60 protein-coding genes and 1 riboswitch (1 of these 61 only partly in view) are annotated in these 54807 nt (G+C 72.2%); of the genes, 28 read left to right on the forward strand and 32 right to left on the reverse strand.

Annotated features, from left to right (window positions below; genetic code table 11):
* Nucleotides 1–7: 7 nt before the first annotated feature.
* The 4 genes from FIP57_RS18390 to glnA all read right to left on the reverse strand — a co-directional run bounded on the left by FIP57_RS18390 (nt 8) and on the right by glnA (nt 4071).
* Nucleotides 8–502: a hypothetical protein gene (locus FIP57_RS18390; RefSeq protein WP_148575016.1), complete on the reverse strand. Its 495-nt coding sequence runs from the start codon at nt 500–502 to the stop codon at nt 8–10.
* 247 nt (nt 503–749) lie between these two features.
* Nucleotides 750–2126 carry a tyrosine-type recombinase/integrase gene (locus FIP57_RS18395; RefSeq protein WP_148575017.1) on the reverse strand — a complete coding sequence of 459 codons (1377 nt, stop codon included), beginning with the start codon at nt 2124–2126 and terminating at the stop codon, nt 750–752.
* A complete protein-coding gene (locus tag FIP57_RS18400; protein ID WP_148575018.1) occupies nt 2123–2485 on the reverse strand; it encodes a hypothetical protein in 363 nt (120 codons plus the stop codon). Before FIP57_RS18400 ends, FIP57_RS18395 begins: the two co-directional genes overlap by 4 nt.
* A 167-nt stretch (nt 2486–2652) precedes the next feature.
* The gene (gene glnA / locus FIP57_RS18405; protein WP_148575019.1) at nt 2653–4071 is read right to left on the reverse strand and encodes a type I glutamate--ammonia ligase; all 1419 of its coding nucleotides are present in this window, start codon (nt 4069–4071) and stop codon (nt 2653–2655) included.
* 226 nt (nt 4072–4297) lie between these two features.
* Between glnA and FIP57_RS18410 the strand changes: the two genes are divergently transcribed.
* Together FIP57_RS18410 and FIP57_RS18415 are read left to right on the forward strand one after the other, a co-directional pair.
* Complete coding sequence (locus FIP57_RS18410) at nt 4298–4720, forward strand: RDD family protein (RefSeq protein WP_148575020.1); 423 nt, start codon at nt 4298–4300, stop codon at nt 4718–4720.
* A 42-nt stretch (nt 4721–4762) separates the two neighbouring features.
* A complete protein-coding gene (locus FIP57_RS18415) occupies nt 4763–5605 on the forward strand; it encodes a hypothetical protein (RefSeq protein ID WP_148575021.1) in 843 nt (280 codons plus the stop codon).
* Between the two features lie 30 nt (nt 5606–5635).
* Here the strand turns inward: FIP57_RS18415 and FIP57_RS18420 are convergent, their stop codons facing one another.
* The 5 genes from FIP57_RS18420 to lipB form a co-directional block, all read right to left on the reverse strand.
* Nucleotides 5636–6328 (reverse strand): DUF4191 domain-containing protein, encoded by a 693-nt coding sequence (locus FIP57_RS18420; RefSeq protein ID WP_148575022.1) that lies wholly within the window; start codon nt 6326–6328, stop codon nt 5636–5638.
* Nucleotides 6329–6397: 69 nt separating this feature from the next.
* Nucleotides 6398–7396: a lipoyl synthase gene (lipA, locus tag FIP57_RS18425; RefSeq protein WP_148575023.1), complete on the reverse strand. Its 999-nt coding sequence runs from the start codon at nt 7394–7396 to the stop codon at nt 6398–6400.
* A gap of 42 nt (nt 7397–7438) precedes the next feature.
* Complete coding sequence (locus tag FIP57_RS18430; protein ID WP_148575024.1) at nt 7439–8380, reverse strand: hypothetical protein; 942 nt, start codon at nt 8378–8380, stop codon at nt 7439–7441.
* A complete protein-coding gene (locus FIP57_RS18435; protein ID WP_148575025.1) occupies nt 8377–9312 on the reverse strand; it encodes an ABC transporter ATP-binding protein in 936 nt (311 codons plus the stop codon). The genes FIP57_RS18430 and FIP57_RS18435 overlap by 4 nt, the downstream gene beginning before the upstream one ends.
* A gap of 66 nt (nt 9313–9378) precedes the next feature.
* Nucleotides 9379–10239: a lipoyl(octanoyl) transferase LipB gene (lipB, locus tag FIP57_RS18440; RefSeq protein WP_148575026.1), complete on the reverse strand. Its 861-nt coding sequence runs from the start codon at nt 10237–10239 to the stop codon at nt 9379–9381.
* Between the two features lie 65 nt (nt 10240–10304).
* Here lipB and FIP57_RS18445 point away from each other — a divergent pair, with 65 nt between their 5' ends.
* Complete coding sequence (locus FIP57_RS18445) at nt 10305–10838, forward strand: hypothetical protein (protein ID WP_148575027.1); 534 nt, start codon at nt 10305–10307, stop codon at nt 10836–10838.
* 11 nt (nt 10839–10849) lie between these two features.
* Here the strand turns inward: FIP57_RS18445 and FIP57_RS18450 are convergent, their stop codons facing one another.
* The gene (locus FIP57_RS18450; protein WP_148575028.1) at nt 10850–11743 is read right to left on the reverse strand and encodes a TIGR01777 family oxidoreductase; all 894 of its coding nucleotides are present in this window, start codon (nt 11741–11743) and stop codon (nt 10850–10852) included.
* Entirely contained in the window at nt 11743–13683 is a 1941-nt protein-coding gene (gene sucB / locus FIP57_RS18455; protein WP_148575029.1) for a 2-oxoglutarate dehydrogenase, E2 component, dihydrolipoamide succinyltransferase, read from the reverse strand. The genes FIP57_RS18450 and sucB overlap by 1 nt, the downstream gene beginning before the upstream one ends.
* Before the next feature lie 100 nt (nt 13684–13783).
* Here sucB and FIP57_RS18460 point away from each other — a divergent pair, with 100 nt between their 5' ends.
* Complete coding sequence (locus tag FIP57_RS18460; RefSeq protein ID WP_162529863.1) at nt 13784–14146, forward strand: hypothetical protein; 363 nt, start codon at nt 13784–13786, stop codon at nt 14144–14146.
* A gap of 13 nt (nt 14147–14159) precedes the next feature.
* Here the strand turns inward: FIP57_RS18460 and FIP57_RS18465 are convergent, their stop codons facing one another.
* Nucleotides 14160–15737, reverse strand: coding sequence for a leucyl aminopeptidase (locus tag FIP57_RS18465; protein ID WP_148575030.1), 1578 nt, complete (start codon nt 15735–15737; stop codon nt 14160–14162).
* A gap of 38 nt (nt 15738–15775) precedes the next feature.
* Here FIP57_RS18465 and gcvT point away from each other — a divergent pair, with 38 nt between their 5' ends.
* Nucleotides 15776–16861, forward strand: coding sequence for a glycine cleavage system aminomethyltransferase GcvT (gene gcvT / locus FIP57_RS18470; protein WP_148575031.1), 1086 nt, complete (start codon nt 15776–15778; stop codon nt 16859–16861).
* A 31-nt stretch (nt 16862–16892) separates the two neighbouring features.
* Complete coding sequence (locus tag FIP57_RS18475) at nt 16893–17159, forward strand: hypothetical protein (protein WP_148575032.1); 267 nt, start codon at nt 16893–16895, stop codon at nt 17157–17159.
* Nucleotides 17160–17177: 18 nt separating this feature from the next.
* On the opposite strand, the gene FIP57_RS18480 is transcribed toward FIP57_RS18475, so the two are convergent.
* Nucleotides 17178–17765, reverse strand: a complete 588-nt coding sequence (locus tag FIP57_RS18480) for a DUF3043 domain-containing protein (protein WP_148575033.1) — start codon at nt 17763–17765, stop codon at nt 17178–17180.
* A 169-nt stretch (nt 17766–17934) separates the two neighbouring features.
* On the opposite strand from FIP57_RS18480, the gene FIP57_RS18485 reads away from it, so the two are divergent.
* From FIP57_RS18485 to pspAB, 4 genes are read left to right on the forward strand one after another with little or no spacing between them, the layout of a single operon-like run.
* Complete coding sequence (locus FIP57_RS18485) at nt 17935–18750, forward strand: PspA/IM30 family protein (RefSeq protein WP_148575034.1); 816 nt, start codon at nt 17935–17937, stop codon at nt 18748–18750.
* Nucleotides 18747–19025, forward strand: a complete 279-nt coding sequence (pspAA, locus tag FIP57_RS18490; protein WP_148575035.1) for a PspA-associated protein PspAA — start codon at nt 18747–18749, stop codon at nt 19023–19025. Before FIP57_RS18485 ends, pspAA begins: the two co-directional genes overlap by 4 nt.
* Entirely contained in the window at nt 19026–19979 is a 954-nt protein-coding gene (gene htpX, locus FIP57_RS18495) for a zinc metalloprotease HtpX (protein WP_148575036.1), read from the forward strand.
* A 5-nt stretch (nt 19980–19984) separates the two neighbouring features.
* Nucleotides 19985–20548 carry a PspA-associated protein PspAB gene (gene pspAB, locus FIP57_RS18500; RefSeq protein ID WP_148575037.1) on the forward strand — a complete coding sequence of 188 codons (564 nt, stop codon included), beginning with the start codon at nt 19985–19987 and terminating at the stop codon, nt 20546–20548.
* 15 nt (nt 20549–20563) lie between these two features.
* Here pspAB and nadA read toward each other — a convergent pair whose 3' ends face one another.
* Nucleotides 20564–21745 carry a quinolinate synthase NadA gene (nadA, locus tag FIP57_RS18505; protein WP_148575038.1) on the reverse strand — a complete coding sequence of 394 codons (1182 nt, stop codon included), beginning with the start codon at nt 21743–21745 and terminating at the stop codon, nt 20564–20566.
* 90 nt (nt 21746–21835) lie between these two features.
* Between nadA and FIP57_RS18510 the strand changes: the two genes are divergently transcribed.
* Both FIP57_RS18510 and erpA read left to right on the forward strand, forming a co-directional pair.
* Complete coding sequence (locus tag FIP57_RS18510) at nt 21836–22936, forward strand: glycerate kinase family protein (RefSeq protein ID WP_148575039.1); 1101 nt, start codon at nt 21836–21838, stop codon at nt 22934–22936.
* Nucleotides 22937–23002: 66 nt separating this feature from the next.
* The gene (gene erpA, locus FIP57_RS18515; RefSeq protein ID WP_148575040.1) at nt 23003–23365 is read left to right on the forward strand and encodes an iron-sulfur cluster insertion protein ErpA; all 363 of its coding nucleotides are present in this window, start codon (nt 23003–23005) and stop codon (nt 23363–23365) included.
* 42 nt (nt 23366–23407) lie between these two features.
* On the opposite strand, the gene FIP57_RS18520 is transcribed toward erpA, so the two are convergent.
* Entirely contained in the window at nt 23408–23944 is a 537-nt protein-coding gene (locus tag FIP57_RS18520) for a hypothetical protein (RefSeq protein ID WP_148575041.1), read from the reverse strand.
* A gap of 102 nt (nt 23945–24046) precedes the next feature.
* Nucleotides 24047–24265, reverse strand: a complete 219-nt coding sequence (locus tag FIP57_RS18525) for a hypothetical protein (protein WP_148575042.1) — start codon at nt 24263–24265, stop codon at nt 24047–24049.
* Between the two features lie 62 nt (nt 24266–24327).
* Between FIP57_RS18525 and FIP57_RS18530 the strand changes: the two genes are divergently transcribed.
* A complete protein-coding gene (locus FIP57_RS18530; RefSeq protein ID WP_148575043.1) occupies nt 24328–25314 on the forward strand; it encodes a carbohydrate kinase family protein in 987 nt (328 codons plus the stop codon).
* A 12-nt stretch (nt 25315–25326) separates the two neighbouring features.
* Here FIP57_RS18530 and FIP57_RS18535 read toward each other — a convergent pair whose 3' ends face one another.
* Together FIP57_RS18535 and FIP57_RS18540 are read right to left on the reverse strand one after the other, a co-directional pair.
* The gene (locus tag FIP57_RS18535) at nt 25327–25572 is read right to left on the reverse strand and encodes a sulfurtransferase TusA family protein (RefSeq protein ID WP_148575044.1); all 246 of its coding nucleotides are present in this window, start codon (nt 25570–25572) and stop codon (nt 25327–25329) included.
* Nucleotides 25569–26702: a cysteine desulfurase family protein gene (locus FIP57_RS18540; RefSeq protein WP_148575045.1), complete on the reverse strand. Its 1134-nt coding sequence runs from the start codon at nt 26700–26702 to the stop codon at nt 25569–25571. The genes FIP57_RS18535 and FIP57_RS18540 overlap by 4 nt, the downstream gene beginning before the upstream one ends.
* Before the next feature lie 135 nt (nt 26703–26837).
* On the opposite strand from FIP57_RS18540, the gene ctaC reads away from it, so the two are divergent.
* From ctaC to FIP57_RS18565, 5 genes are all read left to right on the forward strand, one after another.
* On the forward strand, nt 26838–27710 hold the full coding sequence (ctaC, locus tag FIP57_RS18545; protein WP_420846710.1) for an aa3-type cytochrome oxidase subunit II: 873 nt from the start codon (nt 26838–26840) through the stop codon (nt 27708–27710).
* A gap of 11 nt (nt 27711–27721) precedes the next feature.
* Nucleotides 27722–29377, forward strand: a complete 1656-nt coding sequence (gene ctaD, locus FIP57_RS18550) for an aa3-type cytochrome oxidase subunit I (RefSeq protein ID WP_148575139.1) — start codon at nt 27722–27724, stop codon at nt 29375–29377.
* Complete coding sequence (locus tag FIP57_RS18555) at nt 29377–29775, forward strand: cytochrome c oxidase subunit 4 (RefSeq protein ID WP_148575046.1); 399 nt, start codon at nt 29377–29379, stop codon at nt 29773–29775. The genes ctaD and FIP57_RS18555 overlap by 1 nt, the downstream gene beginning before the upstream one ends.
* Before the next feature lie 125 nt (nt 29776–29900).
* Nucleotides 29901–31121 (forward strand): L,D-transpeptidase, encoded by a 1221-nt coding sequence (locus tag FIP57_RS18560; RefSeq protein WP_148575047.1) that lies wholly within the window; start codon nt 29901–29903, stop codon nt 31119–31121.
* 233 nt (nt 31122–31354) lie between these two features.
* Complete coding sequence (locus tag FIP57_RS18565; protein WP_148575048.1) at nt 31355–32281, forward strand: type IV toxin-antitoxin system AbiEi family antitoxin domain-containing protein; 927 nt, start codon at nt 31355–31357, stop codon at nt 32279–32281.
* 196 nt (nt 32282–32477) lie between these two features.
* Here the strand turns inward: FIP57_RS18565 and qcrB are convergent, their stop codons facing one another.
* From qcrB to ctaE, 4 genes are read right to left on the reverse strand one after another with little or no spacing between them, the layout of a single operon-like run.
* Nucleotides 32478–34250, reverse strand: a complete 1773-nt coding sequence (qcrB, locus tag FIP57_RS18570) for a cytochrome bc1 complex cytochrome b subunit (RefSeq protein ID WP_148575049.1) — start codon at nt 34248–34250, stop codon at nt 32478–32480.
* 3 nt (nt 34251–34253) lie between these two features.
* Nucleotides 34254–35315 (reverse strand): cytochrome bc1 complex Rieske iron-sulfur subunit, encoded by a 1062-nt coding sequence (gene qcrA, locus FIP57_RS18575; RefSeq protein WP_148575050.1) that lies wholly within the window; start codon nt 35313–35315, stop codon nt 34254–34256.
* Nucleotides 35312–36172 (reverse strand): cytochrome bc1 complex diheme cytochrome c subunit, encoded by an 861-nt coding sequence (qcrC, locus tag FIP57_RS18580; protein ID WP_420846709.1) that lies wholly within the window; start codon nt 36170–36172, stop codon nt 35312–35314. The genes qcrA and qcrC overlap by 4 nt, the downstream gene beginning before the upstream one ends.
* 57 nt (nt 36173–36229) lie before the next feature.
* A complete protein-coding gene (ctaE, locus tag FIP57_RS18585; protein WP_148575051.1) occupies nt 36230–36880 on the reverse strand; it encodes an aa3-type cytochrome oxidase subunit III in 651 nt (216 codons plus the stop codon).
* A gap of 113 nt (nt 36881–36993) precedes the next feature.
* Here ctaE and FIP57_RS18590 point away from each other — a divergent pair, with 113 nt between their 5' ends.
* The 3 genes from FIP57_RS18590 to trpD are packed head-to-tail and all read left to right on the forward strand — an operon-like array spanning nt 36994 to nt 39453.
* A complete protein-coding gene (locus FIP57_RS18590) occupies nt 36994–37986 on the forward strand; it encodes a cytochrome c oxidase assembly protein (protein WP_238993584.1) in 993 nt (330 codons plus the stop codon).
* A 10-nt stretch (nt 37987–37996) separates the two neighbouring features.
* Nucleotides 37997–38413 carry an Rv3143 family two-component system response regulator gene (locus tag FIP57_RS18595; protein WP_238993585.1) on the forward strand — a complete coding sequence of 139 codons (417 nt, stop codon included), beginning with the start codon at nt 37997–37999 and terminating at the stop codon, nt 38411–38413.
* A complete protein-coding gene (trpD, locus tag FIP57_RS18600; protein WP_148575053.1) occupies nt 38413–39453 on the forward strand; it encodes an anthranilate phosphoribosyltransferase in 1041 nt (346 codons plus the stop codon). The genes FIP57_RS18595 and trpD overlap by 1 nt, the downstream gene beginning before the upstream one ends.
* 10 nt (nt 39454–39463) lie before the next feature.
* Here the strand turns inward: trpD and FIP57_RS18605 are convergent, their stop codons facing one another.
* The 6 genes from FIP57_RS18605 to FIP57_RS18630 form a co-directional block, all read right to left on the reverse strand.
* A complete protein-coding gene (locus FIP57_RS18605; protein ID WP_148575054.1) occupies nt 39464–40363 on the reverse strand; it encodes a glycosyltransferase family 2 protein in 900 nt (299 codons plus the stop codon).
* Nucleotides 40360–40737: a DUF2304 domain-containing protein gene (locus FIP57_RS18610; protein WP_148575055.1), complete on the reverse strand. Its 378-nt coding sequence runs from the start codon at nt 40735–40737 to the stop codon at nt 40360–40362. The genes FIP57_RS18605 and FIP57_RS18610 overlap by 4 nt, the downstream gene beginning before the upstream one ends.
* Nucleotides 40734–41477: a glycosyltransferase family 2 protein gene (locus FIP57_RS18615; protein ID WP_238993586.1), complete on the reverse strand. Its 744-nt coding sequence runs from the start codon at nt 41475–41477 to the stop codon at nt 40734–40736. Before FIP57_RS18615 ends, FIP57_RS18610 begins: the two co-directional genes overlap by 4 nt.
* Nucleotides 41467–42951: a DUF2142 domain-containing protein gene (locus FIP57_RS24155; RefSeq protein ID WP_148575057.1), complete on the reverse strand. Its 1485-nt coding sequence runs from the start codon at nt 42949–42951 to the stop codon at nt 41467–41469. Before FIP57_RS24155 ends, FIP57_RS18615 begins: the two co-directional genes overlap by 11 nt.
* Before the next feature lie 80 nt (nt 42952–43031).
* Entirely contained in the window at nt 43032–43310 is a 279-nt protein-coding gene (locus FIP57_RS18625) for an Lrp/AsnC family transcriptional regulator (RefSeq protein WP_148575058.1), read from the reverse strand.
* Nucleotides 43311–43346: 36 nt separating this feature from the next.
* The gene (locus FIP57_RS18630; protein WP_148575059.1) at nt 43347–45119 is read right to left on the reverse strand and encodes a DEDD exonuclease domain-containing protein; all 1773 of its coding nucleotides are present in this window, start codon (nt 45117–45119) and stop codon (nt 43347–43349) included.
* A gap of 131 nt (nt 45120–45250) precedes the next feature.
* Between FIP57_RS18630 and FIP57_RS18635 the strand changes: the two genes are divergently transcribed.
* The 7 genes from FIP57_RS18635 (at nt 45251) to FIP57_RS18660 (ending at nt 52047) form a co-directional block, all read left to right on the forward strand.
* Entirely contained in the window at nt 45251–45499 is a 249-nt protein-coding gene (locus tag FIP57_RS18635; RefSeq protein WP_148575060.1) for a hypothetical protein, read from the forward strand.
* The gene (locus FIP57_RS18640; protein ID WP_238993587.1) at nt 45496–46899 is read left to right on the forward strand and encodes an NYN domain-containing protein; all 1404 of its coding nucleotides are present in this window, start codon (nt 45496–45498) and stop codon (nt 46897–46899) included. Before FIP57_RS18635 ends, FIP57_RS18640 begins: the two co-directional genes overlap by 4 nt.
* Nucleotides 46900–46971: 72 nt before the next feature.
* Nucleotides 46972–47181, forward strand: a complete 210-nt coding sequence (locus FIP57_RS18645; RefSeq protein ID WP_148575143.1) for a hypothetical protein — start codon at nt 46972–46974, stop codon at nt 47179–47181.
* Between the two features lie 161 nt (nt 47182–47342).
* Nucleotides 47343–47518: riboswitch (cyclic di-AMP (ydaO/yuaA leader) on the forward strand.
* A gap of 9 nt (nt 47519–47527) precedes the next feature.
* Entirely contained in the window at nt 47528–48505 is a 978-nt protein-coding gene (locus tag FIP57_RS18650; protein ID WP_238993588.1) for a C40 family peptidase, read from the forward strand.
* Between the two features lie 25 nt (nt 48506–48530).
* Complete coding sequence (locus FIP57_RS23365; protein WP_162529864.1) at nt 48531–49802, forward strand: hypothetical protein; 1272 nt, start codon at nt 48531–48533, stop codon at nt 49800–49802.
* Entirely contained in the window at nt 49799–51088 is a 1290-nt protein-coding gene (locus tag FIP57_RS18655; protein WP_162529865.1) for a M48 family metallopeptidase, read from the forward strand. Before FIP57_RS23365 ends, FIP57_RS18655 begins: the two co-directional genes overlap by 4 nt.
* Nucleotides 51085–52047 (forward strand): glycosyltransferase family 4 protein, encoded by a 963-nt coding sequence (locus FIP57_RS18660; protein ID WP_148575062.1) that lies wholly within the window; start codon nt 51085–51087, stop codon nt 52045–52047. The genes FIP57_RS18655 and FIP57_RS18660 overlap by 4 nt, the downstream gene beginning before the upstream one ends.
* Nucleotides 52048–52118: 71 nt before the next feature.
* Here FIP57_RS18660 and FIP57_RS18665 read toward each other — a convergent pair whose 3' ends face one another.
* From FIP57_RS18665 to FIP57_RS18680, 4 genes are all read right to left on the reverse strand, one after another.
* A complete protein-coding gene (locus tag FIP57_RS18665) occupies nt 52119–52325 on the reverse strand; it encodes a Flp family type IVb pilin (protein ID WP_148575063.1) in 207 nt (68 codons plus the stop codon).
* Between the two features lie 25 nt (nt 52326–52350).
* A complete protein-coding gene (locus FIP57_RS18670; protein WP_148575064.1) occupies nt 52351–52566 on the reverse strand; it encodes a Flp family type IVb pilin in 216 nt (71 codons plus the stop codon).
* A 192-nt stretch (nt 52567–52758) separates the two neighbouring features.
* On the reverse strand, nt 52759–53406 hold the full coding sequence (locus FIP57_RS18675) for a response regulator (protein WP_148575065.1): 648 nt from the start codon (nt 53404–53406) through the stop codon (nt 52759–52761).
* Between the two features lie 16 nt (nt 53407–53422).
* Nucleotides 53423–54807 carry the 3' portion of a sensor histidine kinase gene (locus FIP57_RS18680; RefSeq protein ID WP_148575066.1) on the reverse strand. 211 nt of this gene lie beyond the right edge of the window, so only the last 1385 of its 1596 coding nucleotides appear in the window; its start codon lies off the right edge, out of view; the stop codon is at nt 53423–53425.

Genomic DNA, 54807 nt, shown 5'->3' on the forward strand with positions numbered 1-54807 from the left:
CATCGAATCACGGACCACCACGAGAGGAGGAGGCAAAGAGAAGAAGCTCCTCATGCGCGGCGCCGCCAGCCAGCACTGGACCGCCGCGCTCAACCAGTTCGAACTGCACTTCCCGGGGCGACTGCCCGCGGGAGCCTGAAACCCCGTCCGGCCGTTTACACAGCGAAGTTGACACGCTCTCCCAGCGCGGCTGGACGAAGTCGGCGTCCGAGCCAACCAATGCGTTGATCGGCAGCAAGCCCTTCCGGAAACGGGACTGCTGCGCGAACGGACCCCATTCCCCCCTGCCAGCCCATGCCCACCCGGGCTCACGGAGAAAGTCGGCGAGCGGCCCCTCCACGTCTTCGGCATAAAGGGCATCCACGTCGTACAGCCGGCCTTGGCGTCGCAGTTCCTCGACTGGTGCGTTTCGATCCAGAATCGGCATGAACCGACCGCCCCACACGCTGCTGAGTGTCGCGATCGCTTCGCGAACCTCCGCGCGCGAGGTCGTGTCCACCAACAGACCGACCCTCCACGGGCGCACCAGGGATTGACCGCGAGCACTCGCTACAGATCCAACCGCCATGGCCCGAGCGTAAGGATTGCCCCCGACGATTTTGCCTGAACCGCTGCGAGCGCAGGCACTTACGACCGAGGAACTGCCCGTCGGTAACGGCCGTTGGCCACCTTTCGCGCCACCATGCCGTCGCAGTGCAGACGACTCGTGCCTCCTGACAAGAGATTCATGAGTCGCGGACGGCTGGGGCTCACCCTGAGTAGGTCCCCTCGATCCGTGTCGCCGACCGGCCCGAGAACAAGCCCAGGCCGCTGAGCGTGTGCTCGAGGCCGCTCTCGTAGTACCGGTTGTCCACCGTGGCCTTGTTCTCCCAGCCGCCCAGTGCCATCAGCTCGCCGGAATCGCAGTGATAGGTGTCGATCGCGATGCGCGCGAAACGGTGGCGTAAGGAGTGCCAGGTGAGCTCGGCCATGGTGCGATTCCGCTCCAGCTGCGTGTAGCTGTGGGTCTGGGCGGACCATTCATCGCGTCGCTCGGTCCAGTCGGTGAGCGGCCAGCCCGCCTCGCGCATGGCCGGCAGCAGGTAGTCGCTTGCCCAAGCGGAGTGCCACAGTAGGCCGCCCCGGGGGGCCGGGAAGAGCAGCGCCTCTGGGTTGGTACCGGCGACCCTTTCTTCGTACGCGGCGGCAACCCGGTGCCTGAGTTGGTCCAACAGGGCGTAGCCGGTGAAGGACTGCGGTGCGATCGGTGCGAGCCGGGTCTTGTTGCCCTTGGGGGTGATGCGTCGGCTCGTGCCGGCCTTGGCGCCGGCGTCGATCTGCCAGTCGATGTGGAAGTGCGGGTCGGGGCGGCCCCCGCATCCGTCGAGGTGGACGTCGTCGGCGGTGAGCTGAAACTGCTCGCCCCAGCGAGGACCGCAGTTCGCGGCCAGCTCGGGTGCCAGCCTTCCCCAAGCCGGGAACCTGCGGGCCAGCGCGCGCCCCAGACGCATCACCTGGGGTGCGGACGGGGCGTCCTCGGGGCGGACGTAGTCCTCGTGCTCGCCGACCTGTCGGACGCGGTCGCGTCGTTCGGGCATCTCGGTGCCAACCAGGGCGGGGAGAGGGTTCACCGCGCCTTGGGGAAGCAGCTCGGATTGGGCTGCGGTGAAGTAGGGCTCCTTGCGGGCGTAGCCCCACTTGAGCAGCCCACGCCAGGCGGTGGTGTTCTGCTGCACCATGCGGGGCGTGCCGCCCTGGGCGCGCATCTGGTCCACTAGTTCGCGGGTGACGTCCATCGCGCGGTAGTGCTCGAAGCCCCGGATGGTGCGCAGCAGCTGGTCCTCGGTCTGGTTGCGGTAGCTGGACCGCCAGGGCCGCTTCCTGCCGTAGGGGCTTCGTCCCTCGGCGAGGTAGGCAGTGACCAGCATGTCCAGCCGGGTCACCGCGAGTGGGCCGGCGGCCGAGGACTCATAGGCGCTGACCTGGCTCGCCTTCCAGCGAGCCTGGTCGAGGGTGGTGCCGCCGGTGGTCTTGCCGCGGGTGCCATCGACGCGTTCCCAGCGCAGGTTGTAGTAGCGGCCGTTCTTCCCGATGCCGGTCGGCGCGTAGATCCGGATCCCGTCGTAGGTCTCCAGCGGGGGGCTCATGCCGCCCGCCTCGGCGCGTAGGGCTTCGGCTTGCGGGCGCCAGCGGGTGTGGCGGGGGTCGAGGCGAGGGGCGCGGCGCGCGTCGTGCGAGGCGTGCGAGGCTTCGGGGGACCGGAGGCGCTGCGTCGCACGCGGGCCGGGTCCTCCCCGGTGGCCTTGGGCTTCCGCGGGAGAGCGGCGAACCAGGCGAGCACCTCCTCCCGGAGCCACAGGTTGCTGGCGAAGGGCGCTCGGGGGGCAGGGAAGTCGGCGCGGTAGGTGTGCTCCCGGGCTGAGTCCACGCTGAGGTGGTCCAGCGCGGCGGCAACGTGACGGATCGTCCAGATCGGGTCGTTGAGGTCGATTTCGGTCGTGGGCATGGACGGGTCGGTGCGGGGACTGCCCGCACGCGCATCGTCGACCACGCCCGCGCAACGGGCGATGCCCGGCCCCCGGATGCCGCACGGCCCCTGCCGGGGGGAATCTGGGGCGATTCCCGGCAGGGGCCGTGCGTTTGCGCAGGTCAGCGGTCCATTGACCGCACCTGTCAGATGTCGTAGTACATCTCGAACTCGTGCGGGTGGGGCCGCAGCTGCACCGGCAGGATCTCGTTCTGCCGCTTGTACTGGATCCAGGTCTCGATCAGGTCGGGGGTGAACACGCCGCCCTCGGTGAGGAAGTCGTGGTCACGCTCGAGGTTGTCCAGGACCGCGCCGAGCGACACCGGGACCTGGTCGATCTCGGCCATCTCGTCCGGCGGCAGCTCGTAGATGTCCTTGTCGACCGGGGCGGGCGGCTCGATCTTGTTCTTGATCCCGTCGAGCCCGGCGAGCAGCAGGGCCGAGAACGCGAGGTAGGGGTTCGCCGACGGGTCGGGGCAGCGGAACTCGATGCGCTTGGCCTTCGGGTTCGACCCGGTGATCGGGATCCGCACGCAGGCGGAGCGGTTGCGCTGGCTGTAGACCAGGCTGATCGGCGCCTCGAAGCCGGGCACCAGCCGGTGGTAGGAGTTCACCGTCGGGTTGGTGAACGCCAGCAGCGACGGGGCGTGCTTGAGCAGGCCGCCGATGTAGTAGCGGGCGGTGTCGGAGAGCCCGGCGTAGCCCGACTCGTCGTAGAAGAGCGGCTCGCCGTCGTTCCAGATCGACTGGTGGCAGTGCATCCCCGAGCCGTTGTCGCCGAAGATCGGCTTCGGCATGAAGGTCGCGGTCTTGCCGTTGCGCCAGGCGACGTTCTTCACCATGTACTTGAACTTCATCACCGAGTCGGCCGACGGCAGCAGCTCGTCGAAGCGCCAGTTGATCTCGGCCTGGCCGGCGGTGCCGACCTCGTGGTGGGCCCGCTCGACCACGAGCCCGGCCTTCTCCAGCTCGACGACGACCTCGTCGCGGAAGTCACCGAAGTGGTCGTACGGCGCCACGGGGAAGTAGCCGCCCTTGTACTTCACCTTGTAGCCGCGGTTGTTCTCCTCGGACCCGGTGTTCCAGGCGCCGGCCTCGGAGTCGATGTGGTAGAAACCCGCGTTCTGCGAGGTCTCGAACCGCACCGCGTCGAAGACGTAGAACTCGGCCTCGGGTGCGAAGTAGGCGGTGTCACCGATGCCGGTGGACTTGAGGTAGGCCTGCGCCTTCCGCGCGATGTTGCGCGGGTCGCGGCTGTACGCCTCGCCGGTGAGCGGGTCGTGGATGAAGAAGTTCACGATCAGCGTCTTCCGCTCCCGGAACGGGTCCAGGTAGGCGGTCGTCGGGTCGGGGAACAGCGACATGTCGGACTCGTGGATCGCCTGGAACCCACGGATCGAGGAGCCGTCGAAGTTCAGCCCGTCGTCGAACACCGACTGGTCGAACGACGAGACCGGCACCGTGAAGTGCTGCATGACGCCGGGCAGGTCGCAGAACCGCACGTCGACCATCTCGACGCCTTCGTCCTTGATGTACTTCAGCAGCTCGTCGCTGTTCGCGAACATTCGTCCTCCTTGACCGCGCCGCGGCCGTTTGCTCGGGCGTTCGTCGTGTGTGGTCACACGAACGATCAGTCGATGCCCCCGCGCATCTGCGTTCGAACGTAGGCGTGGCCAGTTTCTCCACCGTATCCCGATTGTTTCGCGGAGGTTACGGACCTCTCACGGCCGTCCGGTCCAGCCGACAGGTCCGCCGCCGGGCCGGCGGAGCCGCCCCGGTAGCGTGAGCGCCATGGTCCCCGAGGTCTCCGGTGAGCAGGAGTACGCCGGTCAACGGCTGGGTCTCCCCGAGCAGGGACCACGTTCGGTGGCGAGCTGGGGACGTCGCATCGCCGCCCTCTTCGTCGACTGGGTCGCCTCGCTCCTCGTCGCCGCGCTGGTCGAGAGCTGGGGCGGGGTCCCGAACACCAACGGGTGGCTCACCCTGCTGGTCTTCCTCCTCGAGGCGACGGTGTTCACCGCGCTCGCCGGCGGCTCGTTCGGCCAGCTCGCCCTCCGGCTGGCGGTGGTACGGCTCGACGGCCGACCGGTCACGGTCCTCCACGCCTTCGTGCGCACCCTGCTGATCTGCCTCGTCGTCCCGCCGCTGGTCTTCAACCGTGACAACCGCGGCCTCCACGACCTCGCGGTCGGCACCGTCACGCTCGTGCGGTGAGCGTCCGCCGGAGTTGTCCGGTCCGTCCGTAAGGTGGGCGGCATGCTCCTGCGCCGCACCCAGACCAAGACCGCCGCCCTCGCTGCCGGTGCCCTGCTGACGCTCTCGCTCACCGCCTGCGGCGGCGACGAGGAGCCCACGGCGGCCGAGCCCACCCCGACGGAGTCGTCGAGCCCGACGGACGAGGCCAGCCCGAGCCCGTCGGAGAGCCCGTCGGAGAGCCCGACCGCCGACGCCCCGGCGGCCGGGGACGACGTGACCGCCTTCCTCGACCGGCTCAAGGCCGGCTTCGGTGACGAGGGGTCGGTCCACGTCTCGATGAGGATGACCGGGCCCCAGACGATCGAGGCCGAGGGCGACACGGCGTACGGCCCCGACGGCAGCGACCTGCGGATGACGATGCTGATGCCCGGCATGGGGGAGCAGGCGCTCACCATGATCGTCTCCGACCAGCGGATCTTCGCCTCGATCCCTGGAATGACACCGGAGGGCAAGTTCTTCGAGATCGCCAAGGACGACCCGCTCTACTCCCAGTTCGGCAACACCGGCATGTCGCCGGCCGACTCCTTCGCCGGCTTCGAGGCCGGGCTCGAGAGGGTCGAGCCGGTCGGCCAGGAGAAGCTCGGCGGGGAGCAGACCGAGCACGTCAAGCTCCACGTCAACGCCGCTCGCGCGATGGAGGCGATGGAGATGGGCCAGGTGCCCGGGCTCCCGGAGACCCTCGTCTACGACGTGTGGCTCGACGGCCAGGACCGGATGCGGCGGATCCGCTACGCGCTGGCCGGCACCAAGGTCGTCATGGACATGACGCAGTGGGGGAGCGAGGTGCGGATCGACCCGCCGCCGGCGAGCGAGATCGTCGAGCCGCCTAACACGCAGGGCTGACCCGGCCGGGACGCCGGCGAGCGGAGGGGCTCAGCGGCCGCGCAGGTTGCCGCGGAGCCCCTTCATGCTGGTCGGGACCGGCCCCTTCGGGAGCGGGATGTTCGACCGGGTCGCGTCCATCGCCTTGAGCCGGGCGAGCAGCTCGGTCATCTGCGCCGGCTGGACCTCGCGCTTCATCTTGGTGACGGTGCGGGTCAGCTTCGGCAGGGGCACCTGGCCCTCGTCGTAGCCGATGACGATCTCGCGGATCGGCGCCTCGGCGGCCACCCGCTGGTGCTTGGCGCGCTCGGACGCGAGCAGGTTCTTCAGCCGGTTCGGGTTGCCCTCGCCGATCAGCACGATCCCGGGCGGGCCGACGAGCCGGTGCACGACGTCCTGCTGCCGGTTGAAGGCGATCGCGGTGTCGGTCTTCCAACCGCGCTTGAGCATGCTGAGCACCGCCGCGGCCGCACCCGGCTTCCCCTCCATCTGCTTGAGCTGGGAGCGCGTCGCCCGCCGCCCGAAGACGATCAGCGTGCCGAGCACGCCGACCATCAGCGCGGTGATGACGTCGAGGATCCGCCAGTCCGGCGGGATCAGCACGTAGAACAGCGCCAGCCCGACGAGGAAGGAGAAGAGGAACGTCCCCAGCAGGATCCACCCGATCTTCGGGTCCGCCTGCTTGGTGATCTTGTAGGCCTGCCGCATCTGCGAGATGCGTCCGGGCTTCCCGTCCTTGGCCATGGTCACTCCGCCCTCAGTCGTGCTCGTCCGTGCGCCGGCCGGATGGTGCTCCGGAGCCGGAAGATTGTCTCAGACGCCGGCGGCAGCGGCCGGGGTGGTCGGGGCCGCCAGCGCCTCGCGGCCCTGGTGCGCCTCGCCCCGGTCGCCGCGGCTCTCGACCGCCTGGGCGTAGAGCCGGCCGGCGCGGTACGACGAGCGGACCAGCGGCCCCGAGAGGACCCCGGCGAAGCCGATCTCCTCGGCCTCCGCGGCCAGCTCGACGAACTCCTCCGGCCGGACCCACCGCTCGACGGGGTGGTGGCGCGGGGAGGGGCGGAGGTACTGCGTGATCGTCACCAGCTCGCACCCGGCCTCGTGCAGGTCGCGCAGCGCCTGCGAGACCTCCTCGCGCGTCTCGCCCATGCCGAGGATGAGGTTGGACTTGGTGACGAGCCCGAACGCCCGGGCCTGGGTCAGGACGTCCAGCGACCGCTCGTAGCGGAACGCGGGCCGGATCCGCTTGAAGATCCGCGGCACCGTCTCGACGTTGTGGGCGAGCACCTCGGGCCGCGACTCGAAGACCTCGGTCAGCAGGTCGGGCTTGCCGTTGAAGTCGGGGATGAGGTTCTCCACCCCGGTGCCCGGGTTGAGGTCGTGGATCGCGCGCACCGTCTCGGCGTACAGCCAGGCGCCGCCGTCGGGGAGGTCGTCGCGGGCGACGCCGGTGATGGTCGCGTAGCGCAGCCCCATCGTCCGCACGCTCTCGGCGACCCGACGCGGCTCGTCGCGGTCCAGCGGCTGCGGCTTGCCGGTGTCGATCTGGCAGAAGTCGCACCGCCGGGTGCACTGGTCGCCACCGATGAGGAACGTCGCCTCCCGGTCCTCCCAGCACTCGTAGATGTTGGGACAGCCGGCCTCCTGGCAGACCGTGTGGAGCCCCTCGGACTTCACCAGCCCTTGGAGGTGCTTGTACTCCGGCCCCATCCGGGCACGGGTCTTGATCCACTCCGGCTTGCGCTCGATCGGGGTCTGCGCGTTGCGGACCTCCAGGCGGAGCAGCTTTCGTCCGGCGGGCTCGACTGCAGTCACGGCGCCCACTCTACGTCGCGCCACCCAGTCCCTGGGGCGCCGTCAGGGGACGTCGCGGCGCAGGAACGACGCCACCGAGACGACCACGGCGAGGAGCAGCAGCGCCCCGAGGTACGCCGCGGCGTGGGTCGCGGTGAGGTCGTAGCGCGGGACGCACCCCCGCTCCCCGGGGCCGCACAGCGAGCGGTCCGCGAGCTCCACCCCGTCGAGGAGGAACGCCTGCACGTTGCGGGCCAGCGACCACTGGCTCATCCGCTCGAACGGCAGCGACGCGGCCAGCCCCTCGCCGACCACCGCGTAGCCGAGGAGCACCCCGAGGGTCCCCACGGTGTGGCGCAGCAGCATCGTCACCGCGTAGCTCCCGAGCGCAGCCGCGGCCACCAGCAGCAGCCCGCGGGCCGACCCCCGGAGCACCACCTCCCAGTCGGCGGCGCCGGGTGGGACGCCGCGGGCCACGGCGACGACCGCGAGCGAGCCCCAGAACAGCGACAGGAGGACGGCAGCGGCTCCGGTGGTGGCCAGCACGACCGCCAGCGCCTTCGCCAGCCAGACCGTCGTACGACGCGGGGCCTGGAGCAGCTGGTTGCCGATCGACCCGCTGCTCCAGTCGGGGCCGGTGAAGGTCGCCCCGAGCAGCACCGCCGCACCCACCAGCGTGAAGACCAGGACCTGGCCGCGGCCGTCGAGCTCGCCGGCGAGGTCGAGAGGTTCGCGGGGGAGGAACCACTCCAGCCGCGGCTGCGGCTGCTCGCAGGCGGAGTCGGAGGGCGAGGCCTCGAGGCACGCCTCGCGCTCCTGCTCGCCGAGGAGCTGGTCGCGGGCCAGCAGCTGCTCGGCCGCCGCGCGCTCGGTGTCGTCGGCCGGGCGGGTGGCGTAGGCGGCGGAGACCGCGAGGACAGCCGTCACCGCGGCGGCGATCAGGAGGACGACGACCACGCCTCGCCGTAGCCCGAACCGCGTCAGCTCGACGCGCAGCAGCCTCACCGGACCCCCTCCGGGGCCTCGGCGGTCGACAGCCGGCGGACGACGTCCTCGACGTCGGGCCGCTCGGGGATGAGCTCGCGGACGAAGTGGCCGTGCTCGGCCAGCACGCGGGTGACCACGGAGGGGTCGGGCGGGCCGGCCACGAACAGGTGGGTCCGGCTCTCCCGGGTGACCTCCAGCCCCGCCGCGCGCAGCAGCTCGGCGGCCTTGTCGAGCTCGGCGACGGCCACCCGGACGCCCGCGGGCTGGTAGCGGCCGACCAGCCCGGCGACCTCGCCGGAGCGCCGGACCTCGCCGCCGGACATGATCGTCACCGAGTCGCAGACCTGCTGCACCTCGGCGAGCAGGTGGGTGCTCAGCAGCACCGTCACCCCGGCGCGGCCGAGGTCGCGGACCAGGCCGCGCACCTCACGGATCCCCGACGGGTCGAGCCCGGCGGTCGGCTGATCGAGGACCACCAGCTCCGGCTCCTTCAGCAGCGCGGCGGCCAGCCCGAGCCGCTGGCGCATCGCGACGGAGTAGCCGCGGACCCGCTCCTCGCCGTGCCCCTGCAGACCCACCTGCTCCAGCACCTGGTCGACGCGCGACCGGCGGACCCCGGCCGCACGCCCCAGCAGCAGCAGGTTCTGCCGGGCGGTGAGCCCGCGGTGGAACGCCGGGTGGTACACGAGCCCGCCGACCCTGCCGACCACCCGCGGCAGCCGTCGGGGGACCGGCTCGCCGAACAGGGCGGCCGTGCCCGACGTGGGGCGGGCGAGCCCGAGCAGCATCCGGATCGCGGTGGTCTTGCCGGCACCGTCGGGGCCGAGCAGCCCGTGGACCTCACCGCGGGCGACCGCGAGGTCGAGCCCCGCGACCGCCACCAGGGGGCCGCCACGCAGCCGCCGGTGCTCCTTGCGGAGCCCGTGCGTCTCGATGACGAGGTCGGTCACGGCGCTCCCGGGGTCGACAGGGTCTCGGAGGGACGGGGTCCCGGCCCAGCCTGCCGCACCCGCGGGTCAGGACGACGGATTGACCACGGGGACACGCAAGGCCGGGACCAGGGCAGCCTCGCTGCGCGGTTCGTGGTCCGGGGTGCGCTCGTAGGGGCCCCACCCGAGCAGCTCCGTGAGGTGCCGCTGCACGGAGGGGAGGACCTCCTCGACGGTGACGTCCCGCCCGAGCTCCGCGCTCAACGAGGTCACGCCGGCATCGCTGATCCCGCAGGGCACGAAGCGGTCGTACCACGCGAGGTCCACGTCGCAGTTCAGCGCGAACCCGTGCATCGCCACACCCTGCGACACCCGGATCCCGATCGCCGCAATCTTCCGCTGCGCTGATTGCGCGAGCGTGTCGGCTGCGCCGCCACGCTGCCGCTGTGCCGATTCCGCGAGCGTGTCGGTTGCGCCGCCACGCTGCCGCTGTGCCGATTCCGCGAGCGTGTCGGTTGCGCCGCCACGCTGCCGCGGGGGCGAGTGAGCGTCGTCGATCCAGACGCCGCTGCGGCCGGGGACGCGGGCGGTGGCGACGCCGAGGTCGGCGCAGACCGCGATCAGTGCCTCCTCGATCCGCCGCACGTAGTCGACGACCTTGACGTGGTCGGGGAGCCGGACGATCGGGTAGCCGACCAGCTGCCCGGGGCCGTGGAAGGTGATCTTGCCGCCGCGGTCGACGTCGATGACCGGGGTGCCGTCGAAGGGCCGCTCGTGCGGCTCGGTGCGCTTGCCGGCGGTGAACACCGGCGGGTGCTCGAGGAGCAGCACGGTGTCCGGCTCGCCGGCGACGACCCGGGCGTGCACGTCCCGCTGGAGCTCCCACGCCGCGAGGTACTCCACCGCCGAGGGCCCGAGGCCCGGGATCTCGAAACGCAGCTCGCTCACGGCGTCGAGCGTACGCCTGTGGATGACGGGGGCAGCCGGTCGGCGTCCGGTGCCACCATGCGGCCATGCCTCTGCCACCCGCGCTCCGTCCCGTCCTCGGCTGGGGTGCTCTCACCGTCCTCGCGGTCCTCGTCTCGCTGGCCGTGGTGCGGCTGCTCGAGCCGGGTGCCGGTCCTGGTCACGCCGCGGAGCCGACGGCCCGGCCGCCGGCCCCCGAGCAGGTCGCGGTCGCCCTGCTGCGGGAGTGGGACGAGCGGCGAGCCGCGGCGTACGCACGGGGGGACGTGCCGGCGCTCCGGGCGCTGTACGCCGACGGCTCCGGTGCCGGGTCGCGGGACGTGCGGCTCCTCGAGGCGTACGTCGACCGGGGGCTCGTCGTGGAGGGGCTCCACCAGCAGCTTCTCGAGGTCGAGATCGTGGACACTGCCCCGCACCGGCTGACCCTGCGGGTGCGGGACCGGCTCGCCGGGGGCACCGCGGTCTCCGCCGCGGGCCGCGTCGCGCTGCCGCGGGACCGGCCGTCGACGAGCGACGTCGTGCTCGTGCGGCAGGCGGGCCAGTGGCAGGTGTGGTCGGTCGACCCGGTGCGCAGGGGGTGAGCGCGACCGGGCTAGCGCAGCGCGGCCGCGAGCCGGTCGGTGATGTCGTTGTGCGCGAACGCGTAGCCCGCCTCGAGCAGCCGCTTGGGCTCGAGCCGCTGCGAGGCCAGGATCTCGCCGCCGATCGGCCCGACCAGCGCCGTCGCCCGCAGCGGCAGGGAGGGCACCCGGAGGACGGTGGGCCGGCCGAGCGCCTTCCCGAGGGCCTCGGTGAACTCCGCGTTGGTCGACGGTTCGGGCCCGGTGAGGTTGAACGGCCCCGAGAGCTCGTTGTGCGCCAGGAAGGTCGCCGCGGTGAGCCAGTCGTGCAGCGAGATCGTCGCGAAGAACTGCTCGCCGTTGCCGATCCTCCCGCCGAGCCCGAGCCGGAACGGCAGGAGCATGGCGGGGAGCGCGCCGCCCCGGCGGTCGAGGACGACCGAGGTCCGCATCAGCGCGACCCGCGCCCCGGCCTCGCGGGCGGGCTCCGTCGCCGCCTCCCACCGGCGCACGACGTCACCCATGAACGTGCGCGCGTCGACCGGGCTGTCCTCGGTGATGACCGTGCTGCCGCGGTCGCCGTACGCCGCCACGCCGCTCTGGGCGAGGAACGCCGGCATCCGGTCGCTGCCGGCGATCGCCTGGGCGAGCGTCCGGGTGGTGTCCACCCGCGAGGCCGTGAAGGTGCGCCGGTAGCGCTCGTTCCACGGCACGTGCACCAGCGGCGCGCCTGCGAGGTTGGCCACCACGTCGGCACGCTCGACGACCGCGCGGTCGACCGTGCCGCTCGCCGGGTCCCACCGCACCTCGTCGGCGGCGGTGGGTTCCCGACGGACCAGCCGGACGACCTCGTGGCCGTGCTCGACGAGCGCCTGCGTCCAGGCGCCGCCGAGGAACCCCGAGGCGCCCGCGACGACGAACCGCATCAGACCTCGAAGTGCCCGGCCTCGAGCCGCTCCTTGACGTCGGACAGGAACCGTGCGGCGTCCGCGCCGTCGACCAGCCGGTGGTCGTAGGTGAGCGCCAGGTAGACCATGTGCCGGATCGCGATCGTCTCGCCGAGGTTCGGGTCGTCGATCACCACGGGCCGCTTGACGACGCTCCCCGTGCCGAGGATCGCGACCTGCGGCTGGTTGATGATCGGGGTGTCGAACAGCGCACCGCGGCTCCCGGTGTTGGTCACCGTGAACGTGCCGCCGGCCAGCTCGTCGGGGCCGATCTTGTTCGAGCGTGTGCGCTCGGCGAGGTCGGCGATGTGGCGCGCCAGCCCGGCGACGTTGAGGTCGCCGGCGTTCTTGATGACCGGGGTGAGGAGCCCCTTCTCGGTGTCGACCGCGATCGCGATGTTCTCGTGGTCGTAGTAGGTGACCTCACCCTTCTCGGTGTCGATCCCGGCGTTGAGCGATGGGTGCACCTTGAGCGCGTCGATGGCCGCCTTGACGAAGAACGGCAGGAACGACAGCTTCACGCCCTCGCGCTCGGCGAACTCGGCCTTCTTGGCGTCCCGCAGCCGCGAGATTGCGGTGATGTCCACCTCGACAACCGTCGTGAGCTGGGCCGAGACCTGGAGCGACTCGACCATCCGCTTGGCGATGACCTTGCGCAGCCGGCTCATCTTCTCGGTCCGGCCGCGCAGCGGGCTCGGCGCCTTCTCGGCCGGCTTCGCGGCCGGCGCCGCCCCCTGGTCGGCCGCGGGCGCGCTCGGCGCGGGCGCCTCCTGGGCGGCCCGGGCCGCCTCGAGGACGTCCTGCTTGCGGATCCGCCCGCCGACACCGGTGCCCTTGACCTTCGCGAGGTCGACGCCGTGCTCGGCGGCCAGCTTGCGCACCAGCGGGGTCACGTAGCCCTGCGAGTCGCCCTGGCTCTCGGTGGTCGCGGCCGGCGTCGGGGCGGACTCCGCCTTGATGTTGCCGGCCTGCGCCTTGTCCTCGGTGCGGGGCTGCTCCTCGGTGCGGGGCTGCTCGGCCTTCGCCGGGGCGTCGGCCTCCTTGTTCTCCGGCTCCTCGGCCTTCTCGGGCTCGGGCTCCTGCTCGACGGCCTCCTCGGCCTGGGCGGCCTCCTGCTCGTCGGCCGCGTCCTGGTCGTCGGTCTCGGCGACCGGGGAGGGCTTCTCGGCCTGGTCGGAGCGGCCGCCACCGGAGCCGCCCGAGGGCTGGCCGGACCCGACCAGGGCCAGCTCGGCGCCGACCTCGACGGTCTCGTCCTCCTGGACCTTGATCTCCAGCAGCGTGCCGGCAACGGGGGAGGGGATCTCGGTGTCGACCTTGTCGGTGGAGACCTCGAGGAGCGGCTCGTCGACGGCGACCTCGTCACCGACCTGCTTGAGCCAGCGGGTGACGGTGCCCTCGGTCACCGACTCGCCGAGCGCCGGGAGGGTGACCGGGGTGGACTCGCCGGAGCCGGACCCGCCGCCGTCGCCGCCGCCGTCGCCGGAGCCGGACGAGGGCTGCGCCTCCGCGGCGGCCTCCTCCTTCTCGGAGCCCCGTTCCTCGGCCTCCTCCTCGAGCGGCGTCTCGTCCTCGCCGGAGTCGCCGGAGTCGCCGGAGTCGCCCGCGTCGGACTGGTCGGAGTCCTCGCTCTCCTCGGCCTGCGCGGAGCTGTCGCCGCCGCCCGAGCCACCGCCCTCGCCGGCGTCGCCGATCACGGCGAGCTCGGCGCCGACCTCGACCGTCTCGTCCTCCTCGGCCTTGATCTCCAGCAGCGTGCCGGCGACGGGGGAGGGGATCTCGGTGTCGACCTTGTCGGTGGAGACCTCGAGGAGCGGCTCGTCGACGGCGACCTCGTCACCGACCTGCTTGAGCCAGCGGGTGACGGTGCCTTCGGTGACGGACTCGCCAAGTGCTGGGAGGGTGACTGGTGTCGCCATGCGCTGTGATCGCTCCTTCAAGGTCCGAAAGGTGCCCTCGTGGGGCGGCGGGGGACGCGCCCATCCTTGCACTTACCCCGTTTACGTCACACTGGTCCCCATGGGAATGCTCGACCGCTTCCGCGTGTCACGGCGTCGCGGTCGTCCGCGCCGGTCGAACGGCGGATTCACGACAGTCCGGCCCTCCGACGAGGCCGACCAACGCCACCTCCGCGAGTTCGTGCAGAGCCGGCGGGGAGTCGAGGGGTTCGTCGAGCCGCGCACCGCGGTCAGCGACGTGACGCTCCTGCTGGTCGCCCACGACGGCGAGTGGACCCGCCGGCGGGTGCCGTCGACCGAGTGGGCCCACCGGTTCGCCAACGACGCGGGCATCCCGTCGTACGACGCGTCGGTGGTGGGCTACCCCGACCGGATGCGGGACTTCAACCGCCGGCGGAAGGCCGGGCGGGGGGACACCGGCTGAGCCGGCGCCCCGCTCAGCCGGCCTGCTCGAGCTCCTCCTCGTCCGCGGAATCCGCCCGGAACGGCCGCTCGCCGAGGTCGCGGGCGAGCTCGACCAGCGTCGCGACGGCGACGCCGGTGCCGCCGGTCGGGACGTGGCCGTACGCCCCCTTCTCGTTGTACGCCGGCCCCGCGATGTCGAGGTGGGCCCACGGGAGGTCGTCCACGAACTCACGGAGGAACGCCGCGGCGTAGGACGCCCCGCCCCACCGCTCGGAGTTGTGCTGGGCCAGGTCGGCGATCTTGGAGTTGCCGCGGACCTTCTCGCCCATCTCCTCGGGGATCGGCATCGGCCACAGCGCCTCGCCGGCCCGCTCGCCGACCTCGCGGATCCGGGCGACCAGCCCGTCGTCGTTGCCGAAGAGCCCGGTCACCCGGTCGCCGAGCGCGACCATGCAGGCGCCGGTCAGGGTCGCCACGTCGACGACCACGTCGGGCTTCGCCTCGCGGGCGTGGACCAGGGCGTCGGCGAGGACCAGCCGCCCCTCGGCGTCGGTGTTGAGGACCTCGACGGTCTTGCCGCCGTACATCGTCAGCACGTCGCCGGGCCTGGTGGCCGAGCCGGAGATCATGTTCTCGGCCATCGGTGCGAACGTGGTGACGCGGACGGGCAGCCCGAGCTCGGCGATCGCGAAGGTCGCGTTGACGACCGCGGCGGCGCCGGCCATGTCCATCTTCATGGTGGTCATCGACGAGCCCGGCTTGATCGAGAGGCCGCCGGAGTCGTAGGTGATGCCCTTGCCGACCAGCGCGAGGTGCGCCGTCGCGCCGGCCGGCTCGTAGCTGAGCTGGACGAGCCGCGGGGGGTTGTCCGACCCGCGGCCCACCCCGAGGATGCCGCCGCAGCCGCGCGCCTCGAGCTCCTGCTCGTCGAGGACGGTGACCTTGACGCCCTTCACGCCCTTGGCCGGCTTCTCGGTGGCCGTCAGCGCCTTCTTGCGGGCCTTGCCGAGCGCCGCGACGGCCTCGGCGAACGCGGTGGGCCGCAGGTCCCCGGGCGGGGTGTTGACCCAGTCGCGGGTGCGGGTGATGGCGTCGACGACGACCTGCGCCTCGGTGAGGGCCTGGGTGAACTCCGCCTTGCGGGCGTCCTCGCAGAGCACCACGACCTCGCCGGGGCGGTCGTCGGAGCGGCGGGTGCGGTAGGTGTCGAAGGAGTAGCCGCCCAGGCTCCACCCTTCGACCGCGGCCCGGACCAGCGCCGGGTCGCCGCTCGGCAGGGCGAGCGCGACGGACGCGGCGTTGCTGACCGAGCGGGCGGCGACGCCGGCCGCCCGGCGGACCGAGGTGCCGGTGACCTCGGGGCCCATGCCGACGAGCACGAGGACGGCGGCCTTGAGCGTGCCGCCGGTCGGGACGGTGGCGGCCTGGCCGGGCTTGCCGGAGAGGTCGAGCATCGACAGCAGCGGCTTGAGCTTGCGCCCGTAGGCCTCGGTGACCCCCTCGGCACCCGGGGCGAGCCGCGGGCCCTTGTCGGTGGAGAGGACGCCGACCACGACGGCGTCGGTACCGGTGCGCTCGACGGCGCCCTTGCGCAGGATGAAGGAGGTCACCGGGCAATGGTAGGAGGGCCGCTTGTAGGTTCGGCCGCATGAGGCGTTCCCCGCTGCACGACCGGCACGTCGCCCTCGGCGCGAAGCTCTCGGAGTTCGGTGGCTGGGAGATGCCGCTGGAGTACCCCGGGGGTGTCCTGAAGGAGCACGCCGCGGTCCGCGAGGCGGTCGGCGCCTTCGACGTCAGCCACCTCGGCAAGGTGCGGCTCCGGGGTCCTGGGGCCGCCGAGCTGGTGAACCGCACGCTGACCAACGACCTCGGCCGGATCGAGCCCGGACAGGCGCAGTACACCTTGTGCTGCGACGCCTCCGGCGGGATCGTCGACGACCTCATCGCCTACCTGCACGGCGACGACCACGTGCTGCTCGTGCCCAACGCCGCCAACGCCGCCGAGGTGGCCCGGCGGCTCGCCGAGGCGGCACCGGCGGAGGTCGAGGTCACCGACGAGCACGAGGAGTGGGCGGTGCTCGCGGTGCAGGGCCCGCGCTCGGACGCCGTCCTGGAGCGGTTGGGGCTCCCGACCGGCCACGGCTACATGTCGTTCGCCACCCCGTCGTACGACGGGGCCGAGGTGGTGGTCTGCCGCACCGGCTACACGGGGGAGCGCGGCTACGAGCTGCTCGTCTCCTCGGCCGGCGCGGGGCCGCTCTGGGACGCGTTGCTCGCGGCCGGTGAGGAGGTGCGCCCGTGTGGGCTGGGAGCCCGGGACACGCTGCGCACCGAGATGGGCTACCCGCTGCACGGCCAGGACATCTCCCTCGACGTCACCCCCGTCCAGGCCCGGCTCGGCTGGGCCGTCGGCTGGTCGAAGGAGGCGTTCTGGGGCAAGGAGGCGCTGACCGCCGAGCGGGCCGAGGGGCCGGCCCGGGTGCTGCGCGGCCTCGTCGCCCAGGGGCGCGGGATCCCGCGGCCCGGGATGCGGGTGCTACTCACCGCGGACGTCCCGGTCGGGGAGGTCACCTCCGGCACCTTCGCCCCGACCCTCCGCAAGGGCGTCGGGCTGGCGCTGCTCGCCGAACAGGTCGCCGAGGGCGCCGAGGTCACGGTGGACGTGCGGGGCCGGCGCGAGGTCTTCGTCGTCACCCGGCCGCCGTTCGTCCCCGCCCACGTCCGCGAGGGGTGAGCCCGTCGAAGCGAACACCTAGGGTGACGCCATGACGCACTCCACGGAGCCCTCAGGTTTTCTCAGCGAGCGTCCGGCGCCCGGCGCGGTGTGGGCGTGGCGGCTCCTCGACGCCGACGGCAAGGAGGTCAGCGCCGAGGACGCCGGGCTGGGCCGCGGTCCGCGGTTCACCTCCCAGGGCGACGCCGAGTCGTGGCTGGGCGAGAGCTGGCGCGAGCTGGCCGACGAGGGGGTCGACGCGGTGACCCTGCTCGAGGGCGACCGCGAGGTCTACGGCCCCATGAGCCTGCACGCCTGAGGGCGGCGCGGCTCCGCCTCAGCGGTAGTGCTCGGGGAGCGGCTCGCCGAGCTTGCGCTGCGGCTTAGGCAGCCGGAGGAACCGCATCTGCAGGGTGCGCATGAAGGCGTAGGTCGTCGTGCCCTTCAGGCTGTCGTCGGGGAAGCGCCGCTTCAGCTCCTTGCGCATCCGCCAGCGGAGGAACAGCGAGTCGACGACCACGATGATCAGCGTGCCCTGCATGATCGCCGAGCCCAGCACCGTGGCGTTGGCCGAGGTGAGCAGCAGGCTGGCGAAGAGCAGCGGCAGGGCGAACTCCGCCATGGAGAGCCGGGTGTCGACGTAGTCACGGACGAACCGGCGCACCGGCCCCTGGTCGCGCTTCGGCAGGTAGCGCTCGTCGCCGTCCTTGATCGCCTGGCGGATCGTGCGGCTGCGCTCCGCGCGGTACTGCCGCTGCTGCTTCTTCGAGGCGCGGGGGTCCAGCGCCGCCTTCGCCCGGGCCCGGGCCGCTGCCTCGGCCTCGCGGCGGGACGGCGTCGGACGCCCCTTGCCGCCCGGCTTGGTGGTCGCCGGCTGCTCGGCGACGGCGGCGGGGGCGGCCTCGGACTTCTGGCGACGGAACAACGCGGACCTATCGTCGAGCTCGGGTGGCGGGGACGAGGGGAGCGGCCCTCGACCTCCCCGCCGATGACGAACCCCAGGGTAGCGGCCGGAACTTCCTGTCGGTCCCGTGCGTTCCCCTCGTAGGCTGGCGCTTGACGAGCCTGCCCGACGACCTGGAAGGGGCCTCCCGATGAGCCTCATGAAGCGCATCCGGCTGATCTTCAGCGCCAAGGCGAACAAGGCGCTGGACCGCGCGGAGGACCCCAACGAGACCCTCGACTACAGCTACACCAAGATGCTCGAGATGCAGCAGAAGGTCCGCCGCGGCGTGGCCGACGTCGCCACCAGCCGCAAGCGGCTCGAGCTGCAGATGAAGCAGCTCCAGCAGGGGGCCGACAAGCTCACCAACCAGGCGCAGGCCGCGCTCGCGCAAGGTCGCGAGGACCTCGCCCGCGAGGCGCTGACCCGCAAGAGCGGCATCGCCCAGCAGCTCACCGACCTGCAGGCGCAGCACGCCCAGCTCCAGGGCGAGGAGGAGAAGCTCACGCTCGCCTCCCAGCGGCTGCAGTCGAAGATCGAGGCGTTCCGCACCAAGAAGGAGACCCTCAAGGCGACCTACACCGCCGCCCAGGCCCAGACCCGGGTGAGCGAGGCGTTCTCCGGGATCTCGGAGGAGATGGGCGACGTCGGGCTCGCCGTCCAGCGCGCCGAGGACAAGACCGCGCAGATGCAGGCTCGCGCCGGCGCCATCGACGAGCTGATCGCCTCCGGTGCCCTCGACGACCAGATCTCGATCGGTGGCGGCGACGACATCGACCGCGAGCTCGCCGCGCTCTCCTCGACCTCGTCGGTCGAGGCCGAGCTCGCCCAGCTCAAGGCTGCTCAGAGCGGCGGGGCGATCAGCGCCGGTGAGGAGCCCAAGGCGATCGACGCCCAGGGCCCCGCCTCGACGGAGGCGCAGTCCCAGCCGGCGGCCGAACCCGTCGAGCGGAAGGACGAGTCGTGATCATCCGGATCATGGGCGAGGGCCAGTGGGACCTCGACGACTCCCACATGGAGGCGCTCAACCGGCTCGACGCCGCGGTGGAGGACGCCGTCCAGGCGGGTGACGAGGTGCAGTTCAGCCAGGGGATGGCCGCGCTGCTCCACGCCGTACGCACGGAGGGGACGCGGCTCGAGGACGACTCCCTCGAGGACTCCGACCTGATCCTGCCGCCGTCCGACGCGACCATGGAGGAGGTGCGGGCCCTCCTCGGCGACGAGGGGCTGGTGCCCGACTAGATGAGCAACCGCTTCGTCAAGGACCACGGGCTGACCGCCCGGATGACGCTCACGATGTTCGTGCTGGGCGCGCTGTTCGTCGCGGTCGTCGTCGGGCTGATGTTCGCCGTCCAGAACGCCGGGCTGGCGATGATCATCGGGGTCGTCGGGCTGGGCATCGCCTGGTTCCAGTACTACAACTCGGACAAGATCGCGCTGAAGGCGATGCGGGCCCGGGTCGTGGCCCCGCACGAGGCGCCCGAGCTGCACGCGATGATCGACCGGCTCTGCGCGATGGGTGACCTCCCGAAGCCGACCGTCGCGATCGCCTACACCGACATGCCCAACGCGTTCGCGACGGGCCGCTCCCCGCAGCACGCCGCCGTCTGCGTCACCACCGGGATCCTCGACCGGCTCACGCTCGAGGAGCTCGAAGGGGTCCTCGCCCACGAGCTCTCGCACGTCGCGCACCGCGACGTCATGGTCATGACGCTCGCCTCGTCGGCGGCGATCATCACCGGGATGGTGCTCCGCGGCGCCCAGTACGGCGGTCTCGGGCTGCTCAGTGGCGGGCGGCGCGACAACAACAACAACGGGCTGCCCATCTGGCTGCTGGTCCTCCTGGTCAGCATCGTCGTCTACGCGGTCAGCTTCCTGGCGATCAAGCTGCTCTCCCGCTACCGCGAGCTGGCCGCGGACCGGGCCGGCGCCTACCTGACCGGCAACCCGTCGGCCTTGGCGAGCGCGCTGACCAAGATCACCGGCCAGATCGCCCAGATCCCGCAGCGCGACCTCCGGTCCTCGCAGCCGATGAACGCCTTCTTCATCGCCCCGGCGGTGAGTGGGATGTCGTGGCGCACCCTCACCGCGACCCACCCGACGCTGGAGCAGCGGCTCGAGCAGCTGGCGAAGGTGGCCACCGAGCTGGGCCGCCCCCTCGACGGCGGGTTCCCGACCCGCGGCCCGGGGCACTGACGCCCGTGGGGTTCTGGCAGACCATCACCGGGCGGAGCAAGCCCAAGCCACCGAAGATGGACGCGCTGTTCGCGCTGCCCGCGGCGTCGCTGACGCTGCAGACGTCGGCGGACTTCGTGATGACCGGTCGTGGGGCGATCTGCTTCCGCGCCGCCGAGGGACCGGCCTTCGCCCAGACGCTCGCCGACACGGTCGCGCTGCTCGACGCCGACGACGACCCCGACGTCGAGCAGGTCACCGACCAGTTCGGGTTCACGTGGCTGGTGGCCCGGCAGGAGGACATGGGGGCGCTCGCCACCGACCTGCACGCGGTGGTCACCCAGCTCGAGCTGCAGGGGTTCGCGCACACCGTGCTCTGCGCGCTGGTGTCGTTCACCGACCCCAGCGGGCGGAGCCTCGCGCTGGTCTACCTCTACAAGCAGGGCACCTTCTACCCGTTCGCGCCGACCGGGCACCAGCAGCGCGACAACGTGCTGGAGCTCCAGGTGCGCGACCTGGTGAAGACCGACCTCCCGGTCGAGCCCGACCTGTCCCGCTGGATGCCGCTGTGGGGCGCTCCCGGGCTCTGACCCCGCGCCTCCCGGTCAGCCCGGGAGGTCGAGCATCCGTTGGAGGGCGACCTGCGCCCAGCGCTGCGTCTCGGGGTCGACCTCGATGACGTTGACCGCCTGGCCCGCCACCAGGCTCTCCAGCGCCCAGACGAAGTGCGGCAGGTCGATCCGGTTCATCGTCGCGCAGTAGCAGACCGTCTTGTCGAGGAAGACGATGTTCTTGTCCGGGTGCGCGTCGGCGAGCCGCTGGACGAGGTTGAGCTCGGTGCCGACCGCCCACGACGAGCCGGCCGGGGCCGCCTCGATGGTGCGGATGATGAACTCGGTCGACCCGACGAGGTCGGCCTTGGTGACGACGTCGTGGGTGCACTCGGGGTGCACCAGCACCTGGACGCCCGGGATCCGCTCGCGGACCTGGTCGACGCAGTCGGCGGTGAACCGGCCGTGCACCGAGCAGTGGCCCCGCCAGAGGATGATCCGCGCGGCCTCGAGCTCCTCGCGGGTCAGCCCGCCGTTCGCCTTGCGCGGGTCCCACACCACGCAGTCGTCGAGCGAGAGCCCGAGCTTGAGCACCGCGGTGTTGCGGCCGAGGTGCTGGTCGGGGAGGAAGAGCACCTTGGTGGCCGGTCCACGCTGCTCGAAGGCCCAGCGCAGCGCCACCTCGGCGTTGCTCGAGGTGCACACCGCACCGCCGTTGCGGCCGCAGAACGCCTTGATGTCGGCCGAGGAGTTCATGTAGGTCACCGGCACCACGACGTCCGCGACCCCGGCGTCCTCCAGCGCGTCCCAGGCGTCCTCGACCTGGGCGAGCCTCGCCATGTCGGCCATCGAGCAGCCGGCGGCCAGGTCGGGGAGCACGACCTTCTGGTGGTCGGCGGTGAGGATGTCGGCGGACTCGGCCATGAAGTGCACCCCGCAGAACACGATGTGCTCGGCCTCGGGTCGGGCGGCCGCGTCACGCGCCAGCTTGAAGCTGTCGCCGGTGACGTCGGCGAACTGGATGACCTCGTCGCGCTGGTAGTGGTGGCCCAGCACGAAGACGCTGGACCCCAGCGCCTCCTTGGCGGCCCGCGCGCGGGCGACGAGGTCCGGGTCCGAGGCCGGGGGCAGGGCGCCCGGGCAGTCGACCCCGCGCTCGGAGTCCGGGTCGACGCCGCGGCCCAGGACCAGCAGCGGGAGGTCGATCGGCTTGCCGGTGGGCTCGGTCACAGTCATGACGCGTATCCTCCCATCGCCGCCGTCTCGCACGCGCGCGAGTTCCACGAGTCGGCACCGGAGCAACACCTGGCCCGGAGGGGGCATTCCGTGCGGATCCTGGTCGCGCCGGACAAGTTCGCCGGCACGCTGACCGCTGTCGAGGCGGCCGAGGCGATCGCGGAGGGGTGGCGTCGCCGCGCCCCGGGCGACGAGCTCGACCTGGCGCCGATGTCCGACGGCGGCCCCGGCTTCGTCGACGTGCTGCACACCGCGCTGGGCGGCGAGCTCCTCGCGGTCACGGTCACCGGCCCGTACGGCACGCCGACACCGGCCACCGTGCTCGTCGACGGCACCACGGCGTACGTCGAGGCGGCGCAGGCGTGCGGGCTGCACCTCGTGCCGCCCGACGAGCGCGACCCCGAGCGGGCCACCACCCGCGGCGTGGGGGAGCTCCTCGACGCCGCCGTCGCCGCGGGCGCGCGCACCGTCGTGGTCGGGCTCGGCGGCTCGGGGACCAACGACGGGGGAGCCGGGCTGCTCTCCGCCCTGGGCGCGACGGCGGTGCCGGCGGAGGCCCTGGACGGCGGTCCGGCGGCCCTGGCCACGCTCGAGGAGGTTGGGCTGGCGGCCCCCCGCGAGCGGGTGGCCGGCGTCGAGCTCGTCGCCGCCTCGGACGTCGACAACCCGCTGCTCGGCCTCACCGGCGCGACCAACGTGTACGGCCCCCAGAAGGGGGTCGCGGAGGACCGGTTGCAGACCGTCGACGCCATGGTGGAGAGGCTGGCGGAGGCCACCGACAAGTCGGTCGCGAAGGTGCGCGGGGCCGGTGCCGCCGGCGGGCTGGGGTTCGCCCTGCTGCTCCTCGGAGGGCGGCGGGTCCCGGGGATCGACCTGGTCGCGGACGCCGTACGGCTGGGGGAGCGGGCGGCGCAGGCCGACCTCGTGGTCACCGGTGAGGGCGCCTTCGACTTCTCCTCCCGCTCCGGGAAGGTGCCCTACGGCGTGGCCTCGGTGGCCGCCCAGGCGGTCCGCCCGTGCGTGGCGCTCGCCGGGAAGGTGCTGGTGGGGTCGCGGGAGATGCGTGCCCTCGGCGTGGAGTCGGCGTACTCCACCAGCGACCTGGTCGGCGAGGAGGCCTCCTTCGCGGACCCCGCGGGGAGCCTCGCGGCGCTGGCCGAGCGCGTGGCGCGCAGCTGGTCGACCGGGTGAAGGAATAACCATCGATGTGCGAGCATTGACGAGGCAGTCACCCACGTCGACCCAGGGAGCCACCGCATGACCGAGCAGGTCGAGACCCAGCCCGAACTCCGCACCGACGGCATCAACCTGTCGTCCGCGGCTGCCGCGAAGGTGAAGAGCCTCCTCGACCAGGAGGGCCGCAACGACCTCAAGCTGCGCATCGCCGTCCAGCCCGGCGGGTGCTCCGGCATGCGCTACCAGCTGTTCTTCGACGAGCGCGACCTCGACGGCGACATCGTCACCGACTTCGACGGCGTCGAGGTCGTCGTCGACCGGATGAGCAGCCCTTACCTCAACGGCGCGCTCATCGACTTCGTCGACACCATCGAGAAGCAGGGGTTCACGATCGACAACCCCAACGCCTCCGGCTCCTGTGCCTGCGGCGACAGCTTCCACTGACGCAGCCGCACGGCCACACGCTTCCGAGCGGGTGGCGGGGTCCTACTCGTAGGGCTTCGCCATCCGCTCGACGCGTACCCGGGGGGTCGCCGAGCCGTCGAGCACCCCGCGCCCCCCGAGCGGGGACTCCAACGTGACCCGGACGGTCTTCCGCACCGCGATCTCGATGCAGGTGTCCGCGGGCTCTGCAGGCGGCACCGTCGAGAGCGTGATCGTGACGCCGCCCGCGTCCTCCACCACCGACGGTGTGTCGAGCCGGCCGTGGCACGCGGGCACGCCCGTGGTGTAGTTCAGCGCCAGCCGGTCGGGGGCCTCGAGGACGTAGCCGTCGATCCGGACGCCGCGATCGGAGCGCTGCGGCTCCTCGACGGAGCCGTCCTCGTCCGGTGACGGCTGCTCGTCCGCCCCCTTGGAGGGTGCGGACCCGCCGCCTGACGGCTCCTGGGGAGCGGTGGCGTCGTCGGCGACCCCCAACTGGTCGGCGCTGCCGTCCGGTCCCTGCGGGCCGTTGCCGGAGAGCAGCCACCAGACCAGCACGGTGACGAGCACGACGGCGAACGCCGCCGCGCCGCTGCTCACGGCCCCCTTCTTCCTCATGGCTCTGAGACGTCCACGGGGTGGGTTCGGTTCCCGTCGGCCCGCGGACGGGGCGCCGTGGCGGTCAGTCCGGTGCGGGTCGGGCTAGTCGAAGTGCAGCTCGAGCCCCGCGGCCATCTCCGCGAGCGAGGGCGGGACGTCCAGCGCGGTGCCGGCCGACCGGTCCGTCGTACGGGAGGAGAGCGGGTCGGCCCCGGTCGGGGGGAACGGAGGGAGCCGCAGCTCGCGGCCGACCTCGGCGCAGTCGGCAGCCATCTCGGGGGTGCTCGCAGCGTCGTCGTAAGCCAGCCTCTGGTAGGTCATGGCTCGACGCTAGGGGTTACCGACCGGTCGCCCAACGAGTACCGATCAGTAGTGTGCGGCCCATGTCGTTGCTGATCACGGGCTCCATCGCCACCGACCACCTGATGACCTTCCCCGGCCGGTTCCGGGACTCCCTGGTCGTCGACCAGCTCGACAAGCTCGCGCTGTCGTTCCTCGTCGAGGACCTCGAGGTGCGTCGCGGGGGGTGTGCCGCGAACATCTGCTTCGGGCTGGGCAGCCTCGGGCTGCGCCCGGTGCTGGTCGGGGCGGTCGGCGCGGACTTCGTGGAGTACCGCTCCTGGCTGGAGCGCCACAACGTCGACTGCAGCAGCGTGCACGTCTCGGAGACCAAGCACACCGCCCGCTTCGTGTGCACCAACGACTCCACGATGGCGCAGATCGCGTCGTTCTACGCAGGCGCGATGTCGGAGGCCCGCGAGATCGAGCTGACCCCGGTCGTGCAGCGGCTCGGCGGCGTCGACTACGTGCACATCGGCCCGAACGACCCCGAGGGGATGCTCCGCCACACCCAGGAGTGCCGCGACCGGGGCTACAAGTTCCTCGCCGACCCCTCCCAGCAGCTCGCCTTCGGCGACGGGGAGATGATCCGCGACCTCATCGACGGCGCGGAGATCCTGTTCTCCAACGAGTACGAGGCGGCCCTCATCACCCAGAAGACCGGCTGGAGCGAGGAGGAGGTGCTCAGCCGGGTCGGCACCTGGGTCGTCACCCTCGGCGCAGAGGGGGTCCGCATCGACAGCAAGGGCAAGGAGTCGATCCGCGTCCCCGCGGTGCCGGAGACCGAGAAGGTGGAGCCGACCGGGGTGGGCGACGCGTTCCGCGCCGGCTTCCTCGCCGCGCTCGGGTGGGGGCTCTCCTTCGTGCGCGCCGGCCAGCTGGGCTGCCTGCTCGCCGTGTACGTCGTCGAGCGGGTCGGCACCCAGGAGTACACCCTCCACCAGCGCCAGTTCCTCCAGCGCTTCGAGCAGACGTACGGCGCCGAGGCGGCCGCCGAGATCGCCGAGCACGTCCGGACCGCCCGCCCCTGACGCGTCCCGGTCTCAGACCAGCCGGCGCACCAGGAACGTCGGGACGCCGTCCTCGGCGGCGGTCTCGCCGAGGTGCTCCTGCCCCCGCATCCGGCACCACGCCGCGATGTCCGGCCGGGCGGCGGGGTCGTCGGCGGTGACCGCGACCACCGCGCCGACGGGCACCTCGTCGATGCGGTTGGCCAGCTTGATCACCGGCAGCGGGCAGCGCATCCCCCGGCAGTCGAGCTCGAGGGCCGGCGTCACGGCGTCGCTCACCGGTCCACCCTCGCGCGCAGCTCGGCGACGACCTCCGGGAGGACCGCCGCGAGCGCGTCCACGTCGGCCTCGGTGGTGGCCGGGGAGAAGGTGACCCGCGCGTTGCCGTGGGTCAGCGCCCCCATCGCCACCAGCACGTGGGAGGGCTCGAGGGCGCTCGCCGTGCACGCCGAGCCGCTGGCCACCGCGAACCCCCTCCGGTCGAGCTCGGTGACCAGGGCCTCCCCGTCGACGTACAGGCAGGAGAACGAGACCAGGTGCGGGAGCCGCTTCTCGGGATGGCCGTGGAGCTCGACGTCGGGGATGGTCGCCAGGCAGCGGCGCAGCCGGTCGGCGAAGGTGCGGTGGCGGCGGGCCAGCTCCTCGCGCTCCGCGACCCGGACCTGGAGGGCGGCGGCGGCGGCGAGCGCCGCCGGGACGTTCTCGAAGCCGGCCGACCGGAGGTCGACCCGTTCGTCGGTGGGGAACGGCGGTCGCCAGCGCGTCCCCTTGCGGACCAGGAGGACACCGACGCCGGCCGGGCCGCCCCACTTGTGGGCCGAAAGCGCGGCGGCCGCCCAGTGCTCGGGCAGCGGCAGCCGGGCGCCGACCGCGCAGGCGTCGACGAAGAGGGGCACGTCCCGGAACGCGGCGGCCACCGCGTCGAGCGGCTGCACCGTCCCGACCTCCGGGTTGGCCTGCTGGACGGCGACCACGGCCGGCTCGTCGGCCGCGGCAGGCGGCACGACCTGACCGGTGCGGTCCACGGGGAGCACCTGGGTGCGCGCGCCACCGTGCTCCTCCCACCACCGTGCGGCGGCGAAGACCGAGGAGTGCTCGACCGCCGAGTGCACGAGGGTGCGGCTGGTCCTGGATTGTCCCTTGAGCAGCCCCAGGACGCCCAGGTGGACCGCGGCCGTGCCGGAGGCGGTGAAGGTGACCTCGTCCTCGCGCACCCCGAGCGCCTCGGCCACCGCGGCGCGGGCGTTGTCGAGGAGGAGGCGGGCCTGGCGGGCGGGGGAGTGCAGCCTCAGGGGGTCTGCGTACCCCGCTCCCGAGCCGGCGTCGTACGCCGCGACCAGGGCCTCCCGGGCACGGGGGTCGAGGGGCTCCGACGAACCGCTGTCGAGGTACCGGGACAATGGCTGCACGGCACAAGCGTAGGCAGCGCGCCCTGGGGCACCTGTGTCCGTGTCGCAGTAGTAGGGTTCGGTTCGTCCGTCATTCCTGAGAGGAAGGCCTTCTCCGTGGGTCTGCAGCTCCCCAAGCGGGCGCGGAAGGCGAGTGTGTGGGCCTTGGTCGCCCCCGCCGTCCTGGCGCTGAGTGCTTGCTCAGACGAAGCGCAGGGTGAGTGGTCGCGGATCGCGATGCCCGAGGGGGCGTCGGACCGGTCCGAGCACATCATCGACTTCTGGCAGTGGACGTGGTTGGCGGCGATCCTCGTCGGGATCCTGACCTGGGGGCTGATCCTCTACGCGGCGTTCAAGTTCCGCCGGCGCAGCGACGACGAGGTCCCCGTCCAGACCCGCTACAACCTGCCGATGGAGATCCTCTACACCATCGCGCCGGTGATCGTGGTGCTGGTCTTCTTCAAGTTCGTCATCGACACCCAGAACGAGGTCGACGCCGCGAGCGACCAGCCCGACCACGTCGTCAAGGTCGTCGGCCAGCAGTGGTCGTGGACCTTCAACTACGTCGACGACCCGGCGCTCGGGGGCTCGAGCGAGCAGGACGTCTGCGAGGACCAGACGGACGCCGAGAGCGCGACCTGCGTCTACAACGTGGGCACCCCCGCCGAGGTCCCGACCATGTACCTCCCCGTCGACGAGACGGTGCGGTTCGAGCTGGTCAGCCCGGATGTCGTGCACTCCTTCTGGGTGCCTGCCTTCAACTACAAGCTCGACGTGATCCCCGGGCGTGAGAACGCCTTCGAGATCACGCCGACCCGCGAGGGCACGTTCGTCGGCCGGTGCGCGGAGCTGTGCGGCACCTACCACTCGCGGATGCTGTTCAACGTGGAGATCGTGAGCGCCGAGGAGTACGAGCAGCACCTGCGCGACCTCGCCGACGCCGGCAACGTCGGCATCGCGCTCGGTGGCTCGGAGGCCATCACGCAGGACGGCCTGGACGCAGAGGAAGAGACGGAGGCAGGCGAGTGACCGCCGAGGGAATGGCCGCACGGACGGCCGAGACCGGGGTCCGGCAGGCGACCATCGGCCAGCAGGTCGTCCGCGTCCTCACCACCACCGACCACAAGCTGATCGGCAAGCTCTACCTCGGGACCTCGTTCGCGTGGTTCCTCATCGGCGGCGTGATGGCGCTGGTCATCCGCTCCGAGCTGGCGGTCCCGGGGCAGCAGGTCGTCAACGACGAGCTGTACAACCAGCTCTTCACGATGCACGGCACGATCATGCTGCTGCTGTTCGCGACGCCGCTGTTCTTCGGCTTCTCGAACGTGATCATGCCGCTGCAGATCGGTGCGCCCGACGTGGCGTTCCCGCGGCTGAACATGCTCAGCTACTGGTTCTTCCTCTTCGGCGGCCTCATCGCGGCCTCCGGCTTCTTCACGCCGTCCGGTGCGGCAGGCTTCGGCTGGTACGCCTACGCCCCGCTCTCCGACGCGGTCCGCAGCCCCGGTGTCGGCGGTGACCTCTGGATCATGGGGCTCTACCTCGCCGGTCTGGGCTCGATCCTCGGCGCGGTCAACTTCGTCACCACGATCATCTGCATGCGGGCGCCCGGCATGACGATGTTCCGGATGCCGATCTTCACCTGGAACACCCTGATCACGAGCATGCTCGTGCTGATCGTGTTCCCGATCCTGGCCGGCACGCTGCTCATGCTCGAGGCCGACCGGATGTTCGGCGCGCACGTCTTCGACCCGGCGCACGGCGGCCCGGTGCTGTGGCAGCACCTGTTCTGGTTCTTCGGCATCATCACCGAGGTCCTCCCGGCGTTCAGCCGCAAGCCGATCTTCGGCTACGTCGGCCTCGTCGGCGCGACCCTGGCGATCGCGTTCCTCTCGGTCGCGGTGTGGGCCCACCACATGTTCGCCACCGGCGCCGTCGACCTGGCGTTCTTCTCCGGCATGACGCTGCTGATCGCGGTCCCGACCGGTGTGAAGTTCTTCAACTGGATCGGCACGATGTGGGGCGGCTCGATCAGCTTCGAGACCCCGATGCTGTGGTCGCTCGGCTTCCTCGTGACCTTCCTCTTCGGCGGGCTCACCGGCGTGATCCTGGCGGCGCCGCCGCTGGACTTCCACCTCAACGACTCCTACTTCGTGGTGGCGCACTTCCACTACGTGGTGTTCGGCACGGTGGTCTTCGCGATGTTCGCCGGATTCTTCTTCTGGTGGCCGAAGATGACCGGGAAGATGCTCGACGAGCGGCTCGGCAAGCTGCACTTCTGGATGCTCTTCGTCGGCTTCCACACCACGTTCCTGGTGCAGCACTGGCTCGGTGTCGACGGGTTCCCCCGGCGCTACGCCGACTACCTCCCGGGCGACGGCTTCACCGTCCTCAACCAGGTCTCGACCATCGGGTCGTTCATCCTGGGCGCGTCGATGATCCCGTTCTTCCTCAACGTCTACAAGTCGGCGCGAGGGCCCAAGGTGCTCGTCGACGACCCGTGGGGCTGGGGCCGCTCGCTGGAGTGGGCGACCTCCTGCCCGCCGCCACGCCACAACTTCGTCACGCTGCCCCGGATCCGCTCCGAGTCGCCGGCGTTCGACCTGCACCACCCCGAGATCGCGGCGCTCGAGCTCGAGGAGCAGGACGAGCGGAGCACGCGGGTCGAGGCCGGGACCCACGGGGGTGACCGCTGATGCGGATGGAAGCTTGGATCTTCGGGATGTGCACGGCGTTCTTCGTGCTCGTCACCCCGTCGTACTGGTTCATCACGGGTGACCCGACCGGCACCTCCGCGCTGGTCATGACCACGCTGCTCGCGGCGCTGATCGCGTTCTACCTCGGGTTCCACGCCTCGAAGATGGACGCCCGGCCGGAGGACCGCATCGACGCGGAGATCGCCGAGGGGGCGGGGGAGCTCGGCTTCTTCCCGCCGTACTCCTGGTGGCCGCTGTGGTGCGCCTCGACCGCCGCGGTGATCGTGTTCGGCATGGCGATGGGCCAGTGGTGGTTGGCGATCATCGGCACCGCCTTCGGCTTCGTGGCCCTGACCCAGTGGGTGTTCGAGTACTACAAGGGCGACCACGCGCACTGAACCGGACCGGTCCGCCTCGGTTTCGTGATCGGAGCGTGACCCTTTCCACGCGCCTTCTGTTCGGAGCGACGGGGGAGCGGTCGTTACGCTGGGGAGGTCTGTCGTCTCGAGGGGGGACCCCGCTCATGATCCGCCGCGCCCACCGCCGCCCGGCTGCCGCACTGACCGGGCTCGCGCTGGTCGCGACCGCGGCGCTGGCCGGCTGCTCCGGCGACTCGACCGGCGGCACAACCGGCGGCAGCGGCTCCGAGGAGGCCCCGCAGGCGTCCGCCCCGGAGAAGACCGTCTCCGACGCCAGGTTTCAGCTCAACGTGCCCCGCAAGGGAACGGTCGCCGTGGACACGCTCGTCGAGGTCGCCGCCGAGAACGGCACCCTCCGCAAGGTCGTGGTGAAGGCCGGCGGGAAGCGGCTTCCCGGCGCGGTCTCCGAGGACGGCGCGACGTGGACCGCGGACGAGCGGCTCGAGCCGGGCACGAAGTACCACGTCACCGGCGTGGCGGTGGACGACGACGGCCTGGCACGCAAGCTCGACCGTTCGTTCCGCACCGACGACCTGACGCTGGACGAGCAGACCTACCCGAGCCTCGCGCCGCTCGCCGGCGAGACGGTCGGCGTCGGGATGCCGGTCATCCTCACCTTCGACATCCCGGTGACCGACCGCAAGGAGGTCGAGAAGCACCTCTCCGTCGAGGCGAAGCCGGCCCAGCCGGGCACCTGGCACTGGATCTCCGACACCGAGGTGCACTACCGGCCCAAGCGGTACTGGAAGCCCGGCACCGAGGTCACCGTCGACGCCGACCTCAACGGCGTGAACGCCGGCAACGGCATCTTCGGCCAGGAGGACCGCCGCGCCTCGTTCAACGTCGGCGACGCGGTGATCATGAAGATCGACGCGGCCGCGCACCAGATGCGGGTGCTCCGCAACGGCGAGCTGCTCCGCACGATCCCGATCAGCGCCGGCAAGCCTGGCTTCGAGTCCCGGTCGGGGATCAAGGTGATCATCGAGAAGTTCCGGTACAAGGACATGGACGCCGCGACGACCGGGATCTCCGAGGACGACGCGGAGTACTACAACATCGAGAACGTCGAGTACGCCCAGCGCGTCACCTACTCCGGCGAGTTCATCCACGCGGCGCCGTGGTCCGTCGGCTCCCAGGGGTACGCCAACGTCAGCCACGGCTGCATCGGGCTCAGCACCGAGGCCGCCGGGTGGCTCTACTCGATCACCAAGCGCGGTGACGTCGTCGACGTGGTCGGCACCGACCGGCCGATGGAGGCCACCAACGGCTACGGCGACTGGAACGTCTCCTGGCCCGAGTACAAGTCCGGCTCCGCCCTCTCCTGACCCCGTTCTGTGTTGAGCCGCCCCTTGTGGCGCGCTGGGGTGGTGTTGAGCCGCCCCTTGTGGCGCGCTGGGGTGGTGTTGAGCCGCCCCTTGTGGCGCGCTGGGGTGGTGTTGAGCCGCCCCTCGTGGCACGGTCCGGCCGCTGGAGCCACACAGCCGCGTGAGCCCGTGACCTCTCCACAGCGACTGCCACACGGGGCCTCTCGACGGCCCGAGCCGCTCACCCTGTCGGGATGTCGAACGCGCTCAACCACCTTCCTGCCTCCTTCGCCGGCACGCCGTTCACCGCCCAGCAGCTCGTCGAGGCGGGCGTCTCCCGTCATCAGCTGCGACAGTGGCTCCGGGACGGCTCGGTCCGTCGGGTGCTACGCGGCGTCTACGGCGTTGCGACACTCGAGGACTCACTGCTCCTCCGATGTACGGCGGCCGCGCTCGTCGTACCTGATCACGCCGTCGCCGTCGACCGGACCGCCGCCTGGATGTGGGGCGTCGACACCTACCGGCTGGACGAGCTCGTCACCGTGCCGCCTCTCGACATCTTCGTGCTCCGCGGCGAGAAGCGGATCACTCGCGCGGAGGTCGGTGGGGGAGAGCGCGACCTGTCGCCGGAGGACGTGACGTCGCTCCACGGCGTCCGGCTGACCGTACCCGTGCGTACCAGCCTGGACCTCGCGTGCCGACTCCCTGCCTACGAGGCGATGGCCACGATGGACGCGTTCGCCAGGCTCCACGGTGTGGACAGAGTCGCGCTGGATGCGCTGTTGCCGCGGTACCGCCGGCGTCGCGGCGTCGTCCAAGCGCGGGGGCTCGTGCCGTTGGTCGACGGGCGCTCGGAGTCGACGGGGGAGTCGATGACCAAGCTCGCCATCGTCGGCTATGGGCTGCCCGCACCACAGCCGCAGTTCTGGGTGGTGCACCGCGGGCGCGCGCTGTTCCGGCTCGACCTTGCCTATCCCGAGCGGAAGATCGCCATCGAGTACGACGGCAGGCAGCACCACAGCTCGCAGGCCGATCGTGAGCGCGACCGCCGCCGGCGGAGGTGGCTCCGGGAGCACGGGTGGATCGTCATCGTCGTGACCAAGGAGTCGTTCTCGGGGGCGGCCCTGGAGGAGTGGCTGCACGACCTGCGCGCCGCTCTGGAGCTGCGCCAGGCAGCCTGACGCGCGCCACGAGGGGCGGCTCGACACGACAGGCGCGCGCCACGAGGGGCGGCTCGACACGACAGGCGCGCCCCACGAGGGGCGGCTCAACACCGGCTGCGCGCGTGAGGAGGAACGGCGAAGGCCCGGCACCACGGGGCGTGGTGGCCGGGCCTTCGCTCGGTGCTGGACCGGGTCGGCGCGGGTTCCGGACCGATCAGTGCTTCCGGAGCTCCTCGCCCTCCACGGAGTGACGGCCGTCGAACTGGTGGCCGTCGACCGGGTGGCCGTCGAGCTCGTGGCTGCCGGTGTAGCCGCCCGCCGGGAGGTGCTGGTGGCCATCCGGGTCGTGCTGCGCGAGCTCGTGCTCGGCGTGCAGTCGGGCGGCCTCGAGCTCCTCGCGGGTCGGACGCGGCACGTTGTCGCCGAACCAGTACTTCGACATCCGGGCCCGGAGCTTCATCGCCCGTGCCTTCCGGTTCGCGACACCGTTCATGTCGGTCTCGGCCGGCAGCTCGTAGACCTTCTCGGGCTCCTGCGCGGTGATGTAGTAGGCCTCCGCCTCGCTGATCGGCAGGTGACGCTCCGAGTAGGCGCCCTCGGGGGAGCGCATGATGACGCCGGTCTCGTAGCCGTGCAGCAGCTTCTCGTGGTCGTGCCGCTGCAGCGAGATGCACCAGCGACGCGTCAACCAGAACACGATCGGCGGGATGACGAAGACCGCGACCCGCATGAAGTACGTGATGTGGTTGAGGTTGAGGTTGAACAGGATCGCGAGGATGTCGTTGCCGCCGGCGGCCCAGAGCAGGCCGTAGAGGGACATCATCGCGGCGAGGAACGCCGTCCGGTTCGGAGCGTTGCGAGGCCGCTGGAGCAGGTGGTGCTCCCGCTTGTCGCCGGTGATCCACTGCTCGATGAACGGGTAGAGGAGCGTCCCGCCCAGGATCAGCATCGGGAAGATCTGGCCCGGGAGCATGACGTTCCAGCTGATCGTGACCCCGAAGATCTCGGTCTCCCAGCCGGGGAAGATGCGGAGCAACCCCTCGGCGACGCCCATGTACCAGTCTGGCTGGGAGCCGGCGGTGACCTCGGCGGGGTTGTAGGGACCGTAGCGCCAGACCGGGTTGATCGAGACGAGGCCGCCGAGCAGGGCGGTCACGCCGAAGACGATGAAGAAGTAGCCGCCCGCCTTCGCCGCGTAGATCGGCAGCATCGGGTAACCGACGACGTTCTCCTCGGTCTTGCCGGGGCCGGGCCACTGGGTGTGCTTCTGGTAGACGAGCAGCATCATGTGCGCGCCGATCAGCGCGAGCAGGAGCCCCGGGATCAGGAGCACGTGGACGATGTAGAGCCGCGGGACGATCACGTCACCCGGGAACTCACCGCCGAACATGAAGAACGACATGTAGGTGCCGACGATCGGCGTCGCCTTCACCAGGCCGTCCGCGATCCGGAGCCCGGTGCCCGAGAGCAGGTCGTCGGGGAGCGAGTAGCCCGCGAACCCCTCGAGGATGCCGAGGAGCAGCAGCACGCCACCGATCATCCAGTTGAGCTCACGCGGCTTGCGGAACGCACCGGTGAGGAAGACCCGCATGAGGTGGACGAACATCGCGGCGATGAAGAGCATCGCGGCCCAGTGGTGCATCTGCCGCATCAGCAGGCCGCCACGGACGTCGAAGGAGATCTCCAGCGTCGAGGCGTACGCCTCGGACATGTGGAGGCCGCGGAGCTGCTCGTAGGAGCCGTCGTAGATGACCTCGCCCATCCCCGGCTTGAACCACAGGGAGAGGAAGACACCGGTGAGGAGCAGGACGACGAAGCTCCACAGCGCGATCTCGCCGAGCATGAAGGACCAGTGGTCGGGGAAGACCTTGCGGACCTGCTTCTTCGCCGCGGTCGCGATGCCGGCGCGCTCGTCGACCCAGTTGGCGACGGCTCCGACCCGGGAAGGCTTCGCCGGCTTGGCGGCGGTCTTGGCGTGGGTGCTCATGGATCAGCCTCGTTCCCAGAAGCTCGGGCCCACCGGCTCGGTGAAGTCGCTGGTGGCGATGAGGTAGCCCTCGTCGTCGACGGCGAGCGGCAGCTGCGGCAGGGCGCGGGCCGCAGGGCCGAAGATCACCTTGCCGTTGTCGGCGAGGTCGAAGGTCGACTGGTGGCAGGGGCACAGCAGGTGGTGCGTCTGCTGCTCCCACAGGGAGATCGGGCAACCGACGTGGGTGCAGATCTTCGAGTAGGCGAGGATCCCGTCGACTCCCCAGTTCTCGCGGCCTTCCGCGGGGGTGATGTCGTCGGGCTGCATCCGGACGAGGATCAGCGCCGCCTTCGCCTTCTCGGCGAGCAGGTGGTGCCCCTCGATCGGCTCGGAGTCGTAGGGCTCGGGGTTGTAGAAGACCTCGGGCTCGGCGTTGACCAGCTGACCGATGCGGACCCACTCCGGGCGGATGGGGGAGCCGGAGACGTCGTTGACGACGCGCATCCCTTCCTTCCACACCGTGTGGTACAGCGCGTCACCCGGGAGCGGGCCGAGGTCGCGCAGCGCCACGATCACCGGCAGCAGGAGCGTGCCGGCGGCGCCGAGCAGCGAGTTGCGGATCAGCGGGCGGCGGGCGATGCCGGAATCCTCGACGCCGGTGTTGAAGGCGGTGATCGCCTCCTCGCGGTCCTCGTCCGGGGAGCGGAGCGCGTGGCGCATCTCCACGATCTCGGTGTCGCTCATCAGCTTGCGCGACCACTGGATCGCGCCGATGCCGATGAAGAGCAGCGCAAGGCCGAGGGTGAGGCCGAGGGTGACGTTGGACGCACCCATCCCGAGGATCGTGTCGGGGTCGTCGCCGATGTCGAAGGTGAAGTAGGCGACGCAGAACAGGATCGCCATCAGGCTCGAGAGCCCGAAGAACGTGGCGATCTGACGCTCGGCCCGCTTCTCGGCGGCGGGGTCGACGTCGGTGGGACGCGGACGGTGCTCGGCGAACCCCGGGTCACCGACCGGGTGGGCGACCGCGTCCGGGTTCCCGGCCGTGGTCGGGTTGTTCGGGTCGTGGACGAGGTCGGTCACGCCTTGGTTCCCTTCCTGGAAGAGCGTGCGGTGTGGGAGGCGATCCAGACCGCGAACCCCACGAGGACCCCGATTCCCCCGATCCAGGCCACCATTCCTTCGGCGACCGGCCCGTAGGAGCCGAGCGTGGTGCCGCCGTACTTCGGCTGCTCCTCGATGCTCTGGAGGTAGGCGATGATGTCGCGCTTCTGCTCGGGCTCGAGGACGTCGTCGGAGAACACCGGCATCTGCTGGGGGCCGGTCAGCATGGCCTCGTAGACGTGCCGGGGCTCGACGCCGAGCAGCGACGGGGCGTACTTGCCGTCGGGCAGGGCGCCGCCGGACGCGGCGAAGTTGTGGCATGCGGTGCAGTTGGTGCGGAAGAACTCACCACCGCGGACGATCGCCTCCTGGCGCTCGTCCTCGGGGATCGACTCGGGGTCGTACTTCTCGGCGTCGGGGATCGCGGGGCCGGGGCCGAGGCTGGCGACGAACGCGGCGAGCTGCGAGATCTCCTCGTCGTTGTAGGCCACCCGCTTCACCGGTGCCTGCTGGCTCGGGTTCGCCATCGGCATCCGGCCGGTGCCCACCTGGAAGTCGACGGCGGCGGCGCCCACGCCGACCAGTGACGGGCCGTAGTTGTCGCCGTTCTTGTCGACGACACCCTCGCCGTTCTTGCCGTGGCACGAGGAGCAACCGACGAGGAACAGCTCGCGGCCCTTGGCGACGTCGTCGGTGTCGCTGCCGGTGCTCTCCGCCTGCGCCGGCGACAGCAGCGCGTAGGCGCCACCGGTCAGCAGCAGACCGAGCAGCAGCACGATCGGGCCGGCCAGGCGGCTGCGGCGCCGGGCGGCGAGTCGAGCGGTCAGGAGTCGCACGTGGGGGTCCTCGTCATCCTCGTGAAGGAGTTCGGCGGGCGGCGGGGGTCGGATGGGTCACTTGAGCAGGTAGATCGTCGCGAACAGCCCGATCCAGACGACGTCGACGAAGTGCCAGTAGTACGACACCACGATCGCCGTCACGGCCTGCTCGTGCGTGAACTTGCGGGCCAGGTAGGTGCGGCCGAGGACGTAGAGGAAGGCGATGAGCCCGCCGGTCACGTGGAGGCCGTGGAACCCGGTGGTCAGGTAGAACATCGAGCCGTACGCCGAGGAGGCGAGCGTCACGCCTTCGTGCACCAGCTCGGCGTACTCCAGCGCCTGGCCGCCGATGAAGACCGCACCCATGACGTAGGTGAGGATGAACCACTCGCGCAGCCCCCAGCCCCCCACGTTCAGCACGCTGCCCGTGCGACCCACCTGACCGCGCTCGGCGGCGAAGACGCCGAGCTGGCAGGTCACCGAGCTGAGCACGAGGATGATCGTGTTGCCGGTGGCGAACGGCACGTTGAGCAGCGCGGTGTCCTGGGCCCACAGCTCGGGCGACACGGAGCGGATCGTGAAGTACGCCGCGAAGAGCGCCGCGAAGAACATCAGCTCCGAGGCCAGCCAGACGATCGTCCCCACGCTGACCATGCTGGGACGGTCGTGGTGCCCGTGCAGCCGGGACGCAGGGATGACAGCAGTTGAGGTCGCCACGGGCGCCATTATGTCTGCATCCCCCCGGATCGGCACCCCGACCCCCTGGCAACGGCAGTCATGTCGTTCACCATACGTCGCAGGCCCCCTGACGCCTCACAGCCGCGACCTACCCTGGGGCCGTGCTGCTGCGTACGGCGGACGGCTCCACGCCCGCCCTTCCCCCCTTCGACCTCGGCCGGATCGTCACCGAGGCCGGCATCGACCCGGTCGCCACGATCCTGACGATCTGGGTCGCCGGCGCCTACCTCGTCGGGGTCCGCGTGCTTCGCGCCCGCGGGGACCGGTGGCCCGTTGGCCGCACGATCAGCTTCGTGGTGCTCGGCATGGGCTCCTTCGCGTTCGCCACCATGTCGGGGCTCGGTGCCTACGACAACGTGATGCTGAGCGTCCACATGGTGCAGCACATGATCCTGACGATGGTCACGCCGCTGGCGCTGGCGCTCGGGGCCCCGGTGACGCTGGCGCTGCGCACCCTCCCCGCGCGCCCCCGGCGGTGGCTGCTGGCCGTGGTGCACTCCACACCGGTGAAGGTGCTCTCGTTCCCACCGTTGGCCTTCCTGCTCTTCGTGCTCAGCCCGTGGGTGCTCTACTTCAGCGCCTGGTACCCGGCGTCCGCGGAGTCGACGTACGTCCACGAGATGACCCACCTGCACCTGGTCGCCACCGGCGCGCTCTTCCTGTGGCCGCTCGTGGGGGTCGACCCGGTGCCCGGGCGCGTCGCCTACCCGTTCCGGATGCTGCTGATGGTGCTGACGCTGCCGTTCCACGCATTCCTGGGCGTGACGATCATGAACCAGGACGCGTTGATCGCCGAGGACCACTTCCGGGGGCTGGGGCTGGACTGGCTCCCGGACCCGATGGACGACCAGCACCTCGCCGGCGGGATCCTGTGGGGCACCGGTGACGTGGTCGGGCTGATCTTCTTCATGGCGCTCTTCGCGCAGTGGGTCCGCTCCTCCATGCGGGAGGCCGAGCGCGAGGACCGCCGGCTCGACCGCCTCGAGCGCCAGGAGCGGCAGGACCGTCAGAACCGGCTGGGTGGCCCCGAGCCCGACCCGGACCGTTCCGCGCAGGCCGACGCCGGAGGCCGCCGGGTGCCGGCAGCCGAGTAACATGCGGCCCGTGACCGAGGCCAACCGCTCCCCGAAGCCCCTGACGGTGCTCGTCTACAGCGACGACGCCCGTGTCCGCAGCGACGTGATGACGGCGCTCGGGCGGCGGCCGCACCCCGACTTCCCGACGGTGGAGTACGTCGAGGTGGCCACCGAGCCGATGGTGATCCAGCACATGGACACCGGCTCCATCGACCTCGCGATCCTCGACGGCGAGGCGGTCCCCGCCGGCGGGATGGGCATCGCCCGTCAGCTCAAGGACGAGGTCTACGACTGCCCGCCGCTGCTGGTGCTCACCGGGCGGCCGCAGGACGCCTGGCTGGCGACCTGGTCGCGGGCCGACGCCGCGGTGATGCACCCGATCGACCCGATGCAGATCGCCGAGGTGGTCGTCCGGCTGCTGCGCGAGCGCGTGCCCACGAGCTGATGGCGGCCAGCTGGCCGGAGGTCCTCGCCGCCCTGACCGCCCGCGCGGACCTGACCGACGCGCAGGCCGCCTGGGCGATGGGGCAGATCCTCGGCGGCGAGGCCACCCCCTCGCAGATCGCCGGCTTCGCGGTCGCGCTGAGGACCAAGGGCGAGACCACCGAGGAGCTCGCGGGGCTCGTGGACGCGATGTACGCGCACGCGCTGCCGCTGCCGCTCGAGGGCCGGTGGCTCGACATCGTCGGCACCGGTGGCGACCGCTCGATGTCGGTCAACATCTCGACGATGTCGGCGCTGGTGGCCGCCGGCGCCGGTGCCCGGGTGGCCAAGCACGGCAACCGCTCGGCGAGCTCGAAGTCCGGTTCTGCCGACGTCCTGGAGGCGCTCGGTGTGCGGCTCGACCTCCCCGTGGCCAAGGTCGGAGAGCTGGCGGCCCGGACCGGGGTCACGTTCGCGTTCGCCCCGGTGTTCCACCCCGCGCTCCGGCACGCCGCGGTGCCGCGGCGGGAGCTGGGGATCGGCACGACGTTCAACTTCCTCGGACCGCTGGCCAACCCGGCTCGTCCGGAGGCGCAGGCGATCGGCTGCGCCGACCTCCGGATGGCGCCCACGATGGCCGGCGTGTTCGCCCGCCGCGGGGCGGACGCCTGGGTCTTCCGCGGCGACGACGGGCTCGACGAGCTCACGACGACCACCACGTCGCGCGTCTGGGTGGTCCGTGGTGGGGAGGTGACCGAGGCCCTGGTCGCCCCCGAGGAGGTCGGCCTGATGCGGTCGCATCCCGGTGACCTGACCGGCGGCGACGCCGCGCACAACGCCGACGTCGTCCGGCGGGTCCTCGCCGGCGAGCCGGGGCGGGTGCGAGAGGCGGTGCTGCTCAACACCGGCGCCGCGCTGGCGGTCTACGACGGCGGCGAGGGTGACCCCGTCGAGCTGCTCCGGGCAGGCATCGAGCGCGCCGAGGCGGCGATCGACAGCGGTGCGGCCAAGGCCGTGCTCGAGCGGCTCGTCTCGGTGAGCGCGGAGCTGGCGGCGGGCTGAGCCGGAGGGCTCAGGCGGGGATCGCGAAGGCGTGGCGCAGCAGCGCCCGGGCGGGGGCGTGCTGCCCTGCCTGCAGCGCGCGCGGCACCATCCCGACGGCGTGCAGCCGTGAGGTGAGGTGGAGCCGGGCCGCGCGGGCGGCACGGGGCCAGCCACGGTCGCGGCAGGCGTCGGCCATCACCCCGAAGAGCGCGGCCTCCTCGGCGAAGCGGTAGCCGGTCACCGACTTCAGGCTGGAGTCGCTCGAGCGGTGCCGGCGGTACTGGAACGCGACCTCGGGCGCGAACACCAGGACGCCACCGTCGAGCACGATGTCCATCAGCAGCGCGAGGTCCTGGACGACGTGGAAGTCGGGGCGGAAGCCGATCCGGCGGATCACGTCGGTGCGCCAGCACAGCGAGGGGAAGTAGGTCCAGTTCCCGAGCAGCAGGCTGGCGGCGAGCGCCTCGCCGGCCATCGCGACCGGGGCGGCCCCCTTGGGCTGCAGGCGCCGCTTCACGAGATCGCCGAGCGGGCGGCTGACGCGGCCGTCCTCGTCGACCACCTCGACCCCGGGCTGGACGACCGAGGCCTCCGGGTACTGCTCGAGGACCGCGAGGACGCTCCGCACGTACCCGGGCAGCATGACGTCGTCGGCGCCCATCATCACGACGTGGCTGCCCTGGGCGAGGCCGAGCGCCTTGCGGTAGTTGGCGTTCGCCCCGAGGTTCGTCTCGTTGCGGAGGTAGGTGACGCGCTCGTCGTCGAGGGAGCCGAACCACTCGGCCACCGGGCCGGGGGTCCCGTCGTCGACGACCGTGAGCCGCCAACCCTCGTGGTCCTGGGCGAGGATGCTCCGCACCGCCTCCTGCATCAGCCCGATCTCGCCGTAGAACGGCATGAGGATGTCGAGCGGCTGACCGGCGGTCATCGGCGCTCCGGGGCGGTCTCGGTGGGCGCCGGTGCGTCCTGGAGGTCGAGCCGCAGGTGCAGCAGGGCGACCTCCTCGGCGAGGGTGCGGGTGCGCTCCTCGAGCCGGCCGAGCTCGTGGCTGTGCTGGATGGAGACCACCATCAGCACCATGCTCGCGACGAAGAAGAGCAGGTTCGAGGGCACCTCGACGCCGAGCAGGTCGGCCGCGGTGTGGAGGAGCACGGGGAAGGCGGCGACGAGGATGGTGAGGAGCGCCACCACGACCCAGAACAGCGCGTACTTCTCGCGGAGCCGACGGCGGCGCAGCAGCTCGAGCAGCACGCCGAGGGTCACCGCACCGCCGAGGAGCCCGAGCACGACCTCGGCGTTCACGCCGTCGCCTCCGCCGTCGCCGGCAGCGGCCAGGGGCGCACCAGGGCGAGCAGGAGCGCGGAGACGACCCTGACGAGGTACGCCGAGGCGCGCAGCGGGTTCTGGCTGGGCGAGCCGTGGGTGCGGAGCCGCATCTCGACCGGCACCTGCCGGATCGTGCACCCGGTCCGCAACGCGATCACCAGCGACTCGACCGTGTCGCCGAGGTACTCGGTGGGGTAGTGGGTGGCGAACACCTGGAGCGCCCGCCGGTTCGCCGCGCGGTAGCCGCTGGTCACGTCGGTGAGCCGGGTCCCGGCCAGCCAGCTGAGCACCGGGGCGAGCAGGGCCATCGCCCAGCGCCGGGGGCCGCGCACCTCGTACTGCCCCACCCCCGCGAAGCGGGCGCCGATGACCACGTCGGCGGTGTCGAGCCGGGAGACCAGCGTCGAGAGGTACGCCGGGTCGTGCTGGCCGTCCGCGTCAACCTGCACCGCGACGTCGTACCCCTGCTCGAGCGCCCACCGGTAGCCGGTGCGCATCGCACCGCCGACGCCGAGGTTGAAGGGGAGCCGGCAGACGGCGGCGCCCGCCGCGCGGGCCACCTCTCCGGTGGCGTCCACCGACCCGTCGTCGACGACGAGCACGTCGACGCCGGGATTCGTCCGCCGGATCTCGGTGACGACGGCGCCGACCGAGGCGCCCTCGTTGAGCGCCGGGACGATCACCAGCACCCGGGGCGGGACACGGTCAGCGGTCACCTGTCGAGAGTAAAGCGAGCGTTTGTCCGCTGTGGGCGATTCGAGAAGATTCGTTGGGGAGCTCCGCGGTAGCGGCGCGCCACCAGCAGGCCAGCCCTGCCACCGTGAGCGCGGCCAGCGTCCACGGAGGGAGCGTCCACCATGCCGGGTGGTCGCCCAGGACTCCCTTCCCCTCATCGATCGCGAGGTCGGTCACGGAGACGACGTGGGCCACGCCCCACATCACCGCGCCGGTCACCAGCCCGGGCACCACGAGCGGGTGTGCGGGCGGACGGCGGTCGAGGAGCGCGCCGGCGAGCAGCACGACCCCCATCGACAGCGGCCAGCCGTAGCGGCCCTGCCAGATCACGCCCGCCGTCTCGTAGGTCAGCACGGTGAGGAGCACCGGCACGGTCAGCGCCGACGCGAAGGCGAACAGCAGCTCGAGGCGCCCGCGCCGGTCGGCCTGGCGCACCGCGAGCCCGAGGAGCCCGAGGAGGGCGAGGCCGGCCGTCGCGTAGACGACCATCGGGGCCGCCTCGTTGCGCAGCGGGAACGCCGCCAGCGACTGCAGGAACCACGCGGGCACCTGGCGCAGCGTCTCCACCACCGGGTTCCCTCCCGGGGCCGCGTTCTCCGGGGCGAGGGAGTCGACACCGACGATCCAGCCGACGGCTGCGACACCCACGGCGGCCAGCGCCAGCACGCAGCCCAGGGCGGTGCGGGGCACCTCGCGCAGGAGCGTGAAGGTGCGTCGCGGCCCGACGTGGACCCACGCCACGATGACGACCGTGGCCAGCCAGAGCGGGCCGAGCCCGCGCACCAGGGTCAGCGGGACGGCGCAGGCGGCGCCCACGACGAGCAGGCGCCGGCGGGTCGCCGCGTCGACGCGGCCCATCCCGAGCAGGCAGGTCCAGAGCCCGACCGCGCCGCACATCTCGACGCCGTTCGGCCCCGGGACGGAGGTGGAGTACACGGCGACCGGCGTGACGACGCCGAGGAGCGCCACGAGCGGCCACCGGGTGCGGGCCCAGCGGCTCGTGGCCCAGACGCCGGCCGCGAGCAGCAGGGAGCAGAGGAGTGCGTTGACCGCGCGCATCACGTACATCGCCGGGGCGCCGTCGAACGGCTGGGCGGCGAAGCCGACGACGAAGTAGAAGGCCGGGTTGTAGCGAGCGGCACCGCTGCCGACGCTCACGACCCCTTGGTCGAGCACCTCTGCCGGGTTGCAGTTGTCGGGCCCGGTGTACTGCAGCGCAGAGCAGGCGGGGCCGGCGTCCCGCACGATGCCGGGGGAGACGTACACCAGCTCACCGCGACCGTCGTCCGGCACCTCTCCCGAGGGCATCCAGTGGCCGTCGGCGACCGACGCGGCGCGGTAGACGTGGTCGAACTCGTCGATGCCCCGGAACGGCGGCACCGCGAGGACCCAGGCCGCCTGCACGAGCATCGTGCCGAGGAAGACCCACGCCGCGAGGCGGAACGACCTGCTCACCGACGCGCTTCCTTCCCGACGACCGACCTCTCGAATGTAAGCGAGAAAGGCGGACGGATCGGGCGGAACGGTCGAGATCGTCAGTCGAGCCCCAGCGAGAAGGCGGCCTCCAGGTCGTGGCGGGAGTGGGTGCGGAACGCGATGTGGGTCTCGGTCTCGGTCACGCCGGGCACCTTGTTGATCCGGTCGGCGACGACCGAGGCGATCTCCTCGTGGCGGTGGACGCGGACCATCGCGATGAGGTCGATCTGGCCGGTGACGCTGTAGACCTCGCTGACGCCCTCGAGCCCGGCGATCTCCTCCGCCACCTCGGGGATCCGGGCAACCTCGGCGTTGACGAAGACGATGGCGGTGATCATGGCGCCAACCTAATCGACCGCCGCAGGGCACGCGGCTCAGCCGTCGAACTGCACGAGGGTGCGCCGACTGGCCTCGACGGCGTCGTGGAGCGCGAGCTGACGCGTGGCGCCGCCGACCGGGCAGCTCCACTCGCCGTCGACGTGGACCAGCCGGACGCCGTCGGACTCCAACCACCGGAGCAGCAGCTCGGCCTCCTCCGCGGTCGACGCCGGGAGCGGTCCCGGGGTGGGCACGACGGTCTCCGCCTGGGCGCGCAGCTCGAGGACCCACAGCGACGCGTCGGCGCCGGGCGGGATGGTCCCGGCCGCGGCGAGCCGGCCGTGGCGGATGACGTGGACCGCCCACCGGCCGTCCTCCTTCCGCGCCGCGACCAGCTCGGGGCAGCGGGTCAGCCCCACCAGCCGCTGGGTGCGGGCCGCCCCGCGGAGGAAGGCGGACAGCCGGTCGCGGTGGCGCCCGGCGTCCTCGTAGCGCTCCTCGGCGGCCAGCGCGTCCATCCGCCGCTGGAGCGCCTCGACGACCGGGGCCGGTGACCCGGTGGCGGCGGAGCGGACCCGGTCGACGAGGGCGGCGTACGCCTCCGGGGTGGCGCTCGCGTCGCACGGCGACAGGCAGCGCCCCATCTCGGCGAGGGCGCAGGCGGTCATCCGCGGGGTGCGCGGCATCCGGCCGCCGCACTGCCGGACCGGGAAGGTCTCGTGGAGCGCGGCTACGGCACGCTCGGCGACCGTGCGCGAGCCGAAGGGGCCGAGGTAGTCGGCACCGTCGTCCAGGACGCGGCGCACCAGCGCGAGCCGGGGCCACGGCTCCCGCGTGAGCTTGACCCAGTGGACGCGCTCCGGGAACCGCGAGCGCCGGTTGAACTTCGGCTTGTGCTCCGCGATCAGCCGCAGCTCCCGCACGCCGGCCTCGAGCGGTGTCGCGCACTCGATCCCCTCGACCCGGTCGGCCAGCGTCACCATGTGGCCCATCCGGGAGCGGGTCTCCGAGGCGGTGAAGTAGGTCCGCACCCGGGTGCGGAGATCCTTGGAGGTGCCGACGTAGAGCACCCGCGACTGGGCGTCGCGGAAGAGGTAGACGCCAGGCGCATGGGGGAGGTGCTCGGCCAGGTGGCGCTTGCGGCGCTGAGCCTGCGACACCCGGGCGCTGAAGGTCTGGAGCTCCTCCAGGGTGTGCACCCCGAGGTTGCCGAGCCGCTCGATCATCCCGTGGAGGACGTCGACCGTCGCCCGCGCGTCGGAGAGCGCGCGGTGGTTGGGCACGGTCGTCGAGCCGAACACGCGGGCCAGGGAGGCGAGCTTGTGGTTGGGCGACTCGTCGCGCGTGACCAGGCGGCGGGCGAGCACGGCGGTGTCGAGCACCTCGAACCGGGGCCACGGCCGCCCCTGCTCGGCGGCGAAGTGCTTGAGGAACCCCACGTCGAAAGGGGCGTTGTGGGCGACCAGCACGCTGCCCGCGGCGAACTCCAGGAGCTGGGGGAGCACCTGCTCGATCGGCGGGGCCGCCGCCACCATCGAGTCGGTGATGCCGGTGAGGACGGCGATGAAGGCCGGGATCGCCCGGTGGGGGTTCACCAGGGTCTGGAACTCCCCGAGCACCTCGCCCCCGCGGACCTTCACCGCGCCGACCTCGGTGATCATCGAGCCGCCCGCGGCCGAGCCGCCGGTGGTCTCCAGGTCGAGGACGCAGAAGGTCGTGTCGCGCAGCGGCCGGCCGAGCTCGTCGAAGCTCCGCTGGCTCTCCCAGCGGGCGTCGTGGAGGGCTGCCTGCGCCGGCTCCCGGGGCGGCGCACTCGACGTCTGCGTCATGCCCCGAGACGCTAGAGGCGCGCACCGACAAGGCGGCTCCGCCACGCGGGGCGGCACTGGGGGCCTCGCACTAGGGTGTGGCTGACAGCAGCCCCCCGGGGTGGTGACCGAGCGAGCGAGGAGTGGTGTCGGTGGCGGTGTCCCTGCCCGACGCGAGCTCGCGGTGGCGCTGCGGCGGCTGCGGCAACCTGACCCGGTTCGACGTCACGCGCCACCGCAGGACCACCGAGTTCTGGCACTTCGACCTGGCCGGCGGCCACACCGTCGAGGACACCAAGGTGGAGGCCGAGGTCGTCGAGCAGGTGACCTGCCGGTGGTGCGGCCGCTCCGACGCCATCGAGGTGGTCTCGCGGGCGGACCCTGATCCGTCCGGCCCGTGAGCGGCCCCTCCGACGGCACCGACGACGGTGCCGTGGACGGTGCCGTGGACGGTGCCGTGGACGGTGCCGTGGACGGTGCCGTGGACGGTGCCGTGGACGGTGCCGTGCTCCCCGAAGCGGTCCGCGCCCGGGTGACGGCGCTCGCCGCCCAGGCCCTCGGCCAGGTCCCCGTGGAGCACCTGCCCCCGCCGTTGAAGAAGGTGGCGACGTTCGCCCCGGCGAGGCGGGCGCGGCTGGCGGGGAACCAGATCATCGCCGTCGTCGAGAGCGACGAGGAGTTCCGGGAGCGGCTCGCGGTGCAGGTCGAGGCGCTGGTGCCCGAGCTCGCGTCCGCGCTCTCCGGCGGTGGTTCGACGGGCCCGGACGCCCTGGCGACCGCCGCGGCGGCCTACCTCCTCCGCCCGCCGGGCTGGAGGGCGCTGGTCGCCGCCCTGGGCGCGGTCGCGGAGGAGCAGGCCGGCCGCGGTGCCGGCGCGGGCCCCGACAGGGAGGCCGCCGACCGCGCCCGACGGCGGCTGGAGGCCGCGGACGAGGAGCTCCGCGAGCTTCGCCGCCGGCACAAGGAGGAGGTCCAGCGGCTCAAGACGGAGAACGCCGAGGTCCGCCGCAAGCTGGGCGACGCCCGGGTCCGGGTGCGGGAGGCCCAGGAGCAGCACGCCGCGCTCAAGGGGGAGGTCGAGGAGGCGGTCGCGGCGGCCGAGCGCCGGCAGGCGGACGCGGCGGCCGAGCTGCGGCGGCTCCGGGCGAGGGTGGTCGAGCTCGAGCAGCAGCTCGGATCGGTACGCCGCACCGAGCGGGCCGGCAAGGCCACCGAGAACCAGCGGGCCCGGCTCCTCCTCGACGCCCTCGTGGACAGCGCGCTCGGGCTCCGGCGCGAGCTCGGGCTCCCCGCGATCGACCGGCTGCCGGCCGACACGGTGGCCGCCGTGCACGCGGAGGAGGGCACCCGGGTCTCCTCCGGACGGGGGTCGTTGCCGGTGGAGGACCCCGCCCTGCTCGAGGAGCTGCTGCGGCTGCCCCGGGCGCACCTGGTCGTCGACGGCTACAACGTCACGAAGCAGTCCTGGCCCGACCTCTCGCTCGCCCGGCAGCGGGAGCGGCTGCTCTCGGGGGCGGCCGCCCTGCGGTCGCGCACCGGCTGCGAGCTGACGCTGGTCTTCGACGCCGCGGAGAGCGCCAGCCGGCCGCCGGTGGCCGCCCCACGGGGGGTGCGCGTGCTGTTCAGCCCGTTCGGCGTGATCGCCGACGACGTGATCCGCGACATCGTCGCCGCCGAACCCCGGGGGCGGGCCGTGGTGGTCGCGTCGAGCGACCAGGCAGTGGCCCGGGACGTCGAGGCCGCCGGGTTCCGGGTGGTCGCCTCCGCGGCCCTCGCGGCGCTGCTCGCCCGCCGCGGCTGAGCCGCCCTCGCGGTTTTGTCGGCGGCGCCCGGCAGCATCCGGGGCACCGACCTGATGGAGGGCCAAGTGAGCATGATCATCGACTGTGACAGCTGCGCGGTGCGCGGTCTCGCCTGCCACGACTGCGTGGTGACCGTGCTGCTCGGACCGCCGCCGGACACCGGGTTCGACGACGAGGAGCAGCGCGCGCTGGACGTCCTCGCGAGCTCCGGGCTGGTGCCCCGGCTGCGGATGGTGGCGCCGGTGGACAGCGCCACGCCGCCCGACTCCGCCACCGCGTGAACGGGTCCGACGTGAACGGGTCCGACGTGGGCGGGGACGGAGGAGGAGGGTCGGGAGTGTGGCGATCTGCACACGACGCGCCGCTCTAGGCGGGTTTGGCTTCCGCCGATGCTCTCCTTAACCTGTCGGAGGTGGTTGTCGCAGTCGGCCAACGGGTCGGCGCAGCCACCACGCCGAGTTCACGTGTCCGTCCAGGGCCGTGGAGCCGGGGACCCACCTTTCCCCGGGGTGAATCGTGCCAACCCGTCCGACCGACCGGTCGGACGCGAGGTGCGTAGGGCGTCCCTTTGCCGCCCGAACCCGTCAGCTAACCCGGTAGGCGTCGGACAAAGGAGCACGACCGCTCGTGACGAACGGCCGGAAGCGCACTGCCGCTGCCCTCACGACCCTCTGCATCGCCCTGGTGGGCGGTTCCGTGGTCACCGCCAGCCCCAGCGTGGCGGACCCTGACATCGACGACGTCCGCGCACGCGCGGACGACCTCTACCACCGTGCGGAGAAGGCGTCGGAGCGGTTCAACACCGCCAAGCTGCGGCTCCAGAAGGCGGAGAAGCGGCTCGACCGGCTGCAGCACGACATCGAGGAGCGCGAGGAGCGCGTCGAGGAGCTGCGCGGCGTGGTGGCGACCCAGGTCGTCTCCTACTACCAGGGCGACTCGATCTCGATGGCCGGCCAGCTGGCCACCGCCGAGGACCCCGACGCCTTCATCGGCCAGATGCAGACGATCAGCGAGTACACCTCCCAGCAGGCCGCCGTCATCGACGAGCTGACCGCCGAGGTCGACACCCTCGGGGAGCGCGAGCAGGACGCCGAGGAGCAGGCGAAGGAGATCGCCGCGACCAAGGAGCAGCTCGCCGGGGAGAAGCAGCTGATCGACCGCCGCGCCGACGAGGCCGAGGCGCTCCTCGAGCGGCTCGAGGAGAAGCAGCGCGAGAGCCGCAGCGCGTCGCCAGTCGTCGGTGAGGTCGCGGCCTCGGGGTCGGCGGGCGCCGCGGTCCAGCAGGCGCTGGCCCAGGTCGGCGACGCCTACGTCTACGGCGCGACCGGTCCCGACGCCTTCGACTGCTCGGGGCTGACGATGTTCGCCTGGGCCGCCGCCGGTGTCTCGCTGCCGCACTCGAGCTCGGCCCAGATGGGGTCGGGCACGCCGGTCTCGATCGACGCGCTCCAGCCCGGAGACCTGGTCTTCTACTACAGCCCGGTCAGCCACGTCGGGATGTACATCGGCAACGGCCAGCTGGTCCACGCCGCCAACCCCTCGACCGGCGTCCAGGTGACCTCGGTCGACTCGATGCCGATCTCGGGAGCCGTCCGACCCGGCTGAGCACCCCATCGGTGAAGATGGGGCGGTGACCTCGACCGCACGTCCCCGCCAGGGGTCGCTCCTCCTGGCGGGGCTGGTGCTCCTCGCCGTGGTCGCCGCGGTCGCGGTGGTCCTCGTCCGCGACGAGCCGCGCCAGGCGGAGCTCGGCCGGTCACGGTCCACGGGCTCGAGCCAGGACCGGGACGCCGCCACAGGAGTCCTGGTCACCGAGCTCGAGCGTGCCCTCCGCCGGGGCGCGCCGGCACGCGCCGAGGCGCTCGCCGCGCCCGACGACGCGCGGGCCCGCCGGGAGTTGCGGGTGCTGGTCGGCACCGTCGACGCGCTGGGGCTCGACGACGTCGAGCTGCGTCACCTGTCCCGGGCCGACCGCGACCTCGACCGGGCGGAGGAGCGGCGCTACGGCGACGACGCCTGGGTCTCCGACGTGCAGGTCTCCTGGCGGCAGCCTGGGAGCGGCACGACCCTCTCGACGGTCGACGTCCCGCTGGTGACGAGCTGGAGCGAGGGTCGGGTGGTCTTCGAGACCGCGCGGCTCGGCGGCGACGGCCGGGTGCCGATGTGGCTGCTCGGCCCCCTTGACCGCCGCACCGCCGGTGACGTCACGGTCGTCGGCCCCCGCGGGCAGCTGCCCAGGCTGGTCCGCCAGGCAACCCGCGCGGTCCGCACCGTCCGGCGCACCGTCCCGACGTGGGAGGGGCCGCTGGTGGTCGAGGCAGCGCCGGCGGTCGGCGCGTTCCGGCTCGCCTCGGGGCTCGACCAGGCCGCGGCCGAGCAGATCGCGGCGGTCACCGCGACCAGCGACGGCTCGACCGGCGCGGAGGCCTCCGTGCACGTCTTCGTCAACCCCGGCGTCTACGGCTCCCTCGGCCCGCGCGGCCAGCAGATCGTGCTCAGCCACGAGGCCGCGCACGTCGCGCTCGGAGCGGTGCGGACGGACGCGCCGCTGTGGCTCTCCGAGGGCGTGGCCGACTACGTCGCGCTGGTCGACAGCCCTCTGTCCGTCGACGTGCTCGCCGCCCAGATCCTCGGCCGCGTGCGGGCACAGGGCGCGCCCGAGCGGCTGCCGGGGCCGGCGGAGTTCGAGGCCGGGGACGACGCGCTCGGGGCGTGGTACGAGGCGGCATGGCTGGCGGCCAGGCTCGTCGCGGAGGAGCACGGCGAGGCCGCCCTCCTCGAGCTCTACCGCCGGGCGGACCGCGACGGGGACGTGGGCGCGGCGTTCCGCGAGGTGCTCGGGACGACCGAGCGGGCGTTCGAGCGTCGGTGGAGCAGCTACCTCGACGAGCTGGCCGGATGACCCGCGAGAGCAGGGCCCGGCGGGAGGACGTGCGGCTCGACCGGCGTACGGCCTGGGTGGCGGCGGGCGTCTCCGGGCTGGTGCTGATCGTGGCGGCCGCCGTGCTGGTGCCGTGGGACTGGCTCCCGGGCGCGGAGCTGCGCCCCGTGGACGCCACGGACGTCTTCAGCGCGGAGGAGCTCGCCCGGGCCGAGGACCACGCCTCGGTGGTCCGCCCCCTCGGGCTGGCGTCGACCGCCCTCTCGCTACTGGTGCTCGGCGCCCTTGCGTTGACGCCCTGGGGCCGTCGGCTCGCCACGGCGGTCGCGCGCCGGCTCCCGTGGTGGCTGGCGGCCCCGGTCGTGGTGCTGGTCGCGCTCACCGCGGCCCGGCTGGCGACGACGCCGCTGGCCTACCTGGTCCGGCGTCGCAACCTCGAGGCCGGGCTCACCGACCAGCCGACCGGTGCCTGGCTGGTCGACCGGGCGCTCGGGCTGGGCGTCTCGGTGGTCACCACGTCGCTGCTGGTGCTGCTGGTCGTCGCCACGGCCCGCAGGTTCCCACGACGGTGGTTCCTGCCCGCCGGCGCGCTGGCGGCCGCGCTGGTCATGGGCGGTTCGTTCGCCTACCCGCTGCTGGTCGAGCCGCTGTTCAACCGGTTCACCCCGGTGCCCGACGGCCCCTTCCGCACCGCGGCGCTCGAGCTCGCCGAGCGTGAGGGCGTCGAGGTCGAGGACGTGCTGGTCGCCGACGCCTCGCGGCGCACCACCACGCTCAACGCCTACGTCTCCGGGCTCGGCGGCACGCGCCGCATCGTGGTCTACGACAACCTGCTCGACGGGGTGCCGCTGGACCAGGCGATGTCGGTGGTGGCCCACGAGCTCGCCCACGTGCGCCACCAGGACGTGCTCGTGGGGACGACCCTCGGCGCCGCAGGGGCGGTGCTCGCGGTCTGCGCCCTGGCGCTGCTGCTCGACACGGGGGCGGTGCGGAGCCGGGCCGGTCCCGCCGGAGGCCCGGCCGTGGCCGGCGTGCTGGTGGCGGTCCTCGCCGTGGGCACCTTCCTGTCCGGCCCGGTCGAGAACGTCGTCAGCCGGGCGATCGAGGCACGTGCCGACCGCACCGCGCTGGTGGCGACCGGCGACCCGGACGCCTTCGAGGCGGTCCAGCGCCAGCTGTCGATCCGGTCGCTCGCCGACCCGACGCCGCCGGAGTGGGCCCGGATCTGGTTCTCCAGCCATCCGACGGTGCTCCAGCGGCTCGGGCTGGCCGAGGCCTTCCGCGAAGGGCGGGGGGAGTGGGGGTGACCCGCACGCTGGTGGTCACCAACGACTTCCCCCCGCGCATCGGCGGCATCCAGAGCTTCGTCCGGGACCTCTGCGCCCAGGTGCCGCCGGACGAGGTGGTCGTGCACGCGTCCACCTCCGACAGCGCCGCTGAGTACGACGCCCAGCAGCCGTTCCCGGTGGTCCGCGACCCCGCCCGGGTCCTGCTGCCGACTCCGGCCGCCGGTGAACGGATCGCCACCACGCTCCGGGCCTACGGGTGTGACCGGGTGCTGTTCGGTGCGAGCGCGCCGCTCGGGTTGCTCGCACCACGGCTCCGCCGGGCCGGCGCCCGCCAGGTCGTCGCGCTCACCCACGGCCACGAGGTGTGGTGGGCGGCCCTGCCGGGCTTCCGCGGGCTGCTGCGGCGGATCGGCGACGAGGTCGACGAGCTCACCTACGTCAGCGACTACTGCCGCGAGCGGATCGCCAGAGCGCTCTCGCCCGGGGCCGTCGCACGGATGCGGCGGCTGAGCCCGACGGTGGACCGGGAGCGGTTCCGGCCGGGAGCGGGGGGCGCGGAGGTGCGCGCGGCCTGGGGCATCGACCCCGCCGCGCCGGTGGTCGTCTGCGTCTCGCGGCTGGTCCGGCGCAAGGGGCAGGACACGCTCGTGCGGATCTGGCCGGAGCTGCTCGAACGGTTCCCCGGCGCGGTGCTGCTGCTCGTGGGCGACGGCCCCGACCGGCGGAGGATCGAGCGGATGGTCGCCCGCCGGGGGTTGCAAGGCTCGGTGGTCCTGACCGGCGAGGTGCCGGACGACGAGCTCCCGGCCCACCTCGACGCGGGCGACGTCTTCGCGATGCCCAGCCGGAGCCGGTGGTTCGGGCTGGAGGTCGAGGCGTTCGGGATCGTCTACCTCGAGGCGGCCGCCTGCGGGCTCCGGGTCGTCGGCGGGCGGTCGGGCGGGGTGGCCGAGGCGCTCGCCGCGGGCGGCAAGTGAGCCGCACCCGAGGAACGACACAAGACCCCTGCACCCGGAGGGGCAGGGGTCTCGTGTCGGTCGGCTCGACCTCAGGTGGTGCAGCTCTTCGCGGTCGAGGCTTGGGCCTCGATCTCGGCGCACGAGCTGCTGAAGAGGTCTTGGACCACTCCTCCGAGTGCGAAGACCACCGCGGTGACGAGAGCGGCGACCGCGACGGCGATCAACCCGTACTCGACCGAGGAGGCGCCGCGCTCGTTCCTGGCCGGGGCCCGCCGGTGCTGACGTGAATCGGTCACGGCGCTGCCTCGAGGAGGAACCGGCTCAGCTGCAGGTCTTGGAGATGCTCGCACCGCCGGCGGCGCCCTCGGTCTTGATGGTGTCGCAGGTGTCCTGGAACACCTCCTTCACGATGCCGCCGAGGGCGAAGACGATGATGACGATCAGCGCGGCGATCGCAGCCACGAGCAGGCCGTACTCGACGGCGGACGCGCCGTTCTCGTCCTTACGGTTGATCAGGCGCTGGATGAGGTGCTGCATGACGGTTCTCCCTGTGTGTCTGAGGGTCGAGACGTAACCCCGGTGTGAAAAAAGTTCATCACGGGCAGATCGGACATTCAGGAGAATCGGGAAATGAAGCCCCAGATTGGATGTTTCGCCAGGGACTGATAGCCCGAAGTGACTAGGGCCTGCACGCCTTGCGGACGGGGTGTGGCGGAGGTCCTGCGCCCGTCAGAGCGGCTCGTCGCTGAGCAGCCCCGACCGGATCGCGATCATGATCGCCTGGGCGCGGTTGGCAGCGCCGAGCTTCTCGTAGATCTTGGAGATGTGCGTCTTCGCCGTTGACTCCGAGACGAAGAGCTGGCGCGAGATCGCGGCCACCCCCAGCCCCTCGGCGAGGAGCTTGAGGACCTCGGTCTCGCGGGCCGAGAGCTGCGGCCCGCTGGGGCTGAGCCGCCGGCGCATGGCACCGGCGAGGTCCGCGGCGGCGAAGGAGCGCGGGGAGACGCTGGCGTGCCGGGCCGCGGCGATCACGTCGTCGCTGGGGGAGTCCTTGGCCACGAATGCCGAGGCGCCGGCCTCGAGGGCACCGAACAGCTGGTCGTCGCCGGCGTACATGGTGAGGACCACGATCCCCACGGTGTCGCTGGCCTGGCGCAGGTGGCGCACCAGGTCGAGCCCGGTGCCGTCGGGGAGCCGGACGTCGGTCACGACGACGGCGGGGTCGAGCTCCTCGGCGAGTGCGATGCCCTCCTTGACCGAGCCGGCCTCGCCCACGACGGAGAATCCCTCGCTGCGCTCGAACGCCCGCGCCAGCCCCTGCCGGATGAGCTCGTGGTCGTCGACGAGCAGGACCGACAGCGGTTCCGGTGCGCTCATTCTGACCTCGCTTCCGTCACGACCCTCGGGTCGGCTCGGCACCCACCGTCACCGCGACCTTAGTCCCTTGCGTCCCGTGCGTCCCGTTGCGTGGCCCGATCTCCAGCCGGGCATCGATCCGCTCGGCGCGCTCGCGCATGATCTTCATGCCGTAGGAGTCCTCGCGCGGCGGCCCCAGGCCGCCGCCGTCGTCCTCGACCGAGATCCGGGCGTACGGCGGCTGGATCCGGCAGTCCACCCAGAGGTTGCGGGCGTTGGCGTGCTTCCGCGCGTTGGTGACCGCTTCCTGGGTGATCCGCAGCAGCTCCATCTCCACCTCGCCGCGCAGCCGGGTCGGAGCCTCGTCGAGGGTGAGGTGGACGGTGAGCCCGGAGCGGGCGCCGACGGCCCGCACGTAGTCCGAGAGGGCGGAGCCGAGGCCGGCGGCGGGGGAGATCTCGCTGCGCAGGTCGAAGATCGAGAGCCGCAGCTCGCTGACCACCCGGCTGATCTCCCCGCGCAGCGAGTGCAGCCGGCCGCGGTGCTCCTCGCCGGCCGAGGTCGCGGCCAGGTCGTCGACGAGGTAGCCCAGCGAGGCGATCTCCTGGGCGACCCCGTCGTGGATCTCGCGGGCCAGCCGCTGCCGCTCCTCCATGGTCGCCAGCGACCGGACCTCGTCGAAGACCAGGGCGGCGTCGAGCCGCACCGCCTGCTCGTCGAGCTCGGCCATCAGCCGGACGACGGTCTCGTGGGAGGGCGGCTCGTCGAGGTCGACGACCACCACGCCGATCATCCGCGCGGAGTTCCGCAGGGGGAGGACCGTGTGCGGGTGGGCGGCGACCGGCCCGTGGCCGTTGCCCCCGTGCCCGTTGCCCGGTACGGCGACCACCGGCTCCATCTCCGCCCAGCAGGTGTCGACCGCGGGGCCCTCGGGGAGCAGGACTCCCTGGGCGTCCACACCGCGGTAGCCGAGGGGGGCCAGCACGCCGCCCTCGGTGCGGACGAAGACCGCGGCCCTCGTGGCGCCGAGCCGTTCGTGGACGGCGGCGAGGATCGCGTCGGCCATCGAGACCGGGTCGAGCCCGGAGGAGAGCCGCCTGGCGACCGTGCGGAGCTGGGAGAGGAGCCGGCGCGCCGACTCGTAGGAGACCTCGTCGCCGGCCACCCGGGTGCCTCGCAGCTGCACCAGCCACACGCCGACCAGCCCGGCGCCGAGGCTGGCCACCGCCCACGGCGCGGCGAGCTCGATCCCCTCCTGGGTGGGGGTCTCGACGCCGCCCACGAGGAGCGCGAGCAGGAGGGCCAGCATCTCCAGCCCCGAGACGACCACGACCGGGACGATCTTGCCGCCGACGCCGGTCAGCAGCGCCGGGACCATGAGGTAGGGCAGCAGCATCGCGCCCTCGGGGAGGGTCGCTCCGA

The sequence above is a fragment of the Nocardioides caldifontis genome, from assembly GCF_008087345.1.
GTDB classification, from domain to species: domain Bacteria; phylum Actinomycetota; class Actinomycetes; order Propionibacteriales; family Nocardioidaceae; genus Marmoricola_A; species Marmoricola_A caldifontis.

Coding starts and splice junctions, on each gene's coding strand:
- FIP57_RS18395 (WP_148575017.1), bottom strand. CDS start 2,126: ATGAGCCCCCCGCTGGAGACCTACGACGGGATCCGGATCTACGCGCCG.
- FIP57_RS18400 (WP_148575018.1), bottom strand. CDS start 2,485: ATGCCCACGACCGAAATCGACCTCAACGACCCGATCTGGACGATCCGT.
- glnA (WP_148575019.1), bottom strand. CDS start 4,071: ATGTTCGCGAACAGCGACGAGCTGCTGAAGTACATCAAGGACGAAGGC.
- FIP57_RS18410 (WP_148575020.1), top strand. CDS start 4,298: ATGGTCCCCGAGGTCTCCGGTGAGCAGGAGTACGCCGGTCAACGGCTG.
- FIP57_RS18415 (WP_148575021.1), top strand. CDS start 4,763: ATGCTCCTGCGCCGCACCCAGACCAAGACCGCCGCCCTCGCTGCCGGT.
- FIP57_RS18420 (WP_148575022.1), bottom strand. CDS start 6,328: ATGGCCAAGGACGGGAAGCCCGGACGCATCTCGCAGATGCGGCAGGCC.
- FIP57_RS18445 (WP_148575027.1), top strand. CDS start 10,305: ATGCCTCTGCCACCCGCGCTCCGTCCCGTCCTCGGCTGGGGTGCTCTC.
- FIP57_RS18450 (WP_148575028.1), bottom strand. CDS start 11,743: ATGCGGTTCGTCGTCGCGGGCGCCTCGGGGTTCCTCGGCGGCGCCTGG.
- sucB (WP_148575029.1), bottom strand. CDS start 13,683: ATGGCGACACCAGTCACCCTCCCAGCACTTGGCGAGTCCGTCACCGAA.
- FIP57_RS18460 (WP_162529863.1), top strand. CDS start 13,784: ATGGGAATGCTCGACCGCTTCCGCGTGTCACGGCGTCGCGGTCGTCCG.
- gcvT (WP_148575031.1), top strand. CDS start 15,776: ATGAGGCGTTCCCCGCTGCACGACCGGCACGTCGCCCTCGGCGCGAAG.
- FIP57_RS18475 (WP_148575032.1), top strand. CDS start 16,893: ATGACGCACTCCACGGAGCCCTCAGGTTTTCTCAGCGAGCGTCCGGCG.
- FIP57_RS18485 (WP_148575034.1), top strand. CDS start 17,935: ATGAGCCTCATGAAGCGCATCCGGCTGATCTTCAGCGCCAAGGCGAAC.
- htpX (WP_148575036.1), top strand. CDS start 19,026: ATGAGCAACCGCTTCGTCAAGGACCACGGGCTGACCGCCCGGATGACG.
- nadA (WP_148575038.1), bottom strand. CDS start 21,745: ATGACTGTGACCGAGCCCACCGGCAAGCCGATCGACCTCCCGCTGCTG.
- erpA (WP_148575040.1), top strand. CDS start 23,003: ATGACCGAGCAGGTCGAGACCCAGCCCGAACTCCGCACCGACGGCATC.
- FIP57_RS18525 (WP_148575042.1), bottom strand. CDS start 24,265: ATGACCTACCAGAGGCTGGCTTACGACGACGCTGCGAGCACCCCCGAG.
- FIP57_RS18530 (WP_148575043.1), top strand. CDS start 24,328: ATGTCGTTGCTGATCACGGGCTCCATCGCCACCGACCACCTGATGACC.
- ctaD (WP_148575139.1), top strand. CDS start 27,722: ATGGCCGCACGGACGGCCGAGACCGGGGTCCGGCAGGCGACCATCGGC.
- FIP57_RS18555 (WP_148575046.1), top strand. CDS start 29,377: ATGCGGATGGAAGCTTGGATCTTCGGGATGTGCACGGCGTTCTTCGTG.
- FIP57_RS18560 (WP_148575047.1), top strand. CDS start 29,901: ATGATCCGCCGCGCCCACCGCCGCCCGGCTGCCGCACTGACCGGGCTC.
- FIP57_RS18565 (WP_148575048.1), top strand. CDS start 31,355: ATGTCGAACGCGCTCAACCACCTTCCTGCCTCCTTCGCCGGCACGCCG.
- qcrB (WP_148575049.1), bottom strand. CDS start 34,250: ATGAGCACCCACGCCAAGACCGCCGCCAAGCCGGCGAAGCCTTCCCGG.
- ctaE (WP_148575051.1), bottom strand. CDS start 36,880: ATGGCGCCCGTGGCGACCTCAACTGCTGTCATCCCTGCGTCCCGGCTG.
- trpD (WP_148575053.1), top strand. CDS start 38,413: ATGGCGGCCAGCTGGCCGGAGGTCCTCGCCGCCCTGACCGCCCGCGCG.
- FIP57_RS18605 (WP_148575054.1), bottom strand. CDS start 40,363: ATGACCGCCGGTCAGCCGCTCGACATCCTCATGCCGTTCTACGGCGAG.
- FIP57_RS18625 (WP_148575058.1), bottom strand. CDS start 43,310: ATGATCACCGCCATCGTCTTCGTCAACGCCGAGGTTGCCCGGATCCCC.
- FIP57_RS18630 (WP_148575059.1), bottom strand. CDS start 45,119: ATGACGCAGACGTCGAGTGCGCCGCCCCGGGAGCCGGCGCAGGCAGCC.
- FIP57_RS18645 (WP_148575143.1), top strand. CDS start 46,972: ATGATCATCGACTGTGACAGCTGCGCGGTGCGCGGTCTCGCCTGCCAC.
- FIP57_RS18655 (WP_162529865.1), top strand. CDS start 49,799: ATGACCCGCGAGAGCAGGGCCCGGCGGGAGGACGTGCGGCTCGACCGG.
- FIP57_RS18670 (WP_148575064.1), bottom strand. CDS start 52,566: ATGCAGCACCTCATCCAGCGCCTGATCAACCGTAAGGACGAGAACGGC.
- FIP57_RS18675 (WP_148575065.1), bottom strand. CDS start 53,406: ATGAGCGCACCGGAACCGCTGTCGGTCCTGCTCGTCGACGACCACGAG.